This is a genomic window from Streptomyces cyslabdanicus (assembly GCF_052663305.1).
Window position 1 is genome coordinate 1 of record NZ_JBQRUW010000068.1, and the last position, 54,782, is coordinate 54,782.

Sequence of the window (54,782 nt, forward strand, 5' to 3'; positions counted from 1 at the left end):
CCGGCCAGCTTCGCCTTGACCTCGTCGATGGACTTCGCACCGAAGTTGCGGATGTCCAGCAGGTCGGCCTCGGAGCGGGCGACGAGCTCACCCACGGAGTGGATGCCCTCGCGCTTGAGGCAGTTGTAGGAGCGGACCGTGAGCTCCAGCTCCTCGATCGGCAGCGCCAGGTCGGCGGCCAGGGCGGCGTCCGTCGGGGACGGACCCATGTCGATGCCCTCGGCGTCGATGTTCAGCTCGCGCGCGAGACCGAACAGCTCCACCAGGGTCTTGCCGGCCGACGCCATCGCGTCACGCGGACGCATGGCCTGCTTGGTCTCGACGTCGACGATCAGCTTGTCGAAGTCGGTGCGCTGCTCGACACGGGTCGCCTCGACCTTGTACGTGACCTTCAGCACCGGCGAGTAGATCGAGTCGACCGGGATACGGCCGATCTCCTGGCCCACCTGCTTGTTCTGCACCGCGGAGACATAGCCGCGACCGCGCTCGACGGTCAGCTCCATCTCCAGCTTGCCCTTGCCGTTCAGCGTGGCGAGGACGAGATCGGGGTTGTGCACCTCGACACCGGCCGGCGGCGCGATGTCGGCGGCGGTGACCAGACCCGGACCCTGCTTGCGCAGGTACATCACAACCGGCTCGTCGTGCTCCGAGGAGACGACCAGCTGCTTGATGTTGAGGATCAGGTCGGTGACGTCCTCCTTGACACCCGGCACGGTGGTGAACTCGTGCAGGACACCGTCGATGCGGATGCTGGTGACAGCAGCGCCGGGGATCGACGACAGGAGGGTGCGGCGGAGGGAGTTGCCGAGGGTGTAGCCGAAGCCCGGCTCCAGCGGCTCGATCACGAACCGGGAGCGGAACTCGTCGACGACCTCTTCGGTCAGTGACGGACGCTGAGCGATCAGCATGAGTGGATCAGATCCTTCAGTCGTGGGCGCCCGCTATATGACGCCCGACCAGGCCGCACCCGAAAGGGTGCGGGTACTGCAAGGGTACGGGCGGCACGACCCGAAAAGGCCGTACCGCCCGGAGACCTGCGCGAAGCAGCCGTGCGTCAGACGCGGCGGCGCTTCGGGGGGCGGCAGCCGTTGTGCGGGGTCGGGGTGACGTCCTGGATGGAGCCGACCTCGAGGCCCGTGGCCTGCAGGGAGCGGATCGCGGTCTCACGGCCGGAGCCCGGACCCTTGACGAACACGTCGACCTTGCGCATGCCGTGCTCCTGGGCGCGACGGGCGGCCGACTCGGCGGCCATCTGCGCGGCGAACGGCGTGGACTTCCGGGAGCCCTTGAAGCCGACGTGGCCGGCGGAGGCCCAGGAGATCACGTTGCCGGACGGGTCGGTGATCGAAACAATCGTGTTGTTGAACGTGCTCTTGATGTGCGCGTGGCCGTGAGCGACGTTCTTCTTTTCCTTGCGGCGCACCTTCTTGGCAGCGCCCTGACGTCCCTTGGGGGGCATGTCGAAAACTCCTACGGGAGGTGGTCGGTCCTACAGCGAAGACCGCTGGACGGCGAGTGTCGCTGCGGACTACTTCTTGCCCGGCTTCTTCTTGCCGGCGATGGCGCGACGCGGGCCCTTGCGGGTGCGGGCGTTGGTGCTGGTGCGCTGACCGCGGACCGGCAGACCGCGGCGGTGACGCAGACCCTGGTAGCAACCGATCTCGACCTTGCGGCGGATGTCGGCCTGGATCTCGCGACGGAGGTCACCCTCGGTCTTGATGTTGTTGTCGACGTACTCGCGGATCGCGACGAGCTGCTCCTCGGAGAGGTCGCGAACGCGGGTGTTCGGGTCGATGTCGGTGGCGGCCAGCGTCTGCTGGGAGAGGGTCCGGCCGATGCCGAACACGTAGGTGAGGGCGACCTCCACGCGCTTTTCGCGCGGGATGTCAACACCGGAAACGCGTGCCATTCAATGGCTCCAGTTGATCTTCGGAGGTCTTCCGCAGAACCGACTCCCGACCGCCGGCCTCTTCTCTTTCGAAGAGTGGGTACGAACCGGGTCCCCGGCCTCCGAACCGGGGGTGTCGAGCCGCGCTGGGCTCGGGTCCTGCGTATGAACAATTCAGCTCGCGTCGCGCGAATCTCTGCGATGAAGGTGCAGAGGGTGCGGTCGGTAGTGCGTCAGCCCTGGCGCTGCTTGTGGCGCGGGTTGTCGCAGATGACCATGACCCGGCCGTGACGGCGGATCACCCTGCACTTGTCGCAGATCTTCTTGACGCTCGGCTTGACCTTCATGGGGTGAGGTTCTCCGGGTCAGTTGCCGGCGGCCCCTCGGTGGAACGTGGGGCCTGGGCAAGATCTACTTGTACCGGTAGACGATCCGGCCACGCGTGAGGTCGTACGGAGACAGCTCCACCACGACCCGGTCGTCAGGGAGGATGCGGATGTAGTGCATGCGCATCTTGCCGCTGATGTGTGCCAGGACCTGGTGGCCGTTCTGGAGCTCGACCCTGAACATGGCGTTCGGCAGAGACTCGACGACAGTGCCCTCGATCTCGATGGCACCTTGCTTCTTGGCCACGCTTCGCCCTTCGAATCGACTACCTTGATCGACTCCAGTTCCCGCATGCGGACATGCGGATACATGAGAGCCGACGAGTCAGTCTACGTCAGCCCTCTGCGAAAGACGAATCGAGAAAGTCTGCCCCAGCTCCGAGATCATCATGCGACCGGGTCCGAACCCGACCGGACCGGCGGACCGTCGGCGGGCGGGGCCGTCAGGCCAGCGGGTCCGGCGCGGCCGTGATGCCGTACTCGGCCAGCTTCGCCCTGCCGCCGTCCGGAGCGGTCAGGACCAGGGGCCCCTGCTCGGTCAGGGCCACCGAGTGCTCCCAGTGGGACGACCAGGTGCCGTCCGTGGTGATGACCGTCCAGTCGTCCTGGAGGACCTGGGTCTTCGGGGTGCCCAGGGAGACCATGGGCTCGATGGCCAGGCAGAAGCCGGGGACCAGCTTCGGGCCCTTGCCGCGCCGCCGGTCGACGTAGTTCAGCAGGTGCGGGTCCATGTGCATCTCGGTGCCGATGCCGTGGCCGCCGTAGTCCTCGATGATCCCGTAGCGGCCGCCGCCCGGCTTCGGCTGGCGGCGGATGTACGTCTCGACGGCCCGAGAGATGTCGACCAGCCGGTTGCCCTGCTTCATGGCGGCGATGCCGGCCCACATCGACTCCTCGGTCACCCGGGAGAGCTCGATCAGCTCCGGGGAGTGACCGGAGCCGACGAACGCGGTGAAGGCCGCGTCGCCGTGCCAGCCGTCGATGATCGCGCCGCAGTCGATGGAGATGACGTCCCCGTCCTTGAGGACGACGTCGTCGGACGGGATGCCGTGGACCACGACCTCGTTCACCGAGGTGCAGATCGTCGCCGGGAAGCCGCCGTAGCCGAGGAAGTTCGGCTTGGCGTTGTGCTCGGCGAGCACCTTGCGGGCCACCTGGTCCAGATCCTTCGTGGTCGCCCCGGGCACGGCCGCCTCCCGGGTGGCCGCGTGGATGGCGGCGACGACCAGCCCCGCCTCACGCATCTTGGCGATCTGCTCGGCGGACTTGATCTGCACCATGGGCACTACGGCCTTTCTCGGACCGGAAGGAGGACGGACACCCACAACAATACGGGGAAGCGGAGCCCGGCCCGTCCGGCATGTGCGGACGGGGCCGTGACGAGGCCTTTCGGGCCGTGAGGAGACCGTTCGGGTTCGGGGCGGCGGTTCAGGGGGCCTCCCCGCGGACGGCGCACCGGCGCCGTGCACGCGTCGGCCGCGGCCCCCGTGGGGAACCGCGGCCGAGCTGCGTGGTTGGGGCCTCGTTTGGATCATGCCGGGCTCGCGGGCCTGATCCAAACGAAAGACCCTAGTCGCGCTTCAGCGCCTCGAGCGCGCGCTGCGTGATCTCGTCCACCGGACCGAGCGAGGAGATCGTCACGACCAGGTCCTGCGCCCGGTAGTAGCCGATGATCGGCTCGGTCTGCGTGTGGTAGACCTCGAGCCGCTTGCGCACGGTCTCCTCGGAGTCGTCGTCCCGCTGGTACAGCTCGCCGCCGCAGACGTCGCAGACGCCTTCCTTCTGGGGCGGGCTGTACGTCACGTGGAAGACGTGCGCCGAGTTGTTGCGGCAGGTGCGGCGACCCGCGATGCGCTTGACGACCTCGTCCTCGGGAACCTCCAGGTCGAGGACCGCGTCCAGGTTCATGCCCTCGCCCTGGAGCAGCTTGTCCAGTGCCTCGGCCTGCGACACGTTGCGCGGAAAACCGTCCAGCAGGAAGCCGCCCTCGGCGTCGGGCTGCTCCATGCGGTCCTTCGCCATGGCGATGGTGACCTCGTCGGGCACCAGGTTTCCGGCGTCCATGTAGGACTTCGCGAGCTTGCCGAGCTCCGTCTGCCGACTGATGTTGGCGCGGAACAGGTCACCCGTCGAGATGTGCGGGATGCGCAGCTTCTCGGCCAGGCGTGTGGCCTGCGTTCCTTTGCCGGCACCCGGCGGTCCGACGAGGACGATTCGCATCAGCGGAGGAACCCTTCGTAATTGCGCTGCTGGAGCTGGCTCTCGATCTGCTTCACCGTCTCGAGTCCGACACCCACGATGATGAGGATGCTGGTCCCTCCGAAGGGGAAGTTCTGGTTCGCCCCGAAGCCGACCAACGCCATGGTCGGTACGAGAGCGATCAGGCCCAGATACAGCGAACCCGGCCAGGTGATCCGGTTGAGCACGTACGAGAGGTACTCAGCGGTCGGTCGGCCAGCCCGGATGCCCGGGATGAAGCCACCATACTTCTTCATGTTGTCGGCGACTTCTTCGGGGTTGAAGGAGATCGCCACGTAGAAGAAGGCGAAGAACACGATCAGCAGGAAGTACAGGGTGATGTAGATCGGGTGATCGCCCTTGGTCAGGTTCTGCTGGACCCAGGTCTTCCATCCGGAGTTGCCACCGGAGAACTGTGCGATCAGTGCCGGAATGTAGAGCAGCGAAGAAGCGAAGATGACGGGGATCACGCCCGCCTGGTTGACCTTCAGCGGAATGTACGTCGACGTACCACCGTAGGAACGGCGACCGATCATGCGCTTGGCGTACTGCACCGGAATGCGGCGCTGGGCCTGCTCGACGAAGACGACCAGACCGACCATGACCAGGCCGACGAGGATGACGGTGCCGAACTCGATCCAGCCCTCGGCGAGCTTGCCCTGCTTCTTGATCGCCCACAGCGCGGACGGGAAGGTGGCGGCGATCGAGATGAACATCAGGATCGACATGCCGTTGCCGATACCGCGGTCGGTGATGAGCTCACCGAGCCACATGACCGTGGCCGTACCGGCGGTCATGACGATCACCATGACGATCGTGTTGAAGATCGCCTGGTTCGGGACGATGTTCCCGGCCGCCGAGCACCCGGAGAACAGGGCACCGCTGCGGGCGGTGGCCACCAGGCCCGTGCCCTGGAGGATGGCGAGCGCCACCGTCAGGTAACGGGTGTACTGGGTGATCTTCGCGGTGCCGGACTGGCCCTCCTTCTTGAGGGCCTCCAACCGCGGGATCACCACGGTCAGCAGCTGAAGGATGATGCTCGCCGTGATGTACGGCATGATGCCCAGGGCAAAGATCGTGATCTGCAGCAGCGCGCCACCGCTGAACATGTTCACCAGGCCGAAGAGGCCCTGGTTGCCCGAGGCCTCGCTGACACACTGCTGAACGGCCTTGTAGTTGACACCCGGGATCGGAATGTGGGTACCGACGCGGTACACCACGATGATGCCGAGCGTGAAGAGCAGCTTCTTGCGCAGGTCGGGCGTCCTGAACGCCCGGGCGAAGCCGGTGAGCACGGTGCCTCCTGCGACCCCCGCGCAAGTGCGTCAGGGTGACGGTCTTGAGGTTCGACGATAAACAACGGTGCAGGCCACCTTACCGGCGACACTGCCTCCCTGAGAACGACCAACCGGGGATACCTCAATGTGAGGTACCCCCGGTCGGGACCGCTTACGTCATCGGGCTCAGACGAGCTCGGTGACAGAACCGCCGGCGGCGGTGATCTTCTCCTTGGCGGAGCCGGAGACGGCGTCCACCGTCACCTGCAGCGCCACGGAGACCTCGCCCTGGCCCAGGACCTTGACGAGGCTGTTCTTGCGAACGGCACCCTTGGCCACCAGACCCTCGACGGTGACCTCGCCACCCTCGGGGTAGAGCTCGGCCAGCTTGTCGAGGTTCACGACCTGGTACTCGGTCTTGAACGGGTTCTTGAAGCCCTTCAGCTTCGGGAGGCGCATGTGCAGCGGCATCTGGCCGCCCTCGAAGCGCTCCGGAACCTGGTAGCGGGCCTTGGTGCCCTTGGTACCACGACCGGCCGTCTTACCCTTGGACGCCTCACCACGACCGACACGGGTCTTGGCGGTCTTGGCGCCCGGGGCGGGACGGAGGTTGTGGATCTTGAGCGGGTTCTGCTCCGCCATGATCAGTCGACCTCCTCGACCGTCACGAGGTGGCGGACGGTGTGCACCATGCCGCGGAACTCGGGGCGGTCCTCCTTGACGACCACGTCGCCGAGCTTCTTGAGCCCGAGCGAACGCAGGGTGTCACGGTGGTTCTGCTTGCTGCCGATGTAGGACTTGACCTGCGTGACCTTGAGCTGTGCCATCACGCACCCGCCCCGGCACGCGCACGCAGCAGGGCCGCGGGGGCGACGTCCTCGAGCGGCAGACCGCGGCGGGCCGCGACCTCCTCGGGACGCTGCAGGCCCTTCAGGGCCTCCACGGTCGCGTGCACGATGTTGATCTGGTTGTCGGAGCCGAGCGACTTCGACAGGATGTCGTGGATACCGGCGCACTCGAGCACGGCGCGCACCGGGCCACCGGCGATAACGCCGGTACCGGGGGACGCGGGCTTGAGCAGCACGACGCCGGCAGCCTTCTCACCCTGGATCGGGTGCGGGATGGTGCCCTGGATCCGGGGGACCTTGAAGAAGTGCTTCTTGGCCTCCTCAACACCCTTGGCGATGGCGGCCGGCACCTCCTTGGCCTTGCCGTATCCGACACCCACGGTGCCGTCACCGTCGCCCACCACGACCAGCGCGGTGAAGCTGAAGCGACGACCACCCTTCACAACCTTGGCGACGCGGTTGATCGCGACGACGCGCTCAACGTACGCGGTCTTCTCGGCGGCAGCTGCGCCGCCGTCACGGCCCTTCCGGTCCCGCCGCTCGCCGCCACCGGCACCGCCACCGCGGCGCTGGGGTCCAGCCATTGGAATTACCTCTCTCTGTTTCCGCTAGCTCGCAGCAACGATCGCTCGCTGCCGCGACGGGCGACTCAGAACTTCAGTCCGGCCTCGCGGGCGGCGTCCGCCAGGGCGGCGATGCGCCCCGCGTACTGGTTGCCACCGCGGTCGAACACCACGGCCTCGACGCCGGCGGCCTTGGCGCGCTCGGCGACCAGGGCGCCGACCTGCTTGGCCTGCGCGGACTTGTCGCCCTCGCCACCGCGGACCGACGTGTCCAGCGTGGACGCCGACGCCAGGGTGTGGCCCTTGAGGTCGTCGATGACCTGCGCCACGATGTGGCGGTTGGAACGGGTCACGACCAGACGGGGGCGCTCCGCCGTACCGGCGATCCGCTTGCGGATCCGGATGTGACGGCGCTTGATCGCGGCGCGCTTGTAGGCGTCGCCCTTGAGGATCTTCTGCCCGTATGCCATGGCTTACTTACCCGCCTTTCCGACCTTGCGGCGGATGACTTCGCCCTCGTACTTGACGCCCTTGGCCTTGTACGGGTCGGGCTTGCGCAGCTTGCGGATGTTGGCCGCAACCTCGCCGACCTTCTGCTTGTCGATGCCCTCGACCTGGAAGCGGGTCGGGGTCTCCACCTTGAAGGTGATTCCCTCGGGCGCCTCGACGGTGATCGGGTGGCTGTAGCCGAGCGCGAACTCCAGGTTCGAACCCTTGGCCGTCACGCGGTAACCGACACCGCTGATCTCGAGCTTCTTCACGTAACCCTGGGTCACGCCGGTGATCATGTTCGCCACCAGCGTGCGGGACAGGCCGTGCAGGGCCTTGTTCTGACGCTCGTCGTTGGGGCGGGTCACCTGCAGGGTGCCGTCCTCGCCCTTGGCGATCTCGATCGGCGCCACGACGGTGTGGGTCAGCGAGCCCTTGGGGCCCTTGACCGCGACCGTACGGCCGTCGATGGTGACGTCCACGCCGGCGGGAACCGCGATGGGGAGCTTGCCGATGCGCGACATAGCTGTTTCCTCCGTTCCCTTCCGCTACCAGACGTAGGCGAGGACTTCCCCACCCACGCCCTTCTTGCCGGCCTGCTTGTCGGTGAGGAGCCCGTAGGACGTGGAGATGATCGCCACGCCGAGGCCGCCGAGCACCTTCGGCAGGTTGGTGGACTTCGCGTACACCCGGAGACCGGGCTTGGAGATCCGCTTGATGCCCGCGATGGAGCGCTCACGGTTGGGGCCGAACTTCAGCTCCAGGACGAGGTTCTTGCCGACCTCGGCGTCCTCGACCTTCCAGCCCGTGATGAAGCCCTCCTGCTGGAGGATCTCCGCGATGTGCGACTTGATCTTCGAGTGCGGCATCGACACGCTGTCGTGGTATGCCGAGTTCGCGTTCCGCAGACGCGTAAGCATGTCTGCGATCGGATCAGTCATGGTCATGAATTGGCCTTCGGCCTCTCTCGCCGGGGTTTCCTGGTGCGCCATCCCTCTCCCCGATCCGAGACGGGACGGGTGCGGCGCGGTGGACCTACGGCGTAGTAAGTCGTAAGGGCGCGGCAGGCGCCCAACCCCGCAAGCCTACGGCATGTGAGGTGGGCCTCCTGCCGACCCCGGTTGCTTACCGAGAGTCCTGCTTCAACCCAAGTGGGCTGTTACCAGGAGCTCTTGGTCACGCCCGGCAGCTCGCCACGGTGAGCCATCTCACGAAGGCACACGCGGCACAGGCCGAACTTGCGGTACACGGAGTGCGGACGGCCACAGCGCTGGCAGCGGGTGTAGCCACGCACACCGAACTTGGGCTTGCGAGCAGCCTTAGCGATCAGAGCCTTCTTCGCCATCTCGCTCACGCCTCCTTGAACGGGAAGCCGAGGTGACGAAGGAGCGCGCGGCCCTCAGCGTCGTTGGTCGCCGTGGTGACCACGGTGATGTCCATACCCCGGACGCGGTCGATCTTGTCCTGGTCGATCTCGTGGAACATGACCTGCTCGGTGAGACCGAAGGTGTAGTTGCCACGGCCGTCGAACTGCTTGGGGGACAGGCCGCGGAAGTCGCGGATGCGCGGCAGCGCGAGCGACAGGGTGCGGTCCAGGAACTCCCACATGCGGTCGCCACGGAGCGTGACGTGGGCACCGATCGGCTGGCCCTCACGCAGCTTGAACTGCGCGATGGACTTGCGGGCCTTGGTGACCTGCGGCTTCTGGCCGGTGATCGTGGTGAGGTCGCGGATGGCGCCCTCGATCAGCTTGGAGTCGCGGGCGGCGTCGCCCACACCCATGTTGACCACGATCTTGACGAGACCGGGAATCTGCATGACGTTCTCGTACTTGAACTCGTCACGCATCTTGCCCGCGATCTCCTCGCGGTACTTCTGCTTCAGACGCGGAGTGGTGGTGGTAGCCATCAGATGTCCTCACCCGTCCGCTTGGCAACGCGGATCTTGTTGCCTTCGTCGTCGAAGCGGTAACCGACACGCGTGACGACCTTGTTGCCGTCCTTCTCAACGACCAGCTGGACGTTGGAGACGTGGATCGGCGCCTCGGTCGTGACGATGCCGCCGGCCTGCGAACCGCGGGCGGTCGGGCCGGCCTTGGTGTGCTTCTTGACCCGGTTGACACCCTCGACCAGGACGCGATCCTCGCGCGGGAAAGCGGCAATGACCTTGCCCTGCTTGCCCTTGTCCTTGCCGGTGATGACCTGAACCAGGTCGCCCTTCTTGATCTTCATGCTCACAGCACCTCCGGCGCGAGGGAGATGATCTTCATGAACTTCTTCTCGCGCAGCTCACGGCCGACCGGGCCGAAGATACGGGTGCCACGAGGGTCGCCGTCGTTCTTGAGAATGACAGCGGCGTTCTCGTCGAAGCGGATGTACGAGCCGTCCGGACGGCGGCGCTCCTTGACGGTGCGAACGATGACCGCCTTGACGACGTCACCCTTCTTCACGTTGCCACCGGGGATCGCGTCCTTGACGGTGGCGACGATGACGTCACCGATGCCCGCGTAGCGGCGACCGGAGCCACCGAGCACACGGATGCAAAGGATTTCCTTCGCACCAGTGTTGTCGGCGACACGCAGTCGCGACTCCTGCTGGATCACGTCTATCTCCTGATTGTCTGCCGGTTCCCGGGGAGGGCCGTGAGTGACTCACGGGCCTTCGCCGAGCCTGGCGGAACCGTCCTGCGGGTAGCTCCCGCAGGAATTACTGGTGTCTCGGGAGGCGGGAACCCACGCCGGGGACTTCGCCGGGTCCGGGTCGGGGCCCGGGGCGTCGCCCCCAGCGGGGGTCAGCGGGGGCGGTGCCCCCGCTTCTTACTTCGCCTTCTCGAGGATCTCGACGACGCGCCAGCGCTTCGTCGCGGACAGCGGCCGGGTCTCCATCAGGAGGACACGGTCGCCGACGCCCGCGGCGTTCTGCTCGTCGTGCGCCTTGAGCTTCTCGGTACGGCGGATGACCTTGCCGTACAGCGCGTGCTTGACACGGTCCTCGACGGCGACGACGACGGTCTTGTCCATCTTGTCGCTGACGACGAGACCCTCACGGGTCTTGCGGAAGCCGCGCGCCTCTGCGTTCTCAGTCACGTTCTTCTCGCTCATCAGGCGTTCTCCACCGTTTCGATGCCCAGCTCACGCTCGCGCATCAGGGTGTAGATCCGCGCGATGTCCTTGCGGACCGCCTTGAGACGGCCGTGGTTCTCGAGCTGCCCGGTCGCCGCCTGGAAACGGAGGTTGAACAGCTCTTCCTTGGCCTCGCGGAGCTTTCCAAGAAGCTCCTCGTTGCCCAGCTCGCGCAGCTCGGACGCCTTGGTACCGGCCGACATCACGCTTCACCTGCCTCGCGCTTGACGATCCGGCACTTCATCGGCAGCTTGTGGGCCGCACGGGTCAGCGCCTCACGGGCGATCTTCTCGTTCGGGTAGGACAGCTCGAACATCACCCGACCGGGCTTGACGTTCGCGATCCACCACTCCGGCGAACCCTTACCGGAACCCATGCGGGTCTCGGCCGGCTTCTTGGTCAGCGGACGGTCCGGGTAGATGTTGATCCAGACCTTGCCGCCACGCTTGATGTGGCGGGTCATCGCGATACGAGCCGCCTCGATCTGGCGGTTCGTCACGTAGGCCGGGGTCATCGCCTGGATGCCGTACTCGCCGAACGCAACCTGCGTTCCACCCTTGGACATACCGTTGCGCTTCGGGTGGTGCTGCTTGCGGTGCTTGACCCTACGGGGGATCAGCATGTCGGTCAGGCCTCCGTTCCGGTGCTCTCAGCCGGAGCGGCAGCGGCCGGGGCGTCGGCCTTGGGGGCCTCGGCGGCCGGAGCCGACTGCTGCTGCGGCTTGCGACCGCGCCGCTCGCCACCACGGCCACCACGGGCCGGGCGGTCGGCGCCACCACGGGCCGGGCGGTTGCCCGCACGGGCGGCGGCGTTCTCGGCGCGGACCTCGGCGATGTTCTTGACGTCGCCCTTGTAGATCCAGACCTTCACACCGATGCGGCCGAAGGTCGTCTTGGCCTCGAAGAAGCCGTAGTCCACGTTCGCGCGGAGCGTGTGCAGGGGCACACGGCCCTCGCGGTAGAACTCCGAGCGGGACATCTCGGCGCCGCCGAGGCGGCCACCGCACTGGATCTTGATGCCCTTGGCGCCGGCCTTCATCGCCGACTGCATGCTCTTGCGCATGGCACGGCGGAAGGAGACGCGGGAGGAGAGCTGCTCGGCAACGGCCTGGGCCACGAGCTGAGCGTCCGTCTCGGGGTTCTTGACCTCGAGGATGTTCAGCTGGACCTGCTTGCCCGTGAGCTTCTCGAGGTCGCCGCGGATGCGGTCGGCCTCGGCGCCACGGCGGCCGATGACGATGCCCGGACGCGCGGTGTGGATGTCCACGCGGACACGGTCACGGGTGCGCTCGATCTCCACCTTGGAGATGCCGGCGCGCTCCATGCCGGACGTCATCATCCGACGGATGGCGACGTCTTCCTTGACGTAGTCCTTGTACAGCTTGTCGGCGTACCAACGCGACTTGAAGTCGGTCGTGACACCGAGCCGGAACCCATGCGGGTTTACCTTCTGGCCCATTACCGGGTTCCTTCCTTGCTGCTGACGACCACGGTGATGTGGCTGGTCCGCTTGCGGATCCGGTAGGCACGGCCCTGGGCACGCGGCCGGAACCGCTTCAGGGTCGGACCCTCGTCGACGTACGCCTCGGCGATGTAGAGGCTGTCGACGTCGGTGTGGTCGTAGTTGTGCGCGGCGTTGGCGATGGCGCTGTCCAGCACCTTGCCGACCGGCACGCTCGCGGCCTGCGGGGCGAAACGCAGGACCGCCTGAGCCTCCGTGGCGTCCATGCCACGGATGAGGTCCACCACACGGCGGGCCTTCATGGGCGTGACGCGGATGTACCGCGCCTGGGCCCTGGCTTCCATGGTTGTCCCTTCAGTGTTTGACACGTTCGTCATGGTCTTTCACCCCGCTGACTAGCGGCGCTTCGACTTCCGGTCGTCCTTGACGTGACCCCGGAAGGTGCGCGTCGGCGAGAACTCGCCGAGCTTGTGGCCGACCATCGACTCGGTGACGAACACCGGGATGTGGGTCTTGCCGTTGTGCACCGCGATCGTGTGACCCAGCATGGCCGGGATGATCATCGAGCGGCGGGACCAGGTCTTGATGACGTTCTTGGTGCCGGCTTCGTTCTGCGAGTCCACCTTCTTGCTCAGGTGGTCGTCGACGAAGGGCCCCTTCTTCAAGCTACGCGGCATCTCAACCCGTCCTTAGCGCTTCTTGTTCGTCTTGCGGCGGCGGACGATGTACTTGTTCGACGCCTTTTTGGGCGAACGAGTACGGCCTTCCTTCTTGCCCCACGGGGACACCGGGTGACGGCCACCGGAGGTCCGGCCCTCACCACCACCGTGCGGGTGGTCCACCGGGTTCATGACCACACCACGGACGGTCGGGCGGACGCCCAGCCACCGCTTGCGGCCGGCCTTGCCCCAGTTGATGTTGCTCTGCTCGGCGTTGCCGACCTCGCCGACCGTGGCGCGGCAGCGCTGGTCGACCAGGCGGATCTCACCGGAGGGCATGCGGAGGTGGGCCATCGTGCCCTCCTTCGCGAGCAGCTGCACGGAGGCACCGGCGGAGCGGGCGAACTTGGCGCCGCCACCGGGACGGAGCTCGATCGCGTGGATCGTGGTACCGACCGGGATGTTGCGCAGCGCCAGGTTGTTGCCCGGCTTGATGTCGGCCGTGGGGCCGTTCTCCACGCGGTCGCCCTGCTGCAGGTTGCGCGGGGCGAGGATGTAGCGCTTCTCGCCGTCGGCGTAGTGCAGCAGCGCGATGCGCGCGGTGCGGTTGGGGTCGTACTCGATGTGCGCGACCTTCGCCGGCACGCCGTCCTTGTCGTGACGACGGAAGTCGATCACGCGGTAGGCGCGCTTGTGTCCGCCACCCTGGTGGCGAACGGTCACACGACCGGAATTGTTACGGCCGCCCTTGCTGTGCAGGGGACGGACCAGCGACTTCTCCGGCGTGGACCGCGTGACCTCGACGAAGTCGGCGACGCTGGCGCCACGACGGCCCGGCGTAGTCGGCTTGTACTTGCGGATTCCCATTTCTCAGTCCTCGTCCGATATCGGACGATCCGGACCGCCGTCAGGCGGTCGGACCGCCGAAGATGTCGATACGGTCGCCCTCGGCGAGGGTCACGATCGCGCGCTTGGTGGCGGAGCGCTGACCGAAGCCGGTCTTGGTGCGCTTGCGCTTGCCCTGGCGGTTGATCGTGTTGACCCCGGTGACCTTGACCTCGAAGACCGCCTGCACGGCCTGCTTGATCTGGGTCTTGTTGGCGTTCGGGTCGACGATGAACGTGTACTTGTTCTCGTCGAGGAGCGCGTAGCTCTTCTCCGAGACGACCGGCTTGAGCAGAACGTCACGGGGGTCCGTGTACGACTTGCTCAGCGGGGTCTCGACGGTGTTCTTGCCCTCGGCGGCGTGGCGGCGCGCCTTGGCGACACGCGCGGCCTTGGCGGCCTTGGCGGCCTTCGAGGCGATGCTCGGGTGACGCGTAGCCATCAGGCCTCGCTCCCTTCGTTGTCGTTGGCCTTGTTCGGGCCGGCGACGAAGGACTCGAAAGCGGCCTTGGTGAAGACCACGTCGTCCGAGACGAGAACGTCGTACGTGTTCAGCTGGCCCGGCTCCAGGATGTGGACCTGGGGCAGGTTGCGGGCGGACAGCCACGCGGCCTCGTCGGCGCGGTCGACGACCAGGAGCAGGTTCTTGCGCTCCGAGATCTTGCCGAACAGCGTCCTGGCGGACTTCGTGGAGGGGGTCTCGCCCTCGACCACGCCGGTGACGACGTGGATGCGGTCGTGGCGGGCCCGGTCGGTGAGGGCGTGGCGCAGGGCCGCGGCCTTCATCTTCTTCGGGGTCCGCTGGGAGTAGTCACGCGGCTGCGGGCCGTGGACGACGCCACCACCGGCGAACTGCGGCGCGCGGGTCGAACCCTGACGGGCGCGACCGGTGCCCTTCTGGCGGTACGGCTTCTTGCCACCACCACGGACTTCACCGCGACGCTTGGTCTTGTGCGTGCCCTGGCGGGCAGCGGCGTTCTGCGCGACGACGACCTGGTGGATCAGCGGGATGCTGATCTTCTCCACGCCGAAGATCTCCGCGGGGAGCTCGACGCTTCCGGTCTTCTCGCCGGCAGGCGAAAGGATGTCAACAGTGCTCATCGGTTACCTCAGGCCCCCTTGGCCGCGGTGCGGACCAGGACGAGGCCGCCGTTCGGACCGGGAACCGCGCCCTTGATGAGCAGCAGACCCTTCTCCGCGTCAACGGCGTGGACGGTCAGGTTCTGGGTGGTGACCCGCTCGTTGCCCATGCGACCTGCCATGCGGAGGCCCTTGAACACACGACCCGGCGTGGCGCAGCCGCCGATGGAACCGGGCGAGCGGTGCTTGCGCTGGGTGCCGTGTCCGGCGCCGAGGCCACGGAAGTTGTGGCGCTTCATGACACCGGCGAAGCCCTTGCCCTTGCTCTTGCCGGTGACGTCGACCTTCACGCCGGCCTCGAACACCTCAGCGGTGACCTGCTGGCCGAGGGTGTACTCGGCGGCGTCCGCGGTGCGGATCTCGACGAGGTGACGACGGGGGGTGACGTCGGCCTTCGCGAAGTGGCCCTTGAGGGGCTTGTTCACCTTGCGCGGGTCGATCTCGCCGAAGGCGATCTGGACCGACTCGTAGCCGTCGACGTCGTTCGTACGAACCTGGGTGACGACGTTGGGGCCGGCCTTGACGACGGTGACCGGAACAACACGGTTGTTCTCGTCCCACACCTGCGTCATGCCGAGCTTCTCGCCCAGGATGCCCTTGATCTGCTTTGCCATCTCTCAGATCACCGGCCTCAGAGCTTGATCTCGATGTCGACACCGGCCGGGAGGTCGAGTCGCATCAGGGAGTCAACGGTCTTGGGGGTCGGGTCGAGGATGTCGATCAGGCGCTTGTGCGTGCGCATCTCGAAGTGCTCGCGCGAGTCCTTGTACTTGTGCGGCGACTTGATGACGCAGTACACGTTCTTCTCAGTGGGCAGCGGCACCGGGCCCGCGACCGACGCACCAGTACGGGTCACCGTCTCGACGATCTTCTTCGCCGAGGAGTCGATGACCTCGTGGTCGTAGGCCTTGAGCCGGATGCGGATCTTCTGTCCCGCCATGGCTACTCCGTAGTCCTGTCTCTCTATACGCTCCGGAACCCGGCGTTCCCTTGGACCTCTCCGACCCACGCGGTCGGGCGTGTCGCGCTCCCGCTGACATGGATGCCCCTTGTTCGAACATCCTTCGGGATTGCACACGGACCCACCGGATACCGCGAGCCGGGGGCGAAGGCCCACCGGGTGCCTGGTCGTTGTCGCACCCACACTTCCCGGAAGATTCCCGTACGTCCGCCCCAGCGCTGCCGTGAGGCAGTTAGGGCGACGAGTACCGTGGGACTCGCTTCCGGTCCTCCCGGCGGGAGGCGCGCGGCATCAACGCTCGACCGAGCAACTCGGACAGTCTGCCACAGTGGGCGGGGGCCTGGCCAATCGAGCCGGGGATATTACCCCGGGCGTGACACAGGTCAAACCAGGGGCCGCCGGGCAGCGCGGTCGGTGATCACCCCGCTAGGGTCTGGCGGCGGCGGAGGAACTCACACCGACACGGGGGGACAGGGTGGCGACAGCCGACGCGCAGGACACCGGAGAGACGGCCGGGGACACCGGGATACCGCGGCGCGGCGGGGCCGACGAGATGTCCCGGGACGCGGAGCGCATGGAGAGGTGGTCGATCGCCTGGGTGCTGCTCGCGCTGGCGATGTGGGGCGTCCTCGTGATCCTGATGGTCTCCTCGTACGGCCCCGACGCCGGCCCCTGGTCCTCCACCAGGAACCCGCGCTGCGAGGGGCCGCTGATCGCCCCCTTCCAGCGGGACAGCTACGCCTGCCACAGCGAACTGCGCCAGTGGCCGGCCCTCCTCGGCTTCCTGGCCCTGGCCGTCATCCCGACGATCATCGCGGCGGCGGTCACCGTCTACGCCAAGGTCCTGTCCCGCCTGGCCAGGACGCTCGGCGAGAAGGACGGCGAGAGGAACCACGGCACGGCCTGAGCCGCTGCCCGCCCTCGCTCCCCCCGAACGACGAACACCGTCCGTCGTCACAGGGGAACGACGGACGGCGGACGACGATCGCGGGCCGGAGGCCGGAACCGGGCGTCAGATGACGCCCTGGGCGAGCATCGCGTCGGCGACTCGTTCGAAGCCGGCGATGTTCGCGCCGGTCACGTAGTCGCCGGGGGCGCCGTAGCGCTCCGCGGTCTCGTGGCAGGTGGTGTGGATGTCGCTCATGATCAGAGCCAGCTCCCGCTCCACCTGGGCGGCCGTCCAGGACGTACGGGAGTGGTTCTGCGCCATCTCCAGGCCGCTGACCGCGACCCCGCCCGCGTTCGCCGCCTTGCCGGGGCCGAAGGCCACCCCGGCCTGCTGGAACAGGCGCACGGCTTCGGGCGTCGCCGGCATGTTCGCGCCCTCGGACACGGCCTTCACCCCGTTGCGGACGAGCGTCTCCGCGTCCTTCTCGTCCAGCTCGTTCTGCGTCGCCGAAGGCAGCGCGACATCGGCCGGGACGTCCCAGACCCGCCCGCCGGGCACGAACCGCGCGGAGCTGCCGCGGCGCTCGGCGTACTCGCTGATCCGGCCGCGCTCGACCTCCTTGACCTGCTTCAGCAGCTCCACGTCGACGCCCTTGTCGTCGACCACGTACCCGCTGGAGTCCGAGCAGGTCAGCGGGTTCGCACCGAGGGCGGCCAGCTTCTCGATGGTGTAGATCGCGACGTTCCCGGAGCCGGAGACGACCGCGGTCTGGCCGTCCAGCTCCTCACCGCGCTCGCGCAGCATCGCCTCCGCGAACAGCACGTTGCCGTACCCCGTGGCCTCCGGCCGGATCAGCGAGCCGCCCCAGTGCGGGCCCTTGCCGGTGAGCACACCGGCCTCCCAGCGGTTGGTGATCCGCCGGTACTGGCCGAACAGGTAGCCGATCTCGCGGGTGCCGACGCCGATGTCACCGGCCGGCACGTCGGTGTGCTCGCCGATGTGCCGGTGCAGCTCCGTCATGAACGACTGGCAGAACCGCATGACCTCCGCGTCACTGCGCCCGTGCGGGTCGAAGTCGCTGCCGCCCTTGCCGCCGCCGATGCCGAGCCCGGTCAGCGCGTTCTTGAAGATCTGCTCGAAGCCGAGGAACTTGATGACCCCCAGGTCGACGGACGGGTGGAAGCGCAGGCCGCCCTTGTACGGGCCCAGCGCGCTGTTGAACTCCACCCGGAAACCGCGGTTGACGTGCACCCGGCAGTGGTCGTCCTGCCACGGCACCCGGAAGACGATCTGCCGCTCCGGCTCGCACAACCGCTCCACGAGCCCCGCCTCCGCGTACTCCGGCCGAGCCGCGAGCACCGGCGCCAGCGTCTCCAGCACCTCGTGAGCGGCCTGGTGGAACTCGGGCTGGGCCGGATTGCGGCGCTCGATCTCGGCGAGCAGGGAGGCGAGCTGGGTCTTGGTGTCGGGTCGGGTCGTCACAGGGTCCCCTTCTGGCACGGCTACTACCGGTGTCACAACCGGTGATGAACGCTCGGCGCCGTTGCCGCGCGCAGGAACTCGGCCGCCCCGGGAGTGGGCATCCGGAAAACGGCCGACTCTTTAGTGTTACTCCTGTGTAAAGCCGGTGGCCAGTGGCCGGGCACCTTTGGTCCACGATGTGAGATAAAGATTCCGAAAAACCGGCTGGTGAGTGCAGCCCGGGGCGGCTACGCCAGGTGCCAGTGGGGCAGGAGTTCGACCGCGAGGTACAGGACCACGGCCAGCAGGACGACCCAAGGGGCGATTCCCGTGCCGGTCGGCCGTCGCTCGACCCGAGCCGTGGGACGTAGATCACCGTGCAGGGCCATGGCACTCAGTGTGTCGGCCGCCCGGCTGCCGCGGTCGGAACGGACGACACGGCTCATCCAGGGCGGCGCGAACAGGCCGGCCATGGGCTCCGGCGTGTGACGGCCGAAGAACTCCAGCTGCCCGTCGTGCCGCATCTCCACCCGGGTGATCGTCGACCACGGCAGGAGCCGTGTGGACCACAGACGGCGGATGTACACACCGTCCCGGTCCGCGGTGACGCGCCACAGCGCGGGCCAGCAGCACGCCCAGCCGACGAACAGCGACGACCACACCGAGACGACCAGGCCAACCGGCCGCGGATGCGTCAGGCTCCCACCCTCCGGGTGCTCGGTCAGCAGGACGAACACGGCACAGACGACCGCGCTCACCATCTTCCCGCCCCACCCGGCGCCCCACACCAACGGCGCCTCCGGCGCCGTCATCGACCCGGCGAGCTCCTCGACCCGGTCCCGGCGCTCCTTGCGCGCCTGCCGCCGCCGCTCCGCCCGGCCCGCTCTCATCTCCACCCCTGCCCCCGCCGTCGTGTGCCGCGGCGAGCTTACCGACCGGGCGGTGTCCCCCCTCGGCCACGGCCGGTGCCTGGGCGGATGCCCCGGCACCGGCCGGTCGGGCCGTCGCTCGGCGAGTCGGGGGGCGGCCGGACCGCCCCGCTGCCCCTACGCCCGCCGGCTCTCCAGCGGTCCCAGATAGGTCTCCGGCAGGCCGCCCGTGTCGATCAGCAGGCGTTGCAGGACCATCGTCGGGTCGACCGTCCAGAACTTCAGGCGGTGCGTTCCGGCGCGGGTGATCGTGTGCCGGGTCGCGGTGCGGTTCACGTTGTCGGAGGTGTTGCGGGCCCACTCCATGTTCATCGTGCCGTCGTCCGCGCCCGTGGCCGCGACGATGTCCACCGTCTGCGGCGCGGCGTCGTCGAAGGAGATCCCGTAGCTCAGGCCGCCTCTCGCAAGGGCCGGGTTCCTCGGGGACACCTCCGCCCACACCGTCACCTCGCCCGCGGAGAGCAGGGTCACCTCGTACTCCAGACGCGGGGAGTTCGAGGCGCCAGGGGTGCGGCGCGGGGCCGTCACCGGCCAGGGGGTCATGCCCGACGTGGTGCGGCCGACGCCGTCCAGGCGGCGCCACTCCCCCACCGCGCGGTCGTGGTGCTCGGCGTCGATCGCCACATAGCCGCCCGCCTCCACGAAGCCCTGCACCAGACGGGGTGAGGTGTTCTCCGCCGTGCAGGAGACCGTCACCGTCCTGCCCGCGCCCGAGATCGTCAGCTTCGCCTCCGCCCGGCCGCTCGGCACCCGGCGCCAGTCCACCCGGACCTCGACCCGCACCTGCTGCTCCACCCGGCCCCGGGCACGGTCGACCAGCAGCCACGGGGCGGAGGACTCGACCCGGTAGTCGAAGGGGGTGCGGCCGCGGTTGAAGAGCTCCACGTACTGCTGCGGGCGGGTCTGGTACGGGCTGAAGGAAGGCAGCCGGGCCGCGCCCGCCGCTCCTCCCGGCCACCAACTGCCCGCGTCCTCCGCGCCGTCCACCGAGACACCCAGTTCGGCGGCGCGCGGCACCTCGATCCGCCGGACCGCGGGGAAGAGGACGTCCTCGATCGCCACGTCGTTGATCTCCGGCTGCTGCCAGGGCGCGTTCGGGCCGTAGCGTTCCACGTCCCCGTAGTCGATGTGCGGCTGGGTCTGGAAGCCGTTCCACTTGCCGCCGGCCACCTCGTGGTTGAAGCGGTCGGCGAGGGCGAAGTCACGCTTCAGGCCCGCCTCCGCCTGGGCCGCCAGGTCGTTGGTCGCCGCCCGGCCCTGCTTGGCGTAGAGGAGGTTGGTGAACTCGGCCTGCCGCAGGTCGTAGAGGTTCGCGGTCGCCTCCACCTCGTAGCCGACGAGTTCGTACCAGGCGTCCTGGCTGCGCGCGGGCAGCTTGCGGGCGACGCGGTCGGCCTTGCGCGCCAGCGCCTTCCACTCGTCGGTGACCCGTTCCAGCTCGCGGTGCGCGAAGTGGAACGGTGTCTGCTCGTCGTTGTAGACGACCTTGCCGCCTTCGAGGGTGATCCGGCGGTTGAGCAACTCCGGCTTGCGGCGGGCCTGGAGCCGGCCGTACTCCGCCAGGACCTCCGCGATCGGCCCGGAGTCCGCCTCGCCGAAGTTCTGGGCGGCGTAGCGGCGTTCCCACTCCCGCAGCCGCTCCTGCGGCCAGCCGTCCGGGTTCCAGGCGTAGTTCAGGAAGAACTCCGTGGGCAGTTCGTTGCCCTTCAGGTCGCCGACGTTGGTGACCCACAGACCGTGGTTGCCGTAGGCGTGGGCCTGGTGGAGCTGATCCCAGAGGTTGGTGAGGTTGGCCGTGTCGACCCACTTGTAGTTGCGGCCGGCGCCCACGTAGTCGAAGTGGTAGTACAGGCCGTACCCGCCGGGCCGGGCAGGCTCCGCGGGGTCCGGGTGCTTGCGGATGTTGCCCCAGTTGTCGTCGGTGAGGACGACCGTCACGTCGTCCGGGGCGCGCAGGCCGCGGTCCCAGTAGCGCTGCACCTCCTTGTAGAGGGTCCACACCTGCGGGGTCTCGGCGGCCGGCCGGCCGGTGACCTCCTCGATGATGCGGCGCTGGTCGGCGATGATCTCCTGCATCAGCTCGATGCCGTCGCCGTCGGGCAGGCTGGTGTCGCCGTTGCCCCGCATGCCGAGGGTCACCACGCCCTCGAAGCCCTCGTCCACCATCCGCTGGATGCCGTCCCGCCAGTACGCCCTGAGCGCGTCGGCGTTGCGGAGGTACGACCACTCGCCGTTGCCGCCGTAGGGATCACTCCCCCCGCTCGCGTGGCGGTTCCACTCCTCGATGCCGCGCATCATGGGGGCCTCGTGGGAGGTGCCCATGACGATGCCGTACTCCGACGCGCGCCGGTGGTTCTCCGGGTCGTCCTCCGCGAAGGCGCGCCCCCACACCGCCGGCCAGAGGTAGTTGCCCTTCAGGCGGAGCAGGAGCTCGAAAACCTTGGCGTAGAAGTCGGCGTTGAGGCCGCCGGGCTGGCCGGGGGCCTTGCCGGGGCCGAAGTACGCGGGCGCCCAGGTGCCCAGGGCCGGGTTCTCGTCGTTGATGAAGACACCGCGGTACCTCACCACCGGGGTGCCCTGCGTGTGGCGCCCCGGCAGGATCCAGACGCTGTCGCGACGCACCGGGGCCACGTCGTCCCACCAGTACCAGGGCGAGACCCCGATGCCGTACGAGACGTCGTACACCCCGAAGATCGTGCCGCGCGGGTCGCTGCCCGCGATGACGAGCGCGCGGTCGACGCCGGGCATCGGATGGTCGACCACTGCCTGGATCGAGGTCTCCCAGCGGCCGCGCACCCCGGTGACGTCCAGCTTCCCGGACTTCACCAGGCCGTCGATCAGCGGGCTGCGGCCGATCGTCCCCACCAGCACCGCGTTGCGGGCGATGGTCTGCCCGGGGCGTACGCCCGTGACCCGCTGGATGTCGGCGCGCAGGTCCCCCGCCGCCCGGACGACTCCGGTGTGGTCGTCGGCGCTGACCACGATCGGGGCGCCGACCAGGGAGAAGGAGCCCGGTTTCGGCTCGTGGGACGCGAAGGAGACGTACGCACCCGGGTCGGTGACCTGTGGCCCGCCGCTGCCGTTGCGGTTACCGTTGCCGTCCTCGTTCTGGTTGCCGTTCCCGTTCTCGTTCTGGTTGCCGTTCTCGTTCCCGGCCGCCCACGCGGAACCCGCCCCACCCACAGCACCCGACGACAGCACCGGCACCGCGGCGAGGCTCGCGCCCAGGACGGCTCTCCGGCTGACGTGCGCAGACATGGCACACCCCTCTACCCACCTGAATTTGGTCACTGGCATGACAAATGTTGGAGGAGGGGTCTGCGGGGAACCAGGGGTCGTGCACGCCGAATAGTTTCGTAACAACAACCGGCCCCGGGCGCGCCGTCACATACCCGGAAGCCGAACTCACGGGGCCGAAACGCCGAAGAGCCCGTACGACCGGAGTCGTACGGGCTCTTGTGGTGCTCGCGAGGGAGCTACCGGGTCGGGGGACCCTTCGGTAAGCCGGAGAGCTTACTTCAGGATCTTGGTGACCTGGCCGGCGCCCACGGTGCGGCCACCCTCACGGATGGCGAACTTCAGGCCCTCTTCCATGGCGACGGGCTGGATGAGCTCCACCTTCATCTCGGTGTTGTCACCCGGCATGACCATCTCGGTGCCCTCGGGGAGGGTCACCACGCCGGTCACGTCCGTCGTGCGGAAGTAGAACTGCGGACGGTAGTTGTTGAAGAACGGCGTGTGGCGGCCACCCTCGTCCTTCGACAGGATGTAGGCCTGGGCCTCGAAGTCGGTGTGCGGCGTGACCGAACCCGGCTTGATGATGACCTGGCCGCGCTCGACGTCCTCGCGCTTGATGCCGCGGAGCAGCAGACCGACGTTCTCACCGGCCTGGCCCTCGTCGAGCAGCTTGCGGAACATCTCGATGCCGGTGACCGTGGTGGTGGTCTTCTCCGTCTTGATGCCGATGATGTCGACGGTCTCGTTGACCTTGAGGACACCACGCTCGATACGGCCGGTGACGACCGTACCGCGACCGGTGATCGTGAAGACGTCCTCGATCGGCATCAGGAACGGCTTGTCGACGTCGCGCTCCGGCTCCGGGATGGAGGTGTCGACGGCGTTCATGAGGTCCAGGACCGACTGGACCCACTTCTCGTCGCCCTCGAGCGCCTTCAGAGCGGAGACACGGACGACCGGGAGGTCGTCGCCCGGGAACTCGTACTCGGAGAGGAGTTCGCGGACCTCGAGCTCGACGAGCTCCATGATCTCCTCGTCGTCCACCATGTCGGACTTGTTCAGCGCGACGACGATGTACGGCACGCCGACCTGGCGGGCCAGGAGCACGTGCTCCTTGGTCTGCGGCATCGGGCCGTCGGTCGCGGCGACCACCAGGATCGCGCCGTCCATCTGGGCGGCACCGGTGATCATGTTCTTGATGTAGTCAGCGTGACCGGGGCAGTCGACGTGGGCGTAGTGACGCGCCTCGGTCTGGTACTCGACGTGCGAGATGGAGATGGTGATACCACGCTGGCGCTCTTCGGGCGCCTTGTCGATGTTGTCGAACGGGGTGGCCTCGTTCAGCTCCGGGTACGCGTCGTGCAGCACCTTGGTAATGGCGGCCGTGAGGGTCGTCTTACCGTGGTCGATGTGACCGATGGTGCCGATGTTGACGTGCGGCTTAGTCCGCTCGAACTTCGCCTTCGCCACTGGGTTCCTCCTGTGGAGTGGTTCTGTACGCCTTACTCATCGGCGCCAGGTGATCTTTGCTGGATGGCCCGGATCTCCGGGGCATCCCTCCGGGTGCGCGGCGAATGGCCGCGAATCCGTGGAATGCCCCGAGAGGCTCCGGAGTCAAGCCTAAAGGCAGGAACTCGGGTGAGTTACTCGCCCTTGGCCTTCGCGATGATCTCCTCGGCGACGTTCCGCGGAACCTCGGCGTAGGAGTCGAACTGCATCGAGTAGCTTGCGCGACCCGACGTCTTGCTGCGGAGGTCGCCGACGTAGCCGAACATCTCCGAGAGGGGCACGAGGCCCTTCACGACACGGGCACCGGCCCGCTCCTCCATGGCCTGGATCTGGCCACGGCGGGAGTTGATGTCGCCGATGACCTCACCCATGTAGTCCTCGGGCGTGGTGACCTCGACGGCCATCATCGGCTCGAGCAGCACGGGGCTGGCCTTGCGCGCGGCCTCCTTGAAGGCCTGCGAACCGGCGATCTTGAACGCGAGTTCGGAGGAGTCGACCTCGTGGTAGCCACCGTCGAGAAGCGTGACGCGGACGCCCGTCATCTCGTAGCCGGCCAGGATGCCGAACTGCATCGCTTCCTGGGCGCCGGCGTCGACCGAGGGGATGTACTCCTTCGGCACGCGGCCACCGGTGACCTTGTTCACGAACTCGTACGAGGCGTCGCCGCCCTCGATCGGCTCGATCGCGATCTGCACCTTGGCGAACTGGCCGGTACCACCAGTCTGCTTCTTGTGCGTGTAGTCGACCCGCTCGACCGCCTTGCGGATGGTCTCGCGGTAGGCGACCTGCGGCTTGCCGACGTTGGCCTCGACCTTGAACTCACGGCGCATGCGGTCGACCAGCACCTCGAGGTGCAGCTCGCCCATACCGCCGATGATGGTCTGGCCGGTCTCCTCGTCCGAGTGGACCTGGAAGGACGGGTCCTCCTCGGCCAGGCGCTGGATCGCGACGCCCAGCTTCTCCTGGTCGCCCTTCGACTTGGGCTCGATGGCGACCTGGATGACCGGCGCCGGGAAGTCCATGGACTCCAGGATGACCGGCTTCTTGTCGTCGGACAGCGTCTCACCGGTGGTGGTCTGCTTCAGGCCCATGACGGCGACGATGTCGCCGGCGCCCACCGACGGGATCTCCTCACGCTTGTTGGCGTGCATGCGGTAGATCTTGCCGATGCGCTCCTTCTTGCCCTTGACGGAGTTCAGCACCTGCGTGCCGGACTCCAGGCGGCCCGAGTAGACCCGGACGAAGGTGAGCTTGCCGAGGTGCGGGTCGCTCATGATCTTGAACGCAAGAGCGGCCAGCGGCTCGTCCTCGGACGGCTTGCGCTTGATGATCTCCTCGGCGTTGCCCACGGCGTGGCCCTCGATGGCCTCGACGTCGAGCGGCGTGGGGAGGTAGCGCACGACCGCGTCGAGCAGGGGCTGAACGCCCTTGTTCTTGAACGCGGTGCCACAGAACACCGGGGTGACGGTGGTCTCGCTGGCCTTGCCGGACGCGATGGTGATGCGACGGATCGCGGCGTGCAGCTGCTCCTCGGTGGGCTCGTTGCCCTCCAGGTACAGCTCCATGATCTCTTCGTCGTTCTCCGCGACGGCCTCGACCAGCTTGCCGTGCCACTCCTCGGCGGCCTCGGTGTGCGTGGCCGGGATGTCGACGACGTCGTACATCTCGCCCTTGGCGGCCTCGGCGGACCACACGAGCGCCTTCATGCGGACCAGGTCCACAACGCCCTTGAAGTCGGCCTCGGCACCGATCGGCAGCTGCATGACCAGCGGCTGCGCGCCCAGGCGGTCCTTGATCATGTCGACGCAGCGGTGGAACTCGGCACCGGTGCGGTCGAGCTTGTTCACGAAGCAGATACGCGGAACGCCGTAGCGGTCCGCCTGACGCCACACCGTCTCGGACTGGGGCTCGACACCGGCGACGCCGTCGAACACCGTCACGGCACCGTCGAGCACGCGCAGGGAGCGCTCCACCTCGACGGTGAAGTCGACGTGACCCGGCGTGTCGATGATGTTGATCGTGTGGTCGATGCTGTCCAGCGGCCAGTGACAGGTGGTGGCAGCAGAGGTGATCGTGATGCCACGCTCCTGCTCCTGCTCCATCCAGTCCATCGTGGCGGAACCCTCGTGGGTCTCACCGATCTTGTAGGACACGCCGGTGTAGAACAGGATCCGCTCGGTGGTGGTCGTCTTGCCCGCGTCGATGTGGGCCATGATCCCGATATTGCGGACATGGGCCAGGTCAAGTGAAGTGGTAGCCATAAGGCTTCAGTCTTCTCTCGGTTCTCGATGGGGTAGCGACTACCAGCGGTAGTGCGCGAAGGCCTTGTTGGACTCGGCCATCTTGTGCGTGTCCTCGCGCTTCTTCACAGCGGCACCGAGGCCGTTGGAGGCGTCGAGGAGCTCGTTGAGCAGACGCTCGGTCATGGTCTTCTCGCGACGGGCGCGGGAGTAACCGACCAGCCAGCGCAGCGCCAGCGTGTTGGCGCGACCGGGCTTGACCTCGATCGGAACCTGGTAGGTGGCGCCACCGACACGGCGGGACTTGACCTCGAGGGTCGGCTTGATGTTTTCCAGAGCGCGCTTCAGCGTGATGATCGGGTCGTTGCCCGTCTTCTCACGCAGGCCCTCCATGGCGCCGTAGACGATGCGCTCGGCGGTGGAGCGCTTGCCGTTCAGCAGCACCTTGTTGATCAGGGAGGTCACCAGAGGAGAGCCGTAGACCGGGTCGATGATGACCGGGCGCTTCGGGGCGGGGCCCTTACGAGGCATTCTTACTTCTCCTTCTTGGCGCCGTAACGGCTGCGAGCCTGCTTGCGGTTCTTGACACCCTGGGTGTCGAGCGAACCGCGGATGATCTTGTAGCGAACACCCGGCAGGTCCTTCACACGGCCGCCGCGCACGAGCACGATGGAGTGCTCCTGCAGGTTGTGTCCCTCACCCGGAATGTAAGCCGTGACCTCGATGCCGCTGGTCAGACGCACACGCGCGACCTTACGGAGGGCCGAGTTCGGCTTCTTCGGAGTGGTCGTGAACACACGCGTGCAGACGCCACGACGCTGGGGCGAACCCTCGAGTGCGGGCGTCTTGTTCTTTTCGACCTTGTCCTGCCGGCCCTTGCGGACCAGCTGCTGGATCGTAGGCACTACTTCTCCGGTTTCTGTGTGCCGATGGGTACAGCTAACCTGGAACGTCGCCGACCCACGCGGTCGGGTGTGTCGAATCCCGCAGACTCCCACCGCCAGGCAGAAAGAGGCGCAGATCACGGTGGCCGTCAGCGGCTCCCAGTGCGGTTTGCAGGCACGCACGAAAGCCAGGGCACACCCCAGGCACAAGGTCTGAGCGTACCTACCTCATTCGCTGCGGTCAAAACAAATGGGCCCCGCCCGCCGCGCCCCGTGGCGCTTGTCAAGCCCCGGCCCCTCGGGCGATCTTCGAATCCACGGAATGTGATCTTCGAACACCGGACGTCCGCACGCGTCATCACACCCCCGCGAATCCCGCGACGACCAGCAAGGTCAGCAACACCGCCCAGCCCGCCACGGACAGCCAGCCCAGGACCAGCCCGGTCAGCGCGAGGCCGTCACCGCTCTCCCCCGTGTGGCTCATCTCCCGGCGGGCGGCGTGTCCCAGGACCACCGCCGGCAGGCCCGTCAGACCGGCTGTCATCAGCGTGAGCACCCCGCAGACCAGGGAGCCGACCGCCTTGCCGTTGGTGGGCGGCGGGGTCTTCGGCAGGAACGTGGCCGGCACGGCCACAGCCGCCGAGGTGAGCGGCACCGGTCCCTGCGGCAGATCCGCCACCAGCAGCGCCAGCTCTCCGACCGTGCGCGTCTGGTACGCCCGTGCGACACGCTGGTCGAGTTCCCGCTCGTCCAGGCGGCCCTCGCTGAAGCCCGCCCTGAGCACGTCCACGGCGCGCTCGCGGTCGGCGTGGGACGCGAGCATCGACGGGGCACCCTGGCCCTGCCACGGCTGTGGAACGCCCTGTCCCCCCTGCCAGCGCTGCATCGGCTGCCATGACGGGTATGACGGTTGGTACGACACTGAGACCTCCCCCGGATCGCGTGTGTCCCTCCATCATGCGCCAAGGGCGGCCATCCCGTGATGGGATGGCCGCCCTTCAGCGCGTCACGCGGACGCTCGCCCGCTTACTGGTTGTACGGACCGTAGTCGTAGTCCTCCAGCGGAACGGCCTGGCCGGAGCCGGAGCCGAACGGCGAGTAGTCGATGTCGTCGTAGCCCACGGCCGAGTACATCGCGGCCTTGGCCTCCTCGGTCGGCTCGACCCGGATGTTGCGGTAGCGGGACAGGCCCGTACCGGCCGGGATGAGCTTACCGATGATGACGTTCTCCTTGAGGCCGATCAGGGAGTCGGACTTGGCGTTGATCGCCGCGTCCGTCAGGACCCTGGTCGTCTCCTGGAAGGACGCCGCCGACAGCCAGGACTCGGTCGCCAGCGAGGCCTTGGTGATACCCATGAGCTGCGGACGACCGGAGGCCGGGTGACCGCCCTCCTGGACCACACGACGGTTCTCGGTCTCGAACTTCGAGCGCTCGACCAGCTCGCCGGGCAGCAGCTCGGCGTCGCCGGACTCGATGATCGTCACACGGCGCAGCATCTGCCGGATGATGATCTCGATGTGCTTGTCGTGGATCGACACACCCTGCGAGTTGTAGACCTTCTGGACCTCGCCGACCAGGTGGACCTGGACGGCCCGCTGACCCAGGATGCGCAGCACGTCGTGCGGGTTGGTGGCACCCACGGTGAGCTTCTGGCCCACCTCGACGTGGTCGCCCTCGCCGACCAGCAGACGGGCACGCTTCGAGATCGGGAACGCCGTCTCGTCGCTGCCGTCGTCCGGGGTGACGACGATCTTCTTGGTCTTCTCGGTCTCCTCGATCCGGACGCGGCCGGAGGCCTCGGAGATCGGGGCGACACCCTTCGGCGTACGGGCCTCGAAGAGCTCGACGACACGCGGCAGACCCTGGGTGATGTCGTCACCGGCCACACCACCGGTGTGGAAGGTACGCATCGTCAGCTGGGTGCCGGGCTCACCGATGGACTGGGCGGCGATGATGCCGACCGCCTCACCGATGTCGACCAGCTTGCCGGTGGCGAGCGAGCGGCCGTAGCACATGGCGCAGGTGCCCACCGCGGACTCGCAGGTCAGGACCGAGCGGGTCTTGACCTCGGCGACGCCGCGGGAGACGAGCTCTTCGATGAGCACGTCGCCCAGGTCGGTGCCGGCCGGGGCCAGCACCTGGCCGTCGACGACGATGTCCTCGGCGAGGCAGCGCGCGTACACGGACGTCTCGACGTTGTCCGCCTTGCGCAGCACGCCGTCCGCACCGCGCTCCGCGATGTGCAGCTTGAGGCCGCGGTCGGTGCCGCAGTCCTCCTCGCGGATGATGACGTCCTGGGAGACGTCGACCAGACGACGGGTGAGGTAACCCGAGTCGGCGGTACGCAGGGCGGTGTCGGCCAGACCCTTACGGGCACCGTGCGTGGAGATGAAGTACTCCAGCACGGACAGACCCTCACGGAACGACGCCTTGATGGGCCGCGGGATGGTCTCGTTCTTGGCGTTCGACACCAGACCGCGCATACCGGCGATCTGACGCATCTGCATCATGTTTCCTCGGGCGCCCGAGGAAACCATCATGAAGATCGGGTTGGTCTTCGGGAAGTTGTCGTTCATCGCCTCGGCGACCTCGTTGGTCGCCTTGGTCCAGATCGCGATGAGCTCCTGGGTGCGCTCGTCCTTGGTGATCAGACCGCGCTCGTACTGCTTCTGGACCTTCTCGTCCTGCGCCTCGTAGCCCTTGACGATCTCCTTCTTCGCCTCGGGAACGACGACGTCGGAGATGGCGACGGTGACACCGGAACGGGTGGCCCAGAAGAAGCCGGACGCCTTCAGGTTGTCGAGCGTGGCCGCCACGATGACCTTCGGGTAGCGCTCGGCGAGGTCGTTGACGATCTCGGAGAGCTGCTTCTTGCCCACCTCGTAGTCGACGAACGGGTAGTCCTCGGGCAGCAGCTCGTTGAAGAGCGCGCGACCCAGGGTCGTCTTCAGGCGGAAGGAGTCACCCTGCTGCCACGCCCTCTCCCCGACGCCGTCGTCCCCTTCCTCTCGGGCCGGCGGGGTCCAGCCGCGCGGCGGGATGGTGCCCACCGGGAAGCGGACGTCCACCCGCGACTGGAGCGAGAGCTCGCCGGCGTCGAACGCCATGATCGCCTCGGCGACCGACGCGAAGGAGCGGTTCTCGCCCTTGGCCGCGCGGCCCTCGCCGTCGGTGGTGAGGAAGTACAGACCGAGGACCATGTCCTGGGTCGGCATCGTCACCGGACGGCCGTCGGCCGGCTTGAGGATGTTGTTCGAGGACAGCATCAGGATGCGGGCCTCGGCCTGCGCCTCCGCGGACAGCGGCAGGTGCACGGCCATCTGGTCACCGTCGAAGTCCGCGTTGAACGCGGTGCACACGAGCGGGTGGATCTGGATGGCCTTGCCCTCGACCAGCTGCGGCTCGAAGGCCTGGATGCCGAGGCGGTGCAGGGTGGGCGCGCGGTTCAGCAGAACCGGGTGCTCCGCGATGACCTCTTCGAGGACGTCGTACACGACCGTGCGGCCGCGCTCGACCATGCGCTTGGCCGACTTGATGTTCTGCGCGTGGTTCAGGTCGACCAGGCGCTTCATCACGAACGGCTTGAAGAGCTCCAGCGCCATCGCCTTCGGCAGACCGCACTGGTGCAGCTTCAGCTGCGGACCGACGACGATCACGGAACGGGCCGAGTAGTCGACGCGCTTGCCGAGCAGGTTCTGACGGAAGCGGCCCTGCTTGCCCTTGAGCATGTCGGACAGCGACTTCAGCGGACGGTTGCCGGGGCCCGTGACCGGGCGGCCGCGGCGGCCGTTGTCGAAGAGCGCGTCGACGGCCTCCTGAAGCATGCGCTTCTCGTTGTTCACGATGATCTCGGGCGCGCCGAGGTCGAGAAGCCGCTTCAGGCGGTTGTTGCGGTTGATGACACGGCGGTACAGGTCGTTCAGGTCGGAGGTCGCGAAGCGGCCACCGTCGAGCTGCACCATCGGACGCAGGTCCGGCGGGATGACCGGGACGCAGTCCAGGACCATGCCCTTGGGGCTGTTGGACGTCTGCAGGAACGCGGAGACGACCTTCAGGCGCTTCAGGGCGCGGGTCTTCTTCTGGCCCTTGCCCGTGCGGATGATCTCGCGGAGCTTCTCGGCCTCCTCCTCGAGGTCGAAGGACTCCAGGCGCTTCTGGAGCGCCGCGGCACCCATCGAGCCGTCGAAGTACGTGCCGAACCGGTCGCGCAGCTCGCGGTAGAGCAGCTCGTCGCCCTCGAGGTCCTGGACCTTGAGGTTCTTGAACCGGGTCCACACCTCGTCGAGGCGGTCGATCTCGCGCTGCGCACGGTCGCGCAGCTGCTTCATCTCACGCTCGGCACCCTCGCGCACCTTGCGGCGCACGTCGGCCTTGGCACCCTCGGCCTCCAGCTCGGCGAGGTCCGCCTCGAGCTTCTTGGCGCGGGCCTCCAGGTCGGCGTCGCGGCGCTGCTCGATCTGCTGGCGCTCGACGGAGACGTGGGCCTCCAGCGACGGCAGGTCGCGGGTGCGGCGCTCGTCGTCGACGTACGTGATCATGTACGCCGCAAAGTAGATGACCTTCTCCAGGTCCTTCGGGGCCAGGTCGAGCAGGTAGCCCAGGCGCGACGGGACGCCCTTGAAGTACCAGATGTGGGTGACGGGCGCGGCCAGCTCGATGTGGCCCATCCGCTCACGGCGCACCTTGGCGCGGGTGACCTCGACGCCGCAGCGCTCGCAGATGATGCCCTTGAAGCGGACACGCTTGTACTTGCCGCAGTAGCACTCCCAGTCCCGGGTGGGACCGAAGATCTTCTCGCAGAAGAGCCCGTCCTTTTCCGGCTTGAGGGTGCGGTAGTTGATCGTCTCGGGCTTCTTGACCTCGCCGTGGCTCCACTGACGGATGTCGTCAGCGGTGGCCAGGCCGATCCGGAGCTCGTCGAAGAAGTTGACGTCGAGCACTATGCGTCAATCCCTCTCAGGGTTGTAAGTCTGTGGTCTGAAACGGGGGCCTGGGGGTCGGTGGGCCTCCTGGTCAGGAGGCCCACCGGACTCCCGTCAGACCTCTTCGACGCTGCTCGGCTCGCGCCGGGACAGGTCGATGCCGAGCTCCTCCGCGGCGCGGAAGACATCCTCGTCGGTGTCACGCATCTCGATGGACATACCGTCGCTGGACAGCACCTCCACGTTCAGGCACAGGGACTGCATCTCCTTGATGAGCACCTTGAAGGACTCGGGGATGCCGGGCTCGGGGATGTTCTCGCCCTTGACGATGGCCTCGTAGACCTTCACGCGGCCGGTGACGTCGTCGGACTTGATGGTCAGCAGCTCCTGGAGGGCGTAGGCGGCGCCGTAGGCCTCGAGGGCCCACACCTCCATCTCGCCGAAGCGCTGGCCACCGAACTGGGCCTTACCACCCAGCGGCTGCTGGGTGATCATCGAGTACGGACCGGTCGAGCGGGCGTGCAGCTTGTCGTCGACCAGGTGGTGCAGCTTCAGGATGTACATGTAGCCGACCGAGATCGGGTCCGGGAACGGCTCACCGCTGCGGCCGTCGAACAGCCGCGCCTTGCCGGTCGGGAGGACCATGCGGTCGCCGTCGCGGTTCGGGATGGTGTGCTGGAGCAGACCCGCCAACTCGTCCTCGCGGGCACCGTCGAAGACCGGGGTGGCGACGTTGGTGCCGGGGGCGACCTGGTCGGCGCCGATGGCCTGGAGGCGCTCCGCCCACTCGTCCGCGAGGCCGGAGACGTCCCAGCCGCGGCTGGCGAGCCAGCCGAGGTGGATCTCCAGGACCTGTCCCGGGTTCATTCGGGACGGCACACCCAGCGGGTTGAGGATGATGTCGACGGGGGTGCCGTCCTCCAGGAACGGCATGTCCTCGATCGGCAGGATCTTGGAGATGACGCCCTTGTTGCCGTGGCGGCCGGCGAGCTTGTCACCGTCGGTGATCTTGCGCTTCTGGGCCACGTAGACGCGGACCAGCTGGTTCACGCCCGGCGGCAGCTCGTCGCCCTCCTCGCGGTCGAAGACGCGCACGCCGATGACCTTGCCGGTCTCGCCGTGCGGCACCTTCAGCGAGGTGTCACGGACCTCACGGGCCTTCTCACCGAAGATCGCGCGCAGCAGGCGCTCCTCGGGGGTCAGCTCGGTCTCGCCCTTCGGGGTCACCTTGCCGACGAGGATGTCGCCGGCGATGACCTCGGCGCCGATGCGGATGATGCCGCGCTCGTCGAGGTCGGCGAGGACCTCCTCGGAGACGTTCGGGATGTCCCGGGTGATCTCCTCGGGGCCGAGCTTGGTGTCACGGGCGTCGACCTCGTGCTCCTCGATGTGGATCGAGGAGAGGACGTCGTCCTGCACGAGGCGCTGCGACAGGATGATCGCGTCCTCGTAGTTGTGGCCCTCCCACGGCATGAACGCGACCAGCAGGTTCTTGCCGAGCGCCATCTCGCCGTTCTGGGTGGCCGGGCCGTCGGCGAGGACCTGGCCCTCGATGACGCGGTCGCCCTCGTTGACGATGACCTTCTGGTTGACCGAGGTGCCCTGGTTGGAGCGGGCGAACTTGGCCAGGCGGTACGTGATGTACGTGCCGTCGTCGTTGGTCGTGGTGATGTAGTCGGCGGAGATCTCCTGGACCACACCGGCCTTCTCGGCCTTGACGACGTCGCCGGCGTCGACCGCGGAGCGGTACTCCATGCCGGTGCCGACGAGCGGGGACTCCGACTTGATGAGCGGAACGGCCTGGCGCATCATGTTCGCGCCCATGAGGGCACGGTTGGCGTCGTCGTGCTCCAGGAACGGGATCATGGCGGTCGCGACCGACACCATCTGGCGCGGCGAGACGTCCATGTAGTCGACGTCCTCGCCACCGACGTAGTCGACCTCGCCGCCACGGCGGCGGACCAGCACGCGGGCCTCGGCGAACCGCAGTTCGTCGGTGAGCGGCGCGTTGGCCTGCGCGATGACGAAGCGGTCCTCCTCGTCGGCGGTCAGGTAGTCGACCTCGTCGGTGACCTGGCCGTCGATGACCTTGCGGTACGGGGTCTCGACGAAACCGAACGCGTTGACCCGGCCGTAGGAGGCGAGCGAGCCGATCAGACCGATGTTCGGGCCTTCAGGCGTCTCGATCGGGCACATGCGGCCGTAGTGCGAGGGGTGCACGTCACGGACCTCGAAGCCGGCCCGCTCACGGGAGAGACCACCCGGGCCGAGCGCGGACAGACGACGCTTGTGCGTCAGCCCGGACAGCGGGTTGTTCTGGTCCATGAACTGGGACAGCTGGCTGGTGCCGAAGAACTCCTTGATGGAGGCGACGACCGGCCGGATGTTGATCAGGGTCTGCGGCGTGATCGCCTCGACGTCCTGCGTGGTCATGCGCTCGCGGACGACGCGCTCCATCCGGGCCAGACCGGTGCGGACCTGGTTCTGGATGAGCTCGCCCACGCTGCGCAGCCGGCGGTTGCCGAAGTGGTCGATGTCGTCGGTCTCGACGACGATCGTCTGACCGCTGTCGCCGACCGTCTCCATCTCGCCCGCGTGCAGCTTCACCAGGTACTTGATCGTCGAGATGACGTCCTCGACGGTCAGCACGCCGGCGTCCAGCGGAGCGTCCGCGCCCAGCTTCTTGTTGACCTTGTAGCGGCCGACCTTGGCCAGGTCGTAGCGCTTGGGGTTGAAGTAGAGGTTCTCGAGCAGCGTCTGCGCGGCCTCACGCGTGGGGGGCTCGCCCGGGCGCAGCTTGCGGTAGATGTCCAGCAGCGCGTCGTCCTGGCCCTGGGTGTGGTCCTTCTCCAGGGTGGCGCGCATCGACTCGTACTCGCCGAACTCCTCGAGGATCTGCTCGTTGGTCCAGCCGAGCGCCTTCAGCAGAACGGTGACCGACTGCTTGCGCTTGCGGTCGATGCGGACACCGACCATGTCACGCTTGTCGATCTCCATCTCCAGCCAGGCACCCCGGGACGGGATGATCTTGGCGGAGAAGATGTCCTTGTCGGACGTCTTGTCGATGGAGGAGTCGAAGTAGACACCGGGGGAACGGACCAGCTGCGACACCACGACACGCTCGGTGCCGTTGATGACGAAGGTGCCCTTGTTCGTCATGAGCGGGAAGTCGCCCATGAAGACGGTCTGGGACTTGATCTCGCCGGTCTCGTTGTTGGTGAACTCGGCCGTGACGAAGAGCGGGGCCGCGTACGTGAAGTCGCGCTCCTTGCACTCGTCGATCGAGTTCTTGGGCGGCTCGAAGCGGTGGTCGCGGAACGTCAGCGACATCGACCCGGAGAAGTCCTCGATCGGGGAGATCTCCTCGAAGATCTCCTCGAGACCGGACTTGGTGGGGACGTCCTGACCGGACTCCAGAGCGTCCTCGACGCGAGCCTTCCAGACCGCGTTGCCGAGCAGCCAGTCGAAGCTCTCGGTTTGCAGCGCGAGAAGGTTCGGAACCTCGAGGGGCTCCTTGATCTTTGCAAAGGAGATGCGCAGCGGGGCGGTGCTGGCGCCGTTGTTCGTATTCGCGGTCGAGGCGTTGCGCGAGGCGGCCAAGAGGGGGTCCTTCCGAGGGCTCGGACTCACTACGCGCGTACCGGCCCCCCGCCGCTGCTTGAGGACAGGTCGTCCTGATCGGGCCGAAAGGCCAGGTCAAAGATGATCTGGTCGACGTTGCTGAGGCGAGGGCATGCCCCTGGTGACGGGCAGGGGACAGCTAACAGGCAGCGCAAAGGGTCAGTGTAGCCACATGGCACACTGATGTCCAGTGCGGGTTTTTGAGACCCTCGTAGTTGTCAACGTCTGCGGCATACCTGCCCTCAACGCACCTTGATACTGCCCTCTTCGTCGCCGATCCATGCCTCGGATTCGGATCGTTGTGACGACGCGTCCTGAGAATTGCGCGCTGCGTGCGGTTCGTCAAGGCCTCCCATGGCCAAGCCGGATGCTGCCATCGTCACGTGCAGCCCGCCACCGGAGCTCTGGAGGCACGACGAAGATCACCATACCCCTCCCCGCCACGGGTGCAAGGCAGCCGCCGCCGGCCCCCTCGAACGCCGAAGAGCGACCACCCGGATGGATGATCGCTCCTCGGTGCGTTCGCGTTACAGCCCTACCGGGCCGTGTTCAGCGCGCGGGAGTCCTTCGCGGACCGTGGGGTCTTACTTGACCTCGACGGAGGCGCCGGCGCCCTTGAGGGACTCGGCGGCCTTCTCCGCGGCCTCCTTGTTGACCTTCTCGAGGACGGGCTTCGGCGCACCGTCGACCAGGTCCTTGGCCTCCTTGAGGCCCAGGGAGGTCAGCTCGCGCACGACCTTGATGACCTGGATCTTCTTGTCGCCGGCGCCGGTGAGGATGACGTCGAACTCGTCCTTCTCCTCGGCGGCCTCGGCAGCCGGGGCGCCCGGGCCGGCCATCATGACCGGGGCGGCCGCGGCGGCGGTGACGTCGAACTTCTCCTCGAAGGCCTTCACGAACTCGGAGAGCTCGATGAGGGTCATCTCCTCGAACTGCGCGAGCAGGTCTTCCTGGCTGAGCTTCGCCATGATGGCGGTCCTTCCACTCAAATCGGCGGGTGCCGGATGTACGGGGTGTGGCGGGCGTACGTCGGCCCGCTGCGATCCTTGCCGCGTCAGGCGGCGCGGATCAGAAAGCGAGCCGAGTTACTCGGCACCGCCCTGCTCGTCCTGCTTGGCGCGCAGCGCGTCCACGGTGCGGACGAGCTTCGACGGCAGTGCCTGGAAGACGGAGGCAGCCTGGGACTGCTTCCCCTTGAAGGCACCGGCCAGCTTGGAGAGCAGAACCTCGCGGGACTCGAGGTCCGCAAGCTTCTTGATCTCGTCGGCGGACAGCGCCTTGCCGTCAAGGACACCGCCCTTGATGACGAGATTCGGGTTGTCCTTGGCGAAGTCACGGAGACCCTTCGCCGACTCCACCGGGTCACCGGTGACGAAGGCGACGGCCGTCGGACCAGCGAAGAGCTGGTCGTCCAGCGTGATCCCGGCCTCGTTGGCCGCAATCTTGGTCAGCGTGTTCTTCACCACGGCGTACTGGGCGTTCTCACCGAGCGACCGGCGCAGCGTCTTGAGCTGCGCCACGGTGAGACCGCGGTACTCGGTCAGCACGGCGGCGTTGGAGCTGCGGAACTTGTCCGTCAGCTCCGCAACCGCGGCAGCCTTGTCGGGCCTCGCCATAGAGCCTCGGCCTCCTTCCGGGTGATTCGGACCGCGCGGACCCGAAGGAGGACTGGGGAAAACGAAACGCCCCGGCGCAGGCGCTCGGGGCGGACTCGACCGGTCGCACACACGGGGATCGACGCGTGCTCCGGGAGTACTTCCACAATCACCTGCGCGGGTCGTCCGCAGTTTCAGCGGATCCTTCGGCCACCGCGCCCTCGTTCGAGCGCACGGCAACGACCAGCGGTCTTTGGCTTCTGTGGGAGCGTACGGGAAGGTGTCAGCGCAAAGCAAATCCGCCCCCGGAGAGCACGCGGGGGGCCACGACGTGGCCCACCCCGCCCCGGGAGCGCGGCTCAGGTGCCGCTGCCGCTGCCGCCCGCGGCGGCGCCCTGGGACGCCATCAGGTCCTTGAAGTCCCCGGTGTCGCCGGCCGGGGGCGCCTGGACGGCGGTCTTGACGCCGTAGTCGCTGTAGTAGGCGGTGTTGGTCATGGTGCCGGTCGCCATGTCCGCCTTCTCGACCTTCTTGACCAGCAGGTTCTTGTCGTTGACCCAGATGTCGACGGACTCCGTGGTGACGCCCGCCTCGTCGAGCTGCTTCTTCAGATCGTCCATCTGGCGCTTGGGCAGGTTCGAGGTCCTGTCGGCGAAGTCGGCGACGTTCAGCGTGCCCGCGTAGTGGGTGGTGTGCTCGCCGCGCACCGTCGCCTCGCCGACCTTCCTGACGTCGCCGGAGGCCAGCAGCAGCTTCACCGACTGGTTCGGCGTGGCGGTCTTCAGCTGCTCCTGCATGTACGCGCCGGAGCCGCCGGCGAGGTCCGCGAGGTCGTCGTAGCGGTACCGGATCCAGTGCTTGCCGCCCGTCTGCTCGGCGTAGGCGTCGGGCATGTGAGCGTAGTAGGCGTCGGGCAGGTACCGCGCCTCCATCGTCGTCGCCCCGATCTGGCGCATCGCCTCGGCGACCGTGCCGCCGGTGTAGGTGAGCGTGAGCGTGCCGGTCAGGCCGTCGGCCCAGTCGAGGGTGCCGTTGCCCTTCATCGACATCAGGGTGCCGATGCTGGTCGTCATCGACACCCTGGCGGAGTGGGCCTCGGCGGTGGAGGTGTCGGCGGAGCGCAGGGCCGCGATGGGGCTCACGTGGACGGCCCCCCGGCCGGCCGCGCCGTCGTCCTTGCCCGAGGCCTTGGAGGAACCGGAGGAGTCCCCGGGGGAGCAGGCAGCCACTGCCCCCAGCGTGGTCACCGCCACGACGGAGAGCGTGATTCTGCGCGCGGTCGTGCTCTTCATTCGTCCCACCCCTATGCGGTTGCTGTGATCATCACGCTGACGCAGGCCTGTGCCAGGCGTACGAGTCGCGCGGGGCGCGTCCCGTACGGACGTACGGAAGACGTTGTACAGGAGTCCCGCAGAAAAGGGACGAGCCCCGCACCCCAAAAGGTTGCGGGACTCGTCCTTTGATTGTGCGAGCCGTGGGGCTCAGACCGCGGCCGGGTCTTCCTCGACGAGGAGGTTGCGGGTGCGGTTCGGGTCGAGCGGGATGCCGGGGCCCATCGTGGTGGTGATGGCGGCCTTCTTGATGTAGCGACCCTTGGCAGCGGACGGCTTCAGGCGGAGGATCTCCTCCAGGGCCGCGCCGTAGTTCTCCACCAGCTTGGTGTCGTCGAACGACGTCTTGCCGATGATGAAGTGCAGGTTCGAGTGCTTGTCGACGCGGAACTCGATCTTGCCGCCCTTGATCTCGGTGACGGCCTTGGCCACGTCGGGGGTGACGGTGCCGGTCTTCGGGTTCGGCATCAGACCACGCGGGCCGAGGACGCGGCCGAGGCGGCCGACCTTGCCCATGAGGTCCGGGGTGGCGACGACGGCGTCGAAGTCCAGACGGCCCTTCGACACCTCGTCGATCAGCTCGTCCGCGCCGACGATGTCGGCGCCGGCGGCACGCGCGGCCTCGGCACGGTCACCGGTCGCGAAGACCAGGACCCGGGCGGTCTTACCGGTGCCGTGCGGAAGGTTCACGGTGCCACGGACCATCTGGTCGGCCTTGCGCGGGTCGACACCCAGACGGAAGGCGACCTCGACGGTGCCGTCGAACTTGGTCGTGGAGGTCTCCTTGGCGAGACGGACGGCCTCGAGCGGGGCGTACTGCTTCTCCCGGTCGATCTTGGCGTCCGCAGCGCGGAGAGCCTTGCTGCGCTTGCTCACAACTGCTCCTGTGTGTTCTGAAAGGAGTCGTGGTACGGGCCGAGCGGGCCCTGCCACGTGCGGCCTCAGCCGCATGTTCTACGAAGGTGGGGTTCAGCCCTCGACCGTGACGCCCATGGAACGCGCGGTGCCGGCGATGATCTTCGCGGCGGCGTCCAGGTCGTTGGCGTTGAGGTCGGGCATCTTGGTCTGGGCGATCTCGCGGACCTGCGCCTGGGTGATCTTGGCGACCTTGGTCTTGTGCGGCTCGCCGGAGCCCTTCTCCACGCCCGCGGCCTTGAGGATCATCTTGGCGGCCGGCGGCGTCTTGGTGATGAAGGTGAAGGAACGGTCCTCGTAGACCGTGATCTCCACCGGGATGACCCAACCGCGCTGCGACTCGGTCGCGGCGTTGTAGGCCTTGCAGAACTCCATGATGTTGACGCCGTGCTGACCCAGCGCCGGGCCGACCGGCGGAGCCGGGTTGGCGGCACCGGCCTGGATCTGGAGCTTGATGAGCCCCGTGACCTTCTTCTTCTTGGGAGGCATTACTCTCCGGGTCCTTTCGATTCGGGTCCTGCCGGCGCCCGGGTACCACCCGAACGCAGGCATACCGCACAACGATAACGGGTATCGCTGCGCGGCTGAAAACCGGGCAGGTCAGGCGCCGCTCGGGAGCGAATCGCCTGACCTGCGCGGAAGCGGTACGTCCAGAGAGAACCGCGGCGAGCTAGTTCTTCTGGATCTGGTCGAAGCTCAGCTCGACCGGGGTCTCGCGGCCGAAGATCTCGACGAGGCCCTTGACCTTCTTGGAGTCCGGGTTGATCTCGTTGATCGTGGCCTGGAGCGTGGCGAACGGGCCGTCGGTGACGGTGACCGAGTCGCCGACCTCGAAGTCCAGCACCTGGACCTCGACCTTGCGCTGCGGGGCCGGCTTGCCCTCGGCCTCGGCGGCCTCGCGGGCGGCCTTCTCCTCCGCCTCGGGGGCGAGCATCTTCACGATCTCGTCCAGGGACAGCGGGTAGGGGTCGTAGGCGTTGCCCACGAACCCGGTGACGCCTGGGGTGTTGCGCACGACGCCCCAGGACTCGTTCGTCAGGTCCATGCGGACGAGGACGTAGCCGGGCAGCTTGTTCTGCCGGACGGTCTTGCGCTCGCCGTTCTTGATCTGGACGATCTCTTCCTCGGGCACCTCGGCCTGGTAGATGAAGTCCTCGACGTTCAGCGAGACGGCACGCTGCTCCAGGTTCGCCTTCACGCGCTTCTCGTAGCCGGCGTAGGTGTGGATGACATACCACTCGCCGGGCAGCGTGCGCAGTTCGTCGCGGAGCTTGGTGACCGGGTCGACCTCGGCCTCCGGCTCCTCCTCCTCGGCCTCACCCCCGGGCGCCTCGTCCACAACGTGGACGGCGGCCTCCTCGGCCGGCTCGCCCGCGGCGGCCTCGGCAGCCTCGGCCTCGTCGACCTCGTCCGCACCTTCGACGATGTCGAGCTCGTCATCCACGGACTCGGTCGGCTCGATGGCGTCGTTCAGGTTCGGGTCAGACACGGTGGCTGCTTCTTCCTGGATACATAGGGGTGGAACATGCGAAAAGGGGCGCCGGTAACCGCGGCGCCCTTCGCTCTTGGCTCAGCCGAAGACGTACTTGGCCGCGTGGTTGAGCCCATAGTCAATCACGGTCACCAGGCCGATCATGATGACGACGAAGACAATCACCACGGTGGTGTACGTCGTCAGCTGATTGCGGGTCGGCCAGACGACCTTGCGGAGTTCCGCGATGATCTGACGGTAGAAGAGAGCAAGGCGCTTCAGCGGGCCCTTCTTGCCCCGCTTGCCACCCTTGCGGGCCTTCTTGGATTCCGTCACCTCGTCCTGGGCATCAGGCGTGTCGAGGGAGCCCACGGCGTCCGTCATTCGTCCTCACCTGATTCCGGGTCGTGGCCGTGCCGCGCCCGGTCGAGCCGCACGGCGGTGCATTGCTGTACGTACATGCGCACACATCCTGGCGAAGGTGTGTGTAGCAGGGCCGGAGGGACTCGAACCCCCAACCGCTGGTTTTGGAGACCAGTGCTCTACCAATTGAGCTACGACCCTTTGTGTGCCCCCCAACGTACCGCATACGACCGGGTGCTCGGTGTGCACCAGGTGCGACAGCGGCTGCTGAAGGCCAACGAGGTGAGAGTGTACGTGTTCCGGCGCCGGTCGTCGAACAGAAAGCAGCCAACCCGCCCCGATCGCTGGAAGATCGGCTGGCCGGGGACGGGATCCGGACGGATGTCCGGAGGTTCCACCGGGCTTGTTCACCCTGTGAAACCCGTGTGCCCCGGGCGTTTCCTGTCTGAAACGATGGACGGTATGAGCGCTGCAACCCCTCCCACCGAGCGCCGGGTCTCCGCCCGCATCGGCGCGATCTCCGAGTCCGCCACCCTCGCCGTGGACGCCAAGGCCAAGGCCCTCAAGGCCGCCGGTCGTCCCGTGATCGGCTTCGGTGCCGGCGAGGCGGACTTCCCGACCCCGGACTACATCGTCGAAGCCGCCGTCGAGGCCTGCCGGAACCCCAAGTACCACCGCTACACCCCGGCCGGCGGCCTGCCCGAGCTGAAGGCCGCCATCGCCGCGAAGACGCTGCGCGACTCCGGCTGGGAACCGGACGTCTCGCAGATCCTGGTCACCAACGGCGGCAAGCAGGCCATCTACGAGGCGTTCGCCGCGATCCTCGACCCGGGCGACGAGGTCATCGTGCCGGCGCCGTACTGGACCACCTACCCGGAGTCGATCCGCCTGGCCGGCGGTGTCCCGGTCGAGGTCGTCGCGGACGAGACCACCGGCTACCGCGTGTCGGTCGAGCAGCTGGAGGCCGCCCGCACGGAGAAGACCAAGGTCGTCCTCTTCGTCTCCCCCTCCAACCCGACCGGCGCGGTCTACTCCGAGGCCGAGACCGAGGCGATCGGCCGCTGGGCCCTCGAGCACGGCCTGTGGGTGCTGACCGACGAGATCTACGAGCACCTGGTCTACGGCGACGCCGTCTCGGTGTCCCTGCCGGCCCTCCTGCCCGAGCTGCGCGACAAGTGCGTCGTCGTCAACGGCGTGGCGAAGACGTACGCCATGACCGGCTGGCGCGTGGGGTGGGTCATCGGCCCGAAGGACGTGGTCAAGGCCGCGACCAACCTCCAGTCGCACGCCACGTCGAACGTGTCGAACGTCTCCCAGGCCGCGGCCCTGGCCGCCGTCTCCGGCGACCTGGAGGCGGTCGCGAAGATGCGCGAGGCCTTCGACCGGCGGCGGAAGACCATCGTGCGGATGCTCAACGAGATCGACGGCGTGCTCTGCCCGGAGCCGGAGGGCGCGTTCTACGCCTACCCGTCGGTGAAGGCGCTGATCGGCAAGGAGATCCGCGGCAAGCGCCCGCAGAACTCGGTGGAGCTGGCCGCGCTGATCCTGGAGGAGGCCGAGGTCGCGGTCGTCCCGGGCGAGGCCTTCGGCACGCCGGGCTATCTGCGCCTGTCCTACGCCCTCGGTGACGAGGACCTGGTGGAGGGCGTGAGCCGGATCCAGAAGCTGCTGGCGGAGGCGCGGGACTGAGGTCCCACTTCCGCCCCTTCGTTTGTGCGAGCAAGACCACGAATGGGGAAACGACTACCGGGGCGCGGGGGACGTGCGGCACCATCCAGGAATGCTGTGCTCTTCAGGGGGACTCCCCCCGAACCCCCCGGGTGTACGTGATGTCTCTGAGCTGCCGAAAGCCCATCTGCACCTGCACTTCACCGGGTCGATGCGGCCCACCACCCTGCTGGAGCTGGCCGACAAGTACCGCGTGCGGCTGCCCGAGGCGCTGACGGAGGCCCTGGTCAGCGGGGAGCCGCCGCGGCTGCGGGCCACGGACGAGCGGGGCTGGTTCCGCTTCCAGCGGCTGTACGACGCGGCACGCTCCTGCCTGCGGGAGCCGGAGGACATCCGGCGGCTGGTGCGGGAGGCCGCCGAGGAGGACGTCAAGGACGGCTCGGGGTGGCTGGAGATCCAGGTCGACCCGACCTCGTACGCACCGCGCCTGGGTGGCCTGATCCCGGCGCTGGAGATCATCCTGGACGCGGTGGACACGGCGTCGCGCGAGACGGGCCTCGGGATGCGGGTCCTGGTCGCCGCGAACCGGATGAAGCACCCCCTGGACGCCCGCACGCTGGCCCGCCTCGCGGTGCGCTACCGGGACCGCGGCGTGGTCGGCTTCGGCCTGTCGAACGACGAACGCCGCGGCATGGCGCGGGACTTCGACCGGGCGTTCGCGATCGCACGGGACGGCGGCCTGTTCGCGGCCCCGCACGGCGGCGAGCTGACCGGCCCCGCCTCCGTCCGCGACTGCCTGGACGACCTCCAGGCCCACCGGGTGGGTCACGGGGTGCGTGCGGCCGAGGACCCGTGGCTGCTGAGCCGTCTGGCCGACCGGGGGGTGACCTGCGAGGTGTGCCCGGCCTCGAACGTGGCCCTCGGTGTGTACGACAAGCCGGAGGACGTCCCCCTGCGCCGGCTGTACGAGGCCGGTGTCCCGATGGCCCTGGGCGCCGACGACCCACTGCTCTTCGGCTCCCGCCTGGCGGCGCAGTACGACATCGCCCGCCGCCACCACTCGTTCACGGACGCCGAACTGGCGGAACTGGCCCGCCAGTCGATCCGCGCGTCGGCGGCCCCCTCGGACCTGCGCGCGAAGCTGCTGTCGGGGGTGGACGACTGGCTGGCGAACTGACGGTGGACTGACGACGGGCCGACGACGGTTTGACGGCGCGGCGGTCAGGACCGGGCCATGGCGCCGATCACCAGGGGCAGCGTCTCCTTGTCGAAGATGCCGCCGGCCAGGGAGTCGTCGATGGTCCTGCCGTCGACCTTCATGGTGGGCGTGCCGGTCACACCCGACGTGTCGAAGGCCTTCTCGGAGGCGGTCACGAAGTCGCGGTGCTTCATGCCCTTGACCGCCGCGTCGAACTCCTCGCCGCGCAGGCCCGGGACCTTGGAGGCCATGTCCAGCAGGAAGGCGTCGGTGTAGCCGTCGACCTCCTCCTCGGGCTGGTTCGCGAAGAGCACCTCGTGGTACTCGACGAACCTGCCCGCGTCCAGGGCGGCCCGCAGGGCGTTGGCGGCCTTCTTCGAGCCCTCGCCGCCGAGCCGGTCGTCGAGGAATGACGCCAGGGTGTACTCGGCCCGCACCTCGCCGGACAGGATCAGCTCGTGCAGGCCCTCGCCGCCGCCCTCCGTCTCGAACTCGGCGCAGACCGGGCAGCGCAGGTCCTCGTACAGGTGAACGACGGTCGGCGCGCCGGGGGAGCCCACGCGGACGGTGGTGCCGTCCGGTGCGAGCGTCTCGTCGATCTCCCCCGCGCTGCGGTACGGCGCCGCCGACTGCGATTCCCCGCCTCCGGCCCGTGCGGCGCCCTTGCCGCATCCCGTGGCGAGCACGCCCACCAGGACGGCGACCGCCACGGCACGCCGGCCGCGTCTCTCCCCCATGCTCTTCCCCTCCCCTTGTGCCCCGTTGTGTTCTGCTGCGTTCTGCTGTGTCCGGCCGAGCCCGACCATGTCCGGCCGTGTCCTGCGGCTACAGGCTGACGCCGACCGTCACCGGCTCGTTGACCAGGGTGACGCCGAAGGCCTCGCGGACCCCGGCCACCACCTCGCGGGCCAGTGCCAGCAGGTCCTCCGTGGTCGCGCCGCCGCGGTTGGTCAGGGCCAGGGTGTGCTTGGTGGAGATGCGGGCCGGTCCGGTGCCGTAGCCCTTGGTGAAGCCCGCCTTGTCGATCAGCCAGGCCGCGGAGGTCTTGGTGTGCCCCTGGCCCGCCGGATAGGCGGGGGGCTCGACGCCGTCGCCGAGCCGCTTCCGCACGCGCGCACGGAAGACGGCGAAGTCGGTGTCCGTGAGGATCGGGTTGGTGAAGAAGGAGCCGGCGGACCAGGTGTCGTGGTCCTCGGGGTCCAGCACCATGCCCTTGCCCGCCCGCAGCTTCAGCACGGTCTCGCGGGCGGTGGCGAGCGGCACCCGGTCGCCCGCCCCGACGCCCAGGACGCGGGCGGTCTCGGCGTACTTGACCGGCGCCGACAGCCCGTCCGCGTCCTCCAGACCGAAGCGGACGCGCAGGACGACGTACCGCTCGGGGTCGGCCTTGAAGCGGCTGTGCCGGTAGGAGAACGCGCACTCCTCGTTGGCGAGGGTCACCGTGCGGCCCGCCCGGCGGTCGTAGGCGACGACCTCGGTGATCGTCGAGGACACCTCCTGGCCGTACGCCCCGACGTTCTGGATCGGGGTGGCGCCCGCGGAGCCGGGGATGCCGGACAGGCACTCGATGCCGGCGAGACCGGCCTCGACGGTGCGCGCGACCGCGTCCGTCCACACCTCTCCGGCGGCCAGCTCCAGGCTCGTACCGGTGAGTTCGACGCCGCGGGTGGCGATGCGCAGCGCGGTGCCGTCGAAGCCCTTGTCGCCGATGACGAGGTTGGAGCCGCCGCCGACGACCAGCAGCGGCGTGCCGTGGGCGTCGGCCTCGCGGACGGCTTCGATCACCTCGGCGTCGGTGGTCGCGGTGATCAGCCGGGTCGCGGGGCCGCCGAGCCGGAAGGTGGTCAGCGGGGCGAGGGGCGCGTCGTGGAGTTCCTGCACGCGCCCAAGACTACGAGACCCCACTGACGGTCCCGCACCTCGGCGAGTGCGGGACCGCGGTGGCCGTCAGGCCAGGCGTACGACGGCCCGGGACATCCCGAGGACCTTCTGCCCGTTGCTCATGGCGGTCAGGTCGACCCGCACGGTGTTGTCGTCGAGCTTGACCGCGACCTTGCCGGAGACCTCGATCACGGCCCCCTCGTCGTCGTTCGGGACGACGACGGGCTTGGTGAAGCGGACGCCGTACTCGACGACGGCGCCGGGGTCGCCCGTCCAGTCGGTGACCACGCGGATCGCCTCGGCCATGGTGAACATGCCGTGCGCGATCACGTCCGGGAGCCCGACCTCCTTGGCGAACTTCTCGTTCCAGTGGATGGGGTTGAAGTCCCCGGAGGCGCCCGCGTACTGGACGAGGGTGGCCCGGGTCACGGGGAAGGTCTGCGCCGACAGCTCGGTGCCGACCTCGACGTCGTCGTAGGCGATCTTCGCCGTCATCGGATTCCTCACGCCTCCTCGGCCGCGCGGGCCACGAGCTTGGTCCAGGCGGTCACGACGTGCTCGCCCACCTCGTCGTGCACCTCGCCGCGGATGTCCAGGACGTCGTTGCCGGCCAGGGACTTGATCGACTCGATGGTGGAGGTGACGGTGAGCCGGTCGCCGGCGCGCACGGGCCGGGTGTAGGCGAACTTCTGGTCGCCGTGCACCACGCGGCTGTAGTCGAGGCCGAGCTGCGGGTCCTGGACGACCTGTCCGGCGGCCTTGAAGGTGATCGCGAAGACGAAGGTCGGCGGGGCGATCACGTCGGAGTGGCCGAGTTCCTTGGCGGCTTCCGGGTCCGTGTACGCCGGGTTGGCGTCGCCCACCGCCTCCGCGAACTCACGGATCTTCTCCCGACCCACCTCGTAGGGGTCGGTGGGCGGGTAGGACCGCCCCACGAAGGACTGGTCGAGCGCCATGGCTCGGCACCTCCTGGTGTCGCTGGGTTGGACGTCGCCCGACGTGCGGGCCCCGGCTGTCATCGGGCCGCTGCCGGACTTCGCCGGGCTTTCGCACATGAAACAACATGAGGCCGCCCCCAGGGTGCGGGGGCGGCCTCATGTCCGAGTCTGATCAGCGCGTCTCGCGGTGCGCGGTGTGCGCGTTGCAACGCGGGCAGTGCTTCTTCATCTCGAGCCGGTCGGGGTTGTTCCGCCGGTTCTTCTTGGTGATGTAGTTCCGCTCCTTGCACTCCACGCAGGCCAGCGTGATCTTCGGGCGGACGTCGGTGGCAGCCACGTGAGTGCTCCTTGACGAACGGGTAGGCTAGTTCAACGCAAGAAAGAGTAGCCGATCGAAGGACCGACCCCGCAATCGGCTACTGTGAGTAGCGGTGACCGGACTTGAACCGGTGACACAGCGATTATGAGCCGCTTGCTCTACCGACTGAGCTACACCGCTGCGATGCGATCGGGCCCCGCCTTTCGACGGGTACCTCTCACACCAGAGCCCCAAAACGGAATCGAACCGTTGACCTTCTCCTTACCATGGAGACGCTCTGCCGACTGAGCTATTGGGGCGAGCGAGGAAGACATTACACGCTCTGCGGCCGTTCACCCAAATCCGTTTCCCGGCGCCGCCGGGGTCCCTCGGCCACACCGGTACGACTATTGCGCTCCTCCCTCGTCCGGCCCGGCGGCCGCCCTAGGCTCGACTCACTCTGCGTGATCTTGCGTGGCCCGCGCGGCCCCGCAGTCCGTGTCCCGAACCCACCCGTCGCCTTTCGTACCTGGAGCGCGATGCCCCCCGGACAGCCGCCGCCCCCCTCGTCCTCCTCGCCGGACCCGTCCGGACGCACGGACCCGGACGGACTGCTGCTGTGCGGGGCCCGGCTGACCGACGGAAGGACCGTGGACGTGCGGCTGGCCGGGGAACGCATCGAGGCGGTCGGCACCGCCGGCAGCCTCGGCGCGGACGGTCCGCGGGGCGGCGCGCCGCGCGTCGACCTCAGCGGCTACCTGCTCCTGCCGGCGCCCGCCGAGCCCCACGCGCACGCCGACACGGCCCTGACCGCCGACAGCGGCGGACCGGTGTCGTACGAGCCGGAGGACGTCCAGCGCCGGACCACCGAGGCCGCGCTGCTGCAACTGGGCCACGGTGCGACGACCGTGCGCGCACACGTGCGCGTGGGCGACGTCCAGGGGCTCGGCGTCCTGACGGCGGTCCTGCGGGCCCGGCGGTCGCTGCGAGGTCTCACCGAACTGACGACGGTGGCGGTGCCGCGCGTCCTGACCGGGGCGGCCGGCGCGGACGGTCTGGCGATGCTGCGGGACTCGCTGAAGATGGGCGCGTGCGTCGTGGGCGGCTGCCCGGACGTGGACCCCGACCCCACGGGCTACGTCGAGGCGGTCCTGGAGGTCGCCTCCGAGCACGGCTGCCCCGTCGACCTGCACACCGACGGCGCCGACCCGGCCCGTCTGTCGCGCATCGCGGCGATGGCGGGCGGGCTGCGCCCGGGAGTGACGCTGGGCCCGTGCGGCGGCCTGTCCCGGCTGCCCGCCGGAGCCGCGGAGCGGGCCGCGGACCAGCTGGCCGCGGCCGGGGTGAGGGTGGTGTGCCTGCCCCAGGGCGGCTGCGGTGGCGCCGAGGGGCACGGGACGCCGCCGGTGCGGCTGCTGCGGGCCGCCGGGGTCCGGGTGGCCGCGGGCAGCGGCGCCCTGCGCGACGTGTCGAACCCGGTGGGGCGCGGCGACCCGCTGGAGGCCGCGTACCTGCTGGCCTCGCGGCACGGGCTGCGCCCCGAGGAGGCCTACGACGCGGTGAGCGCGTCCGCCCGCGCGGGGCTCGGCCTGCCCGAGGTGCGGGTGGAGGCGGGTTTCCCCGCCGAACTGCTCGCGGTGCGCGGCGACCGGCTCGCCGGGGCACTGTCGCTCGCGTACAGCCGGATCGTGGTGCACCGGGGGCGCGTGGTGGCACGCACCAGCGCGGTACGGGAGTTCTGCGACTCCGCGGCCACGGTGGAACTGGGGCTGCCGCGGCAGGGGCGGGGGGAGCTGTCCTGACGGCCGGCGGGGCGGGGACGGCGACAGGCCCGCCGGGGGGGCGCCTGAGGCGCCGCCGCAAGGCATACCGCAGGCACCGCTGGAGGACATGCCGCAGGCGGGCCCACGCACCGCCGGAAGACGTACCGCAAGGGGTGCCGGAAGCGCCGCCGGAGGGGCGTGCCGCGAGGGTGCCGCAGGCACCGCCGGAGGCCCGCCGGGGCGCCACCGGACGGGCGTGCCGCAGGCACCGTCGGAGGGACGTGCCCCGAGGCACTGCCGGGCGCGGCGGAGGGTGCGCCGGACAGGGCCGAAGTCGTACGGCGGATACGGCCGTCCGGGCGTACGGTCGGAAGCATGCGGATTGTCATCGCTGGTGGTCATGGTCAGATCGCGCTGCGGCTGGAGCGGCTGCTCGCCGCGCGCGGGGACGAGGTGGCGGGCATCATCCGCCGTGCCGAGCAGAGCGAGGACCTGCGGGAGGCCGGCGCCGAACCCGTCGTGCTCGACCTGGAGTCGGCGTCGGTCGAGGAGGTCGCGCAGTCGCTGAGTGGCGCCGACGCGGCGGTGTTCGCGGCGGGCGCGGGCCCGGGCAGCGGCGCGGCGCGCAAGGACACGGTGGACAAGGGCGCGGCGGTGCTGTTCGCGGACGCGGCCGTGCGCGCGGGCGTGCGCCGCCACCTCGTGGTGTCCTCGATGGGCGCGGACGCGACGCACGAGGGCGACGAGGTCTTCGACGTCTACCTGCGCGCCAAGGGCGAGGCGGACGACCACGTCCGCCGTCAGGAGGCCCTGGACTGGACGATCCTGCGCCCCGGTTCGCTGACGAACGACGCCGGCACCGGTCAGGTGCGCCTGGAAGCCCATACCGGCCGCGGCCCGATCCCGCGCGACGACGTGGCCGCCGTACTGGCCGAACTGGTGGAGACTCCGGCCACGGCCGGCCTGACCCTGGAACTCGTCAGCGGCTCGGCACCGGTGTCGGTGGCGGTGAAGTCGGTGGCGGGCAACTGAGCACGTCCGGGCGCCTTCCCACGCCGACAACCGCTCAGAACAAGGGCATCTGCCCGGGACACTCCGGAACGGCGTAGCCGTCCAGCGACGGCTGCACGGCGCCGAGTTGCGCCATCCGGCGCGATCCGGCGCAGGAGGTCAGCCCACCGCTCGCCCGTGTCCCGGGCGGATCGTGCCGCGCGAACCGCCCGGCCACGACGGCGATCTCCCGACGACACACGGGACAGAGTCTGCGACGCGAGGACATGGCCCCAGTGTGCACGGCACCACCGACACCACCCTTCGCACCCACACGCAAAACCCCCTCTGATCCACGTTCCCGCAGATCAAAGGGGGTCTTTCCCAGAGTGGCGACGCCAGGACTCGAACCTGGGAAGGCTGAGCCGGCAGATTTGCAGACCGCGCGATCACTCCGCGCTGAGCTGACCGTTCCCGCAGTGCGCCGCTCCGTGCCCCACCCGTGCCCCACGATGCGCCCGGAAGCGTCGCCCTCGCGTTCGGGCAGAACCTTGTTGCTGCGTGGACTCCCTCGACTTGCCATCCGATCCCTGCCTCAGACTGAGGCCGGGATCGGGTGGCGTCCAGGGCGTGTCCGACGGGTCGGCACAGTCCCTGCGACTCTCCCGGCTACGCTCGCGCGGGAGCGCCCCGCGGCGCGTGGCCGCGGGGCGCCCTGTGGGGTTTAGTCGACCCCCCGGCCGTCGTATGTACCGCCCTTGCAGTCGAAGCCCTCTACCGTTCCGCCGCCCTCCCTGCACTGTTCAGAGGTGACAAACCGTTGACCAGGGCTGGGGCTGGGGCTGGGTGTGGCGGCGGTGGCGGTGGCGGCGCCTGTGAGGCCGAGCCCGGCGAGGGCTGCCGTGGCGATGACGGCGGCGAGGATTCGTCGAATGCGCATGTGGTTCCCCTTTCGCGGATTGCCTCGGCTGGGGCACTAGCCAGCTTGATCCTCACCCATGTGGGTGGCACGGCATGTGGCGCCATTCGGGTGACATGGCTGTCGGGAGCGGGGCCGCTGACCCGGCCCGCCCAAGGCGGAGGGGTGCCCGCCCTCGCTCCCAGGTACCAAGCGACCGTCGAGCGGCGGCGCGCCCGGACTGCTGAGCCGCCGCCTGTATGCCGCGGCTGCTTCGTCCAGCTCCCGGCAACTGGCGTCTGCGACTCCTGCTGCTAGGCGACAGATTTGCAGTCCGCGTGGGGCATCCGCTCCGAGCTGGGCTTGTCCACGACCCGAACTTGCTGGCCCCACACCCGCCCCACGTTGCCTTCGAGAACGAATCGCAGCGCTACACAGTTGGCCTCTCGCCGCTTCGGCGCTCGGAGAGCACACGCCTGAGCTGAACGACACCCGTCGCGACGGTTGCGATCAGAGACCCTGTGACGATGACAGCCAGACAGGCAAGCATCGGATTCACCCAGCCTGGAACGAGGTCATACGAGGCGTTGCACATGTTGTGCAAAGGGAACGGCCCCGACGGCTGCGCCCCAAGCCCCTGCCGATAGCTCGCGTCGAAGCGTTGCCCCTCCCCGAGAGTGCAAGTCTCCGCCACATCAAGGCCACCGGAGAACGCTCCCCACAACCAGGTAGGGACGAGCACTATGCCCGCGACTATCGAAGAGCCGAACCAGAAGCCCGGGTTCCACCGAAGACGAGCCTTGCCAGAGACCTTGATCACCTTGCGCTCCCCCTCCCCACAGATGCTGGACACCTTGGTCTAGCTGCGCAGATGCAGCAAGGTGCCGCGGCAACCCGCCGCGCCCCCCTTGTTGGTCATTGTCGGCCGTTGGCGGTTGTCCTTGGCCGCCCTCGCGCGGCCCGGGGACGGCTCACCTCAAGCCGCTAAATGGGAGCCGTGCGGGAGTCGGCGTGCGGTCCGTGAATCCGTGGTCTGCCGGTCGCGCCGCGCGCTGAGCAAGCCACCCCGAGACGCGCGGGCCGCCGTTCACCGCAGTGCCCTCGCGAACGGTACGAACATGCGTGAAGCCTTGCGCGAGGTAGTAGCGCTGGAGTCCATCGCTCGTCGTCCATGCGTCCAGTCGGACCCACTGAGCCCCCGCACGAAGCGCGCGGTCGCCAGCCCAATCGAGCATTCGGCCACCGAGGTTCTGCCCGGCGTACTCACGTGCCACGGTGAGCTTGTTGACGAACATCGACGGTTCGGCCAGTTCATCATCAGTCCGGAGGCCGTCTTCGGCGTCCGGGTGAGCGTGATAGTCCCGGCGGTTGTGTGCCCATCGCGGAGCATGAACACGGTGCCCGCTTCGATCGTCGTCAACAGCTTGTCCGCCGGATACGGACGGCCTGCCACGCCGAAGGTGGGGCACTCTGCGCCTCCGAGAGACCCGTCCGCGCTCCGGGTCGGCCTGGACGGACAGCGGTGAGGCACACGACCGGCGAGGGCTCAAGCACCGACCCCGGAAGGCAGTCCGCACCGTGCCGATCCCGCCCGATCTTGTGAACCTGCTGCGGTGGCACGTCACGGCGTACGGCATCGCCCCCGACGGGCGGCTCTTCCGGACGCAACGCGGCGGACTCATCCAGGACACCGGATACGGCGAGGTCTGGGCGGAAGCCCGTACCCGTGCACTGACGCCCGCTCAGTGCGCGTCACTGCTCGCGAAGCGCCCATATGATCTTCGCCACGCCGCCGTGTCCACGTGGCTCAGCTCCGGGGTGGAACCACAGGAGGTAGCCGCGCGCGCCGGGCACAGTGTGGCCGTGCTGTTCCGGGTGTACGCGAAGTGCCTGGACGGCGGCGCCGCCACGGCGAACGCCCGGATCGAGCGGGCGTTGAAGAACGGCAGCCAGGGAGGCCGGAAGCTGCCCCACGCCTGCCCCACACGGACTGGTCAGCACCCGAATCAGGGTGGGACACACTGGGAAAAAGCGCCCACAACGATCTGGTCGCACCCGTGAACGCCGAAAGGGTCTGCGATCAGCATCGCTGCTGGTCACAGACCCTTTCGGTCCAGTGGCGGCGCCAGGATTCGAACCTGGGAAGGCTGAGCCGGCAGATTTACAGTCTGCTCCCTTTGGCCGCTCGGGCACACCGCCTTGGGATGCCGCCGGTCGTACCGCTTTTCGGCGGTGCTCTCCGGCAACGACGTAAACAATACCCGATGGCGAGGGGTGCTCCGCCACCCTGTTGATCGGCGGTCGGCACGCCCCGGGATGGCTAGGCTGGTGCGGATGCGACCCGCGGCCCGCAGGCCGGGATCGGCGGCCTCCCCCACGCCCGCCGGCACGCATCCGATACACACCCCGATACAAGGAGCCACAGGACATGGCCGACTCCAGTTTCGACATCGTCTCGAAGGTCGAGCGGCAGGAGGTCGACAACGCCCTCAACCAGACCGCCAAGGAGATCTCGCAGCGCTACGACTTCAAGGGCGTGGGTGCCTCGATCTCGTGGTCCGGTGAAAAGATCCTCATGGAGGCGAACTCCGAGGACCGGGTGAAGGCAGTCCTCGACGTCTTCCAGTCCAAGCTGATCAAGCGCGGCATCTCACTGAAGGCCCTGGACGCCGGCGAGCCGCAGCTGTCCGGCAAGGAGTACAAGCTCTTCGCGTCGATCCAGGAGGGCATCTCCCAGGAGAACGCGAAGAAGGTCGCCAAGCTCATCCGCGACGAGGGGCCCAAGGGCGTGAAGGCCCAGGTCCAGGGCGAGGAGCTGCGCGTCAGCTCCAAGAGCCGCGACGACCTCCAGACCGTGATCGCGTTGCTGAAGGGCCAGGACTTCGACTTCGCGCTCCAGTTCGTGAACTACCGGTAGGACAGAGAGAAGGGTGGGCACCTGCACGGTGCCCACCCTCTTCCCACTCGGTCGCCGCTTCCCCTCAGTCGCGTGAGTTGCCGGAGAAGATGCGGTAGGCGATCAGCAGCACGAGCGAGCCGCCGATCGCGGCGACCCAGGTGGCGCCGTCGAAGAGTTGCCGGCTGATCGGGTGGTGCAACCATCGGGCGGAGATCCAGCCGCCGAGGAACGCTCCGGCGACTCCGATGAGGGTCGTGACGATGAAGCCGCCCGGGTCGCGCCCTGGCAGCAGGAGCTTCGCGATGGCGCCGGCCAGGAGCCCCAGGATGATCCAGCTGATGATGCCCATGCTCTGAACCTGCCCTTCCACGCCGTGCCTGCACTGTCCCGGTGCTTCCCGTTGGGTTCGGACAGGCTGTGCTGGTGCGCCCGCAGGCAGCGCGTCGTTCTGTCGTGCTGGTCACGTGTTGTGATCGTGCCTACCACACGCGTGTTCCTCCCGCGCCAGGAGCGCGTCGTGGAGGAGGACGCCCCGGCCGTATCCCGCGGTTGCACCGTTCAGCCGCCATCGCGCCGGTCAGTAGGGTTCGGACCATGACTCGGTCCCCTGCCCCGTCCCCGACCGAGCTGCGGCGCACCCTCGGAGTAGGGGACGCCGTGGTCATCGGGCTCGGCTCGATGATCGGGGCCGGGATCTTCGCCGCCCTGGGGCCGGCGGCCCGCTCGGCGGGCTCCGGGCTGCTCCTCGGGCTCGCGGTCGCCGCCGTGGTGGCCTACTGCAACGCCGCCTCCTCGGCACGGCTGGCCGCCCGGTATCCGGCCTCCGGCGGCACGTACGTGTACGGGCGTGAACGACTCGGCATGTTCTGGGGCCATCTGGCAGGCTGGGCGTTCGTCGTCGGCAAGACGGCCTCCTGTGCGGCGATGGCGCTCACCGTGGGCGCGTACGTCTGGCCCGGGCAGGC

At 68.3% G+C, this 54,782-nt stretch carries 60 protein-coding genes, 4 tRNA genes and 2 pseudogenes (1 of these 66 running past the window's edge); 8 read left to right on the forward strand and 58 right to left on the reverse strand.

Features of this window, described 5'->3' with window-relative positions:
* From ACTYVM_RS33685 to rpsJ, 29 genes are all read right to left on the reverse strand, one after another.
* Positions 1-908 (reverse strand): DNA-directed RNA polymerase subunit alpha (locus ACTYVM_RS33685; RefSeq protein WP_445526660.1); only part of this gene is annotated, 908 nt, incomplete at its 3' end.
* A 146-nt stretch (positions 909-1,054) separates the two neighbouring features.
* The gene (gene rpsK, locus ACTYVM_RS33690; RefSeq protein ID WP_003956432.1) at positions 1,055-1,459 is read right to left on the reverse strand and encodes a 30S ribosomal protein S11; all 405 of its coding nucleotides are present in this window, start codon (positions 1,457-1,459) and stop codon (positions 1,055-1,057) included.
* A gap of 69 nt (positions 1,460-1,528) precedes the next feature.
* Complete coding sequence (rpsM, locus tag ACTYVM_RS33695; protein ID WP_225077987.1) at positions 1,529-1,909, reverse strand: 30S ribosomal protein S13; 381 nt, start codon at positions 1,907-1,909, stop codon at positions 1,529-1,531.
* Positions 1,910-2,121: 212 nt separating this feature from the next.
* Positions 2,122-2,235 carry a 50S ribosomal protein L36 gene (rpmJ, locus tag ACTYVM_RS33700; protein ID WP_003974245.1) on the reverse strand — a complete coding sequence of 38 codons (114 nt, stop codon included), beginning with the start codon at positions 2,233-2,235 and terminating at the stop codon, positions 2,122-2,124.
* A 64-nt stretch (positions 2,236-2,299) separates the two neighbouring features.
* Positions 2,300-2,521 carry a translation initiation factor IF-1 gene (gene infA, locus ACTYVM_RS33705; protein WP_004927214.1) on the reverse strand — a complete coding sequence of 74 codons (222 nt, stop codon included), beginning with the start codon at positions 2,519-2,521 and terminating at the stop codon, positions 2,300-2,302.
* A gap of 196 nt (positions 2,522-2,717) precedes the next feature.
* Positions 2,718-3,554: a type I methionyl aminopeptidase gene (gene map, locus ACTYVM_RS33710; protein ID WP_445529619.1), complete on the reverse strand. Its 837-nt coding sequence runs from the start codon at positions 3,552-3,554 to the stop codon at positions 2,718-2,720.
* Between the two features lie 289 nt (positions 3,555-3,843).
* Positions 3,844-4,494, reverse strand: a complete 651-nt coding sequence (locus tag ACTYVM_RS33715) for an adenylate kinase (protein WP_445529620.1) — start codon at positions 4,492-4,494, stop codon at positions 3,844-3,846.
* Complete coding sequence (gene secY, locus ACTYVM_RS33720; protein ID WP_400032914.1) at positions 4,494-5,807, reverse strand: preprotein translocase subunit SecY; 1,314 nt, start codon at positions 5,805-5,807, stop codon at positions 4,494-4,496. Before secY ends, ACTYVM_RS33715 begins: the two co-directional genes overlap by 1 nt.
* A gap of 168 nt (positions 5,808-5,975) precedes the next feature.
* Complete coding sequence (rplO, locus tag ACTYVM_RS33725; protein ID WP_358733881.1) at positions 5,976-6,431, reverse strand: 50S ribosomal protein L15; 456 nt, start codon at positions 6,429-6,431, stop codon at positions 5,976-5,978.
* 2 nt (positions 6,432-6,433) lie between these two features.
* Positions 6,434-6,616, reverse strand: coding sequence for a 50S ribosomal protein L30 (gene rpmD / locus ACTYVM_RS33730; RefSeq protein ID WP_100569752.1), 183 nt, complete (start codon positions 6,614-6,616; stop codon positions 6,434-6,436).
* Positions 6,616-7,221, reverse strand: a complete 606-nt coding sequence (gene rpsE / locus ACTYVM_RS33735; protein ID WP_073725073.1) for a 30S ribosomal protein S5 — start codon at positions 7,219-7,221, stop codon at positions 6,616-6,618. The genes rpmD and rpsE overlap by 1 nt, the downstream gene beginning before the upstream one ends.
* A gap of 65 nt (positions 7,222-7,286) precedes the next feature.
* Complete coding sequence (rplR, locus tag ACTYVM_RS33740) at positions 7,287-7,670, reverse strand: 50S ribosomal protein L18 (protein ID WP_356189295.1); 384 nt, start codon at positions 7,668-7,670, stop codon at positions 7,287-7,289.
* Between the two features lie 3 nt (positions 7,671-7,673).
* Entirely contained in the window at positions 7,674-8,213 is a 540-nt protein-coding gene (rplF, locus tag ACTYVM_RS33745) for a 50S ribosomal protein L6 (RefSeq protein ID WP_100569750.1), read from the reverse strand.
* A 24-nt stretch (positions 8,214-8,237) separates the two neighbouring features.
* Complete coding sequence (rpsH, locus tag ACTYVM_RS33750) at positions 8,238-8,636, reverse strand: 30S ribosomal protein S8 (protein WP_100569749.1); 399 nt, start codon at positions 8,634-8,636, stop codon at positions 8,238-8,240.
* Between the two features lie 212 nt (positions 8,637-8,848).
* On the reverse strand, positions 8,849-9,034 hold the full coding sequence (locus ACTYVM_RS33755) for a type Z 30S ribosomal protein S14 (RefSeq protein ID WP_003948630.1): 186 nt from the start codon (positions 9,032-9,034) through the stop codon (positions 8,849-8,851).
* A gap of 5 nt (positions 9,035-9,039) precedes the next feature.
* The gene (gene rplE, locus ACTYVM_RS33760) at positions 9,040-9,597 is read right to left on the reverse strand and encodes a 50S ribosomal protein L5 (protein ID WP_067299852.1); all 558 of its coding nucleotides are present in this window, start codon (positions 9,595-9,597) and stop codon (positions 9,040-9,042) included.
* Positions 9,597-9,920, reverse strand: coding sequence for a 50S ribosomal protein L24 (gene rplX / locus ACTYVM_RS33765; RefSeq protein ID WP_003992365.1), 324 nt, complete (start codon positions 9,918-9,920; stop codon positions 9,597-9,599). The genes rplE and rplX overlap by 1 nt, the downstream gene beginning before the upstream one ends.
* A 2-nt stretch (positions 9,921-9,922) precedes the next feature.
* Positions 9,923-10,291 carry a 50S ribosomal protein L14 gene (gene rplN / locus ACTYVM_RS33770; protein WP_003998823.1) on the reverse strand — a complete coding sequence of 123 codons (369 nt, stop codon included), beginning with the start codon at positions 10,289-10,291 and terminating at the stop codon, positions 9,923-9,925.
* A 213-nt stretch (positions 10,292-10,504) separates the two neighbouring features.
* Positions 10,505-10,789: a 30S ribosomal protein S17 gene (gene rpsQ, locus ACTYVM_RS33775; protein ID WP_100569747.1), complete on the reverse strand. Its 285-nt coding sequence runs from the start codon at positions 10,787-10,789 to the stop codon at positions 10,505-10,507.
* Complete coding sequence (gene rpmC, locus ACTYVM_RS33780; RefSeq protein WP_018564811.1) at positions 10,789-11,013, reverse strand: 50S ribosomal protein L29; 225 nt, start codon at positions 11,011-11,013, stop codon at positions 10,789-10,791. The genes rpsQ and rpmC overlap by 1 nt, the downstream gene beginning before the upstream one ends.
* Positions 11,013-11,432, reverse strand: coding sequence for a 50S ribosomal protein L16 (gene rplP / locus ACTYVM_RS33785; RefSeq protein ID WP_187826477.1), 420 nt, complete (start codon positions 11,430-11,432; stop codon positions 11,013-11,015). Before rplP ends, rpmC begins: the two co-directional genes overlap by 1 nt.
* A 5-nt stretch (positions 11,433-11,437) precedes the next feature.
* The gene (gene rpsC, locus ACTYVM_RS33790; RefSeq protein ID WP_100569745.1) at positions 11,438-12,268 is read right to left on the reverse strand and encodes a 30S ribosomal protein S3; all 831 of its coding nucleotides are present in this window, start codon (positions 12,266-12,268) and stop codon (positions 11,438-11,440) included.
* Entirely contained in the window at positions 12,268-12,615 is a 348-nt protein-coding gene (gene rplV / locus ACTYVM_RS33795) for a 50S ribosomal protein L22 (protein WP_030936396.1), read from the reverse strand. The genes rpsC and rplV overlap by 1 nt, the downstream gene beginning before the upstream one ends.
* Before the next feature lie 51 nt (positions 12,616-12,666).
* Positions 12,667-12,948, reverse strand: coding sequence for a 30S ribosomal protein S19 (gene rpsS, locus ACTYVM_RS33800; RefSeq protein WP_100569744.1), 282 nt, complete (start codon positions 12,946-12,948; stop codon positions 12,667-12,669).
* A gap of 12 nt (positions 12,949-12,960) precedes the next feature.
* Positions 12,961-13,797: a 50S ribosomal protein L2 gene (gene rplB / locus ACTYVM_RS33805; RefSeq protein ID WP_445529621.1), complete on the reverse strand. Its 837-nt coding sequence runs from the start codon at positions 13,795-13,797 to the stop codon at positions 12,961-12,963.
* A gap of 40 nt (positions 13,798-13,837) precedes the next feature.
* Complete coding sequence (rplW, locus tag ACTYVM_RS33810) at positions 13,838-14,257, reverse strand: 50S ribosomal protein L23 (RefSeq protein ID WP_100569742.1); 420 nt, start codon at positions 14,255-14,257, stop codon at positions 13,838-13,840.
* Complete coding sequence (rplD, locus tag ACTYVM_RS33815) at positions 14,257-14,916, reverse strand: 50S ribosomal protein L4 (RefSeq protein WP_445529622.1); 660 nt, start codon at positions 14,914-14,916, stop codon at positions 14,257-14,259. The genes rplW and rplD overlap by 1 nt, the downstream gene beginning before the upstream one ends.
* Before the next feature lie 8 nt (positions 14,917-14,924).
* The gene (gene rplC / locus ACTYVM_RS33820) at positions 14,925-15,569 is read right to left on the reverse strand and encodes a 50S ribosomal protein L3 (RefSeq protein WP_445529623.1); all 645 of its coding nucleotides are present in this window, start codon (positions 15,567-15,569) and stop codon (positions 14,925-14,927) included.
* 17 nt (positions 15,570-15,586) lie between these two features.
* Entirely contained in the window at positions 15,587-15,895 is a 309-nt protein-coding gene (gene rpsJ, locus ACTYVM_RS33825; RefSeq protein WP_003948644.1) for a 30S ribosomal protein S10, read from the reverse strand.
* Between the two features lie 496 nt (positions 15,896-16,391).
* Here rpsJ and ACTYVM_RS33830 point away from each other — a divergent pair, with 496 nt between their 5' ends.
* A complete protein-coding gene (locus tag ACTYVM_RS33830; RefSeq protein WP_445529624.1) occupies positions 16,392-16,823 on the forward strand; it encodes a hypothetical protein in 432 nt (143 codons plus the stop codon).
* 105 nt (positions 16,824-16,928) lie between these two features.
* Here the strand turns inward: ACTYVM_RS33830 and gdhA are convergent, their stop codons facing one another.
* From gdhA to ACTYVM_RS33920, 18 genes are all read right to left on the reverse strand, one after another.
* The gene (gene gdhA / locus ACTYVM_RS33835; RefSeq protein WP_445529625.1) at positions 16,929-18,287 is read right to left on the reverse strand and encodes an NADP-specific glutamate dehydrogenase; all 1,359 of its coding nucleotides are present in this window, start codon (positions 18,285-18,287) and stop codon (positions 16,929-16,931) included.
* A 227-nt stretch (positions 18,288-18,514) separates the two neighbouring features.
* The gene (locus tag ACTYVM_RS33840) at positions 18,515-19,156 is read right to left on the reverse strand and encodes a PH domain-containing protein (RefSeq protein ID WP_445529626.1); all 642 of its coding nucleotides are present in this window, start codon (positions 19,154-19,156) and stop codon (positions 18,515-18,517) included.
* Between the two features lie 156 nt (positions 19,157-19,312).
* Positions 19,313-22,453, reverse strand: a complete 3,141-nt coding sequence (locus ACTYVM_RS33845; protein WP_445529627.1) for a glycosyl hydrolase 115 family protein — start codon at positions 22,451-22,453, stop codon at positions 19,313-19,315.
* Positions 22,454-22,708: 255 nt separating this feature from the next.
* Positions 22,709-23,902, reverse strand: coding sequence for an elongation factor Tu (gene tuf / locus ACTYVM_RS33850; protein ID WP_445529628.1), 1,194 nt, complete (start codon positions 23,900-23,902; stop codon positions 22,709-22,711).
* A 173-nt stretch (positions 23,903-24,075) separates the two neighbouring features.
* Positions 24,076-26,202 carry an elongation factor G gene (fusA, locus tag ACTYVM_RS33855; RefSeq protein WP_445529629.1) on the reverse strand — a complete coding sequence of 709 codons (2,127 nt, stop codon included), beginning with the start codon at positions 26,200-26,202 and terminating at the stop codon, positions 24,076-24,078.
* A 39-nt stretch (positions 26,203-26,241) separates the two neighbouring features.
* Positions 26,242-26,712: a 30S ribosomal protein S7 gene (rpsG, locus tag ACTYVM_RS33860; protein WP_003992340.1), complete on the reverse strand. Its 471-nt coding sequence runs from the start codon at positions 26,710-26,712 to the stop codon at positions 26,242-26,244.
* 2 nt (positions 26,713-26,714) lie between these two features.
* A complete protein-coding gene (gene rpsL, locus ACTYVM_RS33865; protein WP_003948652.1) occupies positions 26,715-27,086 on the reverse strand; it encodes a 30S ribosomal protein S12 in 372 nt (123 codons plus the stop codon).
* A gap of 337 nt (positions 27,087-27,423) precedes the next feature.
* Positions 27,424-27,951, reverse strand: coding sequence for a DUF1707 and DUF4190 domain-containing protein (locus ACTYVM_RS33870; protein WP_445529630.1), 528 nt, complete (start codon positions 27,949-27,951; stop codon positions 27,424-27,426).
* A 140-nt stretch (positions 27,952-28,091) separates the two neighbouring features.
* Positions 28,092-32,006, reverse strand: a complete 3,915-nt coding sequence (locus ACTYVM_RS33875; RefSeq protein WP_445529631.1) for a DNA-directed RNA polymerase subunit beta' — start codon at positions 32,004-32,006, stop codon at positions 28,092-28,094.
* A gap of 96 nt (positions 32,007-32,102) precedes the next feature.
* On the reverse strand, positions 32,103-35,588 hold the full coding sequence (rpoB, locus tag ACTYVM_RS33880; protein WP_445529632.1) for a DNA-directed RNA polymerase subunit beta: 3,486 nt from the start codon (positions 35,586-35,588) through the stop codon (positions 32,103-32,105).
* Positions 35,589-36,193: 605 nt separating this feature from the next.
* Positions 36,194-36,577, reverse strand: a complete 384-nt coding sequence (rplL, locus tag ACTYVM_RS33885; protein ID WP_445529633.1) for a 50S ribosomal protein L7/L12 — start codon at positions 36,575-36,577, stop codon at positions 36,194-36,196.
* Between the two features lie 117 nt (positions 36,578-36,694).
* Entirely contained in the window at positions 36,695-37,225 is a 531-nt protein-coding gene (gene rplJ, locus ACTYVM_RS33890; RefSeq protein WP_100569727.1) for a 50S ribosomal protein L10, read from the reverse strand.
* Positions 37,226-37,563: 338 nt separating this feature from the next.
* Positions 37,564-38,496, reverse strand: coding sequence for an SCO4651 family lipoprotein (locus ACTYVM_RS33895; protein ID WP_445529634.1), 933 nt, complete (start codon positions 38,494-38,496; stop codon positions 37,564-37,566).
* 189 nt (positions 38,497-38,685) lie between these two features.
* Positions 38,686-39,411: a 50S ribosomal protein L1 gene (gene rplA, locus ACTYVM_RS33900; RefSeq protein ID WP_445529635.1), complete on the reverse strand. Its 726-nt coding sequence runs from the start codon at positions 39,409-39,411 to the stop codon at positions 38,686-38,688.
* A 93-nt stretch (positions 39,412-39,504) separates the two neighbouring features.
* Entirely contained in the window at positions 39,505-39,939 is a 435-nt protein-coding gene (rplK, locus tag ACTYVM_RS33905; RefSeq protein ID WP_009190100.1) for a 50S ribosomal protein L11, read from the reverse strand.
* 181 nt (positions 39,940-40,120) lie between these two features.
* Positions 40,121-40,939, reverse strand: a complete 819-nt coding sequence (gene nusG / locus ACTYVM_RS33910; protein WP_445529636.1) for a transcription termination/antitermination protein NusG — start codon at positions 40,937-40,939, stop codon at positions 40,121-40,123.
* A gap of 81 nt (positions 40,940-41,020) precedes the next feature.
* Positions 41,021-41,305: a preprotein translocase subunit SecE gene (gene secE, locus ACTYVM_RS33915; protein ID WP_141359395.1), complete on the reverse strand. Its 285-nt coding sequence runs from the start codon at positions 41,303-41,305 to the stop codon at positions 41,021-41,023.
* A gap of 107 nt (positions 41,306-41,412) precedes the next feature.
* Positions 41,413-41,485 (reverse strand) — tRNA-Trp (locus ACTYVM_RS33920).
* Between the two features lie 261 nt (positions 41,486-41,746).
* Between ACTYVM_RS33920 and ACTYVM_RS33925 the strand changes: the two genes are divergently transcribed.
* Positions 41,747-42,973, forward strand: a complete 1,227-nt coding sequence (locus ACTYVM_RS33925; protein WP_445529637.1) for a pyridoxal phosphate-dependent aminotransferase — start codon at positions 41,747-41,749, stop codon at positions 42,971-42,973.
* 91 nt (positions 42,974-43,064) lie between these two features.
* Positions 43,065-44,129: an adenosine deaminase gene (locus ACTYVM_RS33930; protein ID WP_445529638.1), complete on the forward strand. Its 1,065-nt coding sequence runs from the start codon at positions 43,065-43,067 to the stop codon at positions 44,127-44,129.
* Positions 44,130-44,173: 44 nt separating this feature from the next.
* On the opposite strand, the gene ACTYVM_RS33935 is transcribed toward ACTYVM_RS33930, so the two are convergent.
* The 7 genes from ACTYVM_RS33935 to ACTYVM_RS33965 all read right to left on the reverse strand — a co-directional run bounded on the left by ACTYVM_RS33935 (position 44,174) and on the right by ACTYVM_RS33965 (position 47,587).
* On the reverse strand, positions 44,174-44,887 hold the full coding sequence (locus tag ACTYVM_RS33935) for a DsbA family protein (RefSeq protein ID WP_445529639.1): 714 nt from the start codon (positions 44,885-44,887) through the stop codon (positions 44,174-44,176).
* An 88-nt stretch (positions 44,888-44,975) separates the two neighbouring features.
* Positions 44,976-46,031 (reverse strand): UDP-N-acetylmuramate dehydrogenase, encoded by a 1,056-nt coding sequence (locus ACTYVM_RS33940; RefSeq protein WP_445529640.1) that lies wholly within the window; start codon positions 46,029-46,031, stop codon positions 44,976-44,978.
* A 66-nt stretch (positions 46,032-46,097) separates the two neighbouring features.
* Complete coding sequence (locus ACTYVM_RS33945) at positions 46,098-46,526, reverse strand: MaoC family dehydratase (protein WP_445529641.1); 429 nt, start codon at positions 46,524-46,526, stop codon at positions 46,098-46,100.
* Positions 46,527-46,534: 8 nt separating this feature from the next.
* The gene (locus ACTYVM_RS33950) at positions 46,535-46,987 is read right to left on the reverse strand and encodes an FAS1-like dehydratase domain-containing protein (RefSeq protein WP_445529642.1); all 453 of its coding nucleotides are present in this window, start codon (positions 46,985-46,987) and stop codon (positions 46,535-46,537) included.
* A gap of 154 nt (positions 46,988-47,141) precedes the next feature.
* Complete coding sequence (gene rpmG / locus ACTYVM_RS33955) at positions 47,142-47,306, reverse strand: 50S ribosomal protein L33 (protein ID WP_003948671.1); 165 nt, start codon at positions 47,304-47,306, stop codon at positions 47,142-47,144.
* A gap of 89 nt (positions 47,307-47,395) precedes the next feature.
* A tRNA-Met gene (locus ACTYVM_RS33960) sits at positions 47,396-47,468 on the reverse strand.
* Between the two features lie 46 nt (positions 47,469-47,514).
* A tRNA-Thr gene (locus ACTYVM_RS33965) sits at positions 47,515-47,587 on the reverse strand.
* A gap of 219 nt (positions 47,588-47,806) precedes the next feature.
* Here ACTYVM_RS33965 and ACTYVM_RS33970 point away from each other — a divergent pair.
* Complete coding sequence (locus tag ACTYVM_RS33970; protein ID WP_445529643.1) at positions 47,807-49,069, forward strand: amidohydrolase family protein; 1,263 nt, start codon at positions 47,807-47,809, stop codon at positions 49,067-49,069.
* Between the two features lie 336 nt (positions 49,070-49,405).
* Positions 49,406-50,062 (forward strand): SDR family oxidoreductase, encoded by a 657-nt coding sequence (locus ACTYVM_RS33975; protein WP_445529644.1) that lies wholly within the window; start codon positions 49,406-49,408, stop codon positions 50,060-50,062.
* A gap of 34 nt (positions 50,063-50,096) precedes the next feature.
* On the opposite strand, the gene ACTYVM_RS33980 is transcribed toward ACTYVM_RS33975, so the two are convergent.
* Together ACTYVM_RS33980 and ACTYVM_RS33985 are read right to left on the reverse strand one after the other, a co-directional pair.
* Positions 50,097-50,309 (reverse strand): hypothetical protein, encoded by a 213-nt coding sequence (locus ACTYVM_RS33980; RefSeq protein ID WP_225078016.1) that lies wholly within the window; start codon positions 50,307-50,309, stop codon positions 50,097-50,099.
* 1,580 nt (positions 50,310-51,889) lie between these two features.
* Positions 51,890-52,362, reverse strand: a pseudogene (locus tag ACTYVM_RS33985) (GNAT family N-acetyltransferase); the annotation flags it as partial.
* A 2-nt stretch (positions 52,363-52,364) separates the two neighbouring features.
* On the opposite strand from ACTYVM_RS33985, the pseudogene ACTYVM_RS33990 reads away from it, so the two are divergent.
* Positions 52,365-52,868, forward strand: a pseudogene (locus ACTYVM_RS33990) (site-specific integrase); the annotation flags it as partial.
* Between the two features lie 167 nt (positions 52,869-53,035).
* Here the strand turns inward: ACTYVM_RS33990 and ACTYVM_RS33995 are convergent.
* Positions 53,036-53,117, reverse strand: a tRNA-Tyr gene (locus ACTYVM_RS33995).
* 229 nt (positions 53,118-53,346) lie between these two features.
* On the opposite strand from ACTYVM_RS33995, the gene ACTYVM_RS34000 reads away from it, so the two are divergent.
* Positions 53,347-53,835 (forward strand): YajQ family cyclic di-GMP-binding protein, encoded by a 489-nt coding sequence (locus tag ACTYVM_RS34000; protein ID WP_445529645.1) that lies wholly within the window; start codon positions 53,347-53,349, stop codon positions 53,833-53,835.
* Positions 53,836-53,899: 64 nt separating this feature from the next.
* Here ACTYVM_RS34000 and ACTYVM_RS34005 read toward each other — a convergent pair whose 3' ends face one another.
* Entirely contained in the window at positions 53,900-54,166 is a 267-nt protein-coding gene (locus tag ACTYVM_RS34005; protein ID WP_445529646.1) for a GlsB/YeaQ/YmgE family stress response membrane protein, read from the reverse strand.
* A 245-nt stretch (positions 54,167-54,411) separates the two neighbouring features.
* On the opposite strand from ACTYVM_RS34005, the gene ACTYVM_RS34010 reads away from it, so the two are divergent.
* On the forward strand, positions 54,412-54,782 hold the 5' portion of the coding sequence (locus tag ACTYVM_RS34010; protein ID WP_445529647.1) for an APC family permease. Its footprint extends 886 nt past the window's final position; only the first 371 of its 1,257 coding nucleotides appear in the window; its start codon is at positions 54,412-54,414; its stop codon lies off the right edge, out of view.

Excerpts from the sequence above, each read along its gene's own strand:
- rpsK (WP_003956432.1), bottom strand. The coding sequence starts at position 1,459 with ATGCCCCCCAAGGGACGTCAGGGCGCTGCCAAGAAGGTGCGCCGCAAG.
- rpsM (WP_225077987.1), bottom strand. The coding sequence starts at position 1,909 with ATGGCACGCGTTTCCGGTGTTGACATCCCGCGCGAAAAGCGCGTGGAG.
- rpmJ (WP_003974245.1), bottom strand. The coding sequence starts at position 2,235 with ATGAAGGTCAAGCCGAGCGTCAAGAAGATCTGCGACAAGTGCAGGGTG.
- map (WP_445529619.1), bottom strand. The coding sequence starts at position 3,554 with ATGGTGCAGATCAAGTCCGCCGAGCAGATCGCCAAGATGCGTGAGGCG.
- ACTYVM_RS33715 (WP_445529620.1), bottom strand. The coding sequence starts at position 4,494 with ATGCGAATCGTCCTCGTCGGACCGCCGGGTGCCGGCAAAGGAACGCAG.
- rplO (WP_358733881.1), bottom strand. The coding sequence starts at position 6,431 with ATGGCGGAGCAGAACCCGCTCAAGATCCACAACCTCCGTCCCGCCCCG.
- rpmD (WP_100569752.1), bottom strand. The coding sequence starts at position 6,616 with ATGGCACAGCTCAAGGTCACGCAGGTCAAGTCCTACATCGGCAGCAAG.
- rpsE (WP_073725073.1), bottom strand. The coding sequence starts at position 7,221 with ATGGCTGGACCCCAGCGCCGCGGTGGCGGTGCCGGTGGCGGCGAGCGG.
- rplR (WP_356189295.1), bottom strand. The coding sequence starts at position 7,670 with ATGGCATACGGGCAGAAGATCCTCAAGGGCGACGCCTACAAGCGCGCC.
- rplF (WP_100569750.1), bottom strand. The coding sequence starts at position 8,213 with ATGTCGCGCATCGGCAAGCTCCCCATCGCGGTTCCCGCCGGCGTGGAC.
- rpsH (WP_100569749.1), bottom strand. The coding sequence starts at position 8,636 with ATGACCATGACTGATCCGATCGCAGACATGCTTACGCGTCTGCGGAAC.
- ACTYVM_RS33755 (WP_003948630.1), bottom strand. The coding sequence starts at position 9,034 with ATGGCGAAGAAGGCTCTGATCGCTAAGGCTGCTCGCAAGCCCAAGTTC.
- rplE (WP_067299852.1), bottom strand. The coding sequence starts at position 9,597 with ATGGCTACCACCACCACTCCGCGTCTGAAGCAGAAGTACCGCGAGGAG.
- rplX (WP_003992365.1), bottom strand. The coding sequence starts at position 9,920 with ATGAAGATCAAGAAGGGCGACCTGGTTCAGGTCATCACCGGCAAGGAC.
- rpsQ (WP_100569747.1), bottom strand. The coding sequence starts at position 10,789 with ATGAGCGAGAAGAACGTGACTGAGAACGCAGAGGCGCGCGGCTTCCGC.
- rpmC (WP_018564811.1), bottom strand. The coding sequence starts at position 11,013 with ATGTCGGCCGGTACCAAGGCGTCCGAGCTGCGCGAGCTGGGCAACGAG.
- rplP (WP_187826477.1), bottom strand. The coding sequence starts at position 11,432 with ATGCTGATCCCCCGTAGGGTCAAGCACCGCAAGCAGCACCACCCGAAG.
- rpsC (WP_100569745.1), bottom strand. The coding sequence starts at position 12,268 with ATGGGCCAGAAGGTAAACCCGCATGGGTTCCGGCTCGGTGTCACGACC.
- rplV (WP_030936396.1), bottom strand. The coding sequence starts at position 12,615 with ATGGAAGCCAGGGCCCAGGCGCGGTACATCCGCGTCACGCCCATGAAG.
- rpsS (WP_100569744.1), bottom strand. The coding sequence starts at position 12,948 with ATGCCGCGTAGCTTGAAGAAGGGGCCCTTCGTCGACGACCACCTGAGC.
- rplB (WP_445529621.1), bottom strand. The coding sequence starts at position 13,797 with ATGGGAATCCGCAAGTACAAGCCGACTACGCCGGGCCGTCGTGGCGCC.
- rplW (WP_100569742.1), bottom strand. The coding sequence starts at position 14,257 with ATGGCTACGCGTCACCCGAGCATCGCCTCGAAGGCCGCCAAGGCCGCC.
- rplD (WP_445529622.1), bottom strand. The coding sequence starts at position 14,916 with ATGAGCACTGTTGACATCCTTTCGCCTGCCGGCGAGAAGACCGGAAGC.
- rplC (WP_445529623.1), bottom strand. The coding sequence starts at position 15,569 with ATGGCAAAGCAGATCAAGGGCATCCTGGGCGAGAAGCTCGGCATGACG.
- rpsJ (WP_003948644.1), bottom strand. The coding sequence starts at position 15,895 with ATGGCGGGACAGAAGATCCGCATCCGGCTCAAGGCCTACGACCACGAG.
- ACTYVM_RS33840 (WP_445529626.1), bottom strand. The coding sequence starts at position 19,156 with ATGAGAGCGGGCCGGGCGGAGCGGCGGCGGCAGGCGCGCAAGGAGCGC.
- ACTYVM_RS33845 (WP_445529627.1), bottom strand. The coding sequence starts at position 22,453 with ATGTCTGCGCACGTCAGCCGGAGAGCCGTCCTGGGCGCGAGCCTCGCC.
- fusA (WP_445529629.1), bottom strand. The coding sequence starts at position 26,202 with ATGGCTACCACTTCACTTGACCTGGCCCATGTCCGCAATATCGGGATC.
- rpsG (WP_003992340.1), bottom strand. The coding sequence starts at position 26,712 with ATGCCTCGTAAGGGCCCCGCCCCGAAGCGCCCGGTCATCATCGACCCG.
- ACTYVM_RS33870 (WP_445529630.1), bottom strand. The coding sequence starts at position 27,951 with ATGCAGCGCTGGCAGGGGGGACAGGGCGTTCCACAGCCGTGGCAGGGC.
- rplL (WP_445529633.1), bottom strand. The coding sequence starts at position 36,577 with ATGGCGAAGCTCAGCCAGGAAGACCTGCTCGCGCAGTTCGAGGAGATG.
- rplJ (WP_100569727.1), bottom strand. The coding sequence starts at position 37,225 with ATGGCGAGGCCCGACAAGGCTGCCGCGGTTGCGGAGCTGACGGACAAG.
- ACTYVM_RS33895 (WP_445529634.1), bottom strand. The coding sequence starts at position 38,496 with ATGAAGAGCACGACCGCGCGCAGAATCACGCTCTCCGTCGTGGCGGTG.
- rplK (WP_009190100.1), bottom strand. The coding sequence starts at position 39,939 with ATGCCTCCCAAGAAGAAGAAGGTCACGGGGCTCATCAAGCTCCAGATC.
- secE (WP_141359395.1), bottom strand. The coding sequence starts at position 41,305 with ATGACGGACGCCGTGGGCTCCCTCGACACGCCTGATGCCCAGGACGAG.
- ACTYVM_RS33925 (WP_445529637.1), top strand. The coding sequence starts at position 41,747 with ATGAGCGCTGCAACCCCTCCCACCGAGCGCCGGGTCTCCGCCCGCATC.
- ACTYVM_RS33930 (WP_445529638.1), top strand. The coding sequence starts at position 43,065 with ATGCTGTGCTCTTCAGGGGGACTCCCCCCGAACCCCCCGGGTGTACGT.
- ACTYVM_RS33935 (WP_445529639.1), bottom strand. The coding sequence starts at position 44,887 with ATGGGGGAGAGACGCGGCCGGCGTGCCGTGGCGGTCGCCGTCCTGGTG.
- ACTYVM_RS33945 (WP_445529641.1), bottom strand. The coding sequence starts at position 46,526 with ATGACGGCGAAGATCGCCTACGACGACGTCGAGGTCGGCACCGAGCTG.
- ACTYVM_RS33950 (WP_445529642.1), bottom strand. The coding sequence starts at position 46,987 with ATGGCGCTCGACCAGTCCTTCGTGGGGCGGTCCTACCCGCCCACCGAC.
- ACTYVM_RS33970 (WP_445529643.1), top strand. The coding sequence starts at position 47,807 with ATGCCCCCCGGACAGCCGCCGCCCCCCTCGTCCTCCTCGCCGGACCCG.
- ACTYVM_RS33975 (WP_445529644.1), top strand. The coding sequence starts at position 49,406 with ATGCGGATTGTCATCGCTGGTGGTCATGGTCAGATCGCGCTGCGGCTG.
- ACTYVM_RS33980 (WP_225078016.1), bottom strand. The coding sequence starts at position 50,309 with ATGTCCTCGCGTCGCAGACTCTGTCCCGTGTGTCGTCGGGAGATCGCC.
- ACTYVM_RS34000 (WP_445529645.1), top strand. The coding sequence starts at position 53,347 with ATGGCCGACTCCAGTTTCGACATCGTCTCGAAGGTCGAGCGGCAGGAG.
- ACTYVM_RS34005 (WP_445529646.1), bottom strand. The coding sequence starts at position 54,166 with ATGGGCATCATCAGCTGGATCATCCTGGGGCTCCTGGCCGGCGCCATC.